The organism is uncultured Parabacteroides sp., from assembly GCF_902493135.1.
Lineage (GTDB): Bacteria > Bacteroidota > Bacteroidia > Bacteroidales > Tannerellaceae > Parabacteroides.
Map to the genome: position 1 here is coordinate 57,672 of NZ_CABUOD010000002.1, position 55,392 is coordinate 113,063.

Below are 55,392 nucleotides of genomic sequence, written 5' to 3' on the forward strand. Positions count from 1 at the left end.
CATACGCATGGAAACTGACATCGTCCAAGGCATAGACAATCGGGGAAACGGGATTCTCCACGGAATAAGAGACGCTGGCGTTCTCCAAGTTCAGCACCCGGACGGTCAATACGTCAATATAAGGAGAGATCACCTCGTACAAAGTCTTGGTCTCCGCCTCTTTCCTCATCTCCGCCCGCGTCGAATAGTAAGGGTTAAACACTCGTATCTCCGGATTCCTGATTTCAAACGACTCAAAATGTAACAGCTTGTAATTCCACCGCCAGGTAAGGTTCAATCCTTTAAAATCGATCATGCCGACCTCAGCCGTCACATAGGTAGACGGCAGGCTGTCCTTCCTTTTCCAATCACTGAAAACCACCGGGTCGGGATGTAGCTTTATTCCCTCAAGTTTCAGTTCGCCTTTGAAGAAACTGATGGAGAGGTTATCGAAAGAAAGCGCATAGAAGCCATCCGTAGCCTCGGCCGTCCGGTGAATCAGTTCTTTCCGGAGATACCGTTCGAGACGTTTGGTCAGATGAAGATTCAGCAGGAATATAGCAGCGGTCAGCACTATTACGATCCCCAACGTGTATCCAATGACTTTCCTTGTCTTCCCCATAAGACTTAAATAAGATTGTAACTTAACTCTATCTATATAAATTCAACAAAATAGACAGAGTTAAGTTGCAATATTTGTTTATTCCAAGAATTATTGCGAAAATTGCAGAGACACCTTGTAACCGGCGATAAAACAGATCGCGGTTACCTGACGGTGGACGTATAAGATCATAAATCACTAAACAAAAGAATAATGGGAAAAGCAGTTATCAACTCGTACGAAGACTTTGAAAAGCTGGTAGGCCAGCAAATAGGAATTTCAGACTATGTAGAACTGACACAGGAACGCATCAACCTTTTTGCCGATGCGACATTGGATCACCAGTGGATTCACGTGGACCCCGAACGCGCCAAAACGGAAAGCCCGTTCCACAGCACGATTGCCCACGGCTACCTGACGCTCTCACTCCTTCCGCACCTATGGAACCAGATCATCGAAGTGAACAACCTGAAGATGATGATTAATTACGGCATGGACAAGATGAAATTCGGACAACCCGTATTGACGGGACAAAGCATCCGCCTGATCGCCAAACTCCAGACTCTGACGAATCTGCGCGGCGTAGCCAAGGCGGAGATCAAGTTTGCCATCGAAATCAAGGACCAGCCGAAGAAAGCGCTGGAGGGTGTTGCGATCTTCCTGTACTACTTCGAATAACTTTTCAGATAATCGCAAAGGCGATTGTCGTACCGGACATACGAAACACGCCGGGAAGCGACCGTTCAGACCACGGCAGGAAGAAGAAGAAATCGTATCTTCCTCCCGTCCGTCAACGGCGGACATTTCAGCGAGACTGAAAAAATCCCGATTCCCTCCAATCATTCTTTCGACCGACTACTGTCGACCAACTGTCCGATAGTTATCAGTCAGTGATCCGATAACAGTCGCTTAGCTGTCCGATAGTTATCGATAGAAAGACTGATGCAGGGCAAAGAGACTATATATAACTGTATTTCAAAAATTTCCGCTTACATATTTTAAATTTCAGGGGAATATTCTCATCCAAATCCCTATATTTGTGGCAATTCACATAAAAGCAAACGTAATGAAAGCACTCAAACTCATCGGCCGGATACTGGCGGCAATCGTTCTACTCATAGGTCTGGCATTTGTCGGACTGGTCGTCTACGGCAAATACTTCTACTCTTCGGAGGTGGAAGTAGAAAGGCACTACCTGTCCGAGCTGCTGCTTTCCCCGGATGAGTTCGCGGAAGATTTCGCGGAGATCAGCGAGATCGTCAAAGACAACTACTCCCTTTACGCCTCCAAGCATATCGACATAGACGCCCTTTCCTCCTCCTATGCCGAACGGATCGAGAAGTCATCTACCGGAGAAGAATACGGGAAAGCCCTGCTGGAGTATTTCGCGGCTTTACAAGCCGGGCACGCCTTCGTTTATGTCAAGGAATACCGGATCGGAGGCTTTCCCGCCTTTATCGGAGACACGCTTTTCGTGGACAAACCGAACGGCTACTTGCAACAGTCGGGCTTCAGCGACAAAGACCGGATCATCGCCGTCGACGGGACCCCGGTCAAGGAATGGATAGACCGAAACGAAAAATACATTCCAGCCTCGACCCCCGAATACAGACGTCTACTCGCGGCCGGGCGCCTTTACAAAAGCTACACGGATACAGTCAGGACCTACACGGTCAGCCGTGGAGCCGACACGCTCGACCTGCAACTCGCCTTACTGCCACAAGAAAGCCTTCCGGCCTCCAACCAACGCATGACATCCTGGGAAATCCTGAACGACAGCACCGGCTACTTGGCGATCAACTCGATGATGAATGGCGTGATGGAGAGCTTCGCCGAAGATTATCCGAAAGTGAAACATTTGCCTTATCTGATCGTCGATGTCCGCTGGAACGGAGGAGGCAACAGCAACAACGGACGTGACCTTTGCCGTTACCTGATACGCAAGGAGCAGCCCCATTGCCTCAGCAACATCCCGATGATACCCATGGCGGACGCTTATCAAGGGAAAATACTTTTATTGACAAGTACCATTACATTATCCGCTGCCGAGAGTTTCGTCATCGACATGAAGGAAAGCGGCAATGCGGTCCTGATCGGCGAACCGACAGGCGGCGACACCGGCAACCATCCGCAAACGTTCAAAACGTCGCACGGTACGAGCTTCCGCATCCCGACCAATCCTCCCGCCCTCTCACCGAAGGGTTTCCCGCTCGAAGGAGTAGGAATCGCTCCACACCATATCGTCAGGCAGACGGTTTCGGATTATATGGAGGGAAAAGACACACAGTTGGAGTTTGCGTTGCGATACATACAAGGTTCCGCTGACAAGAAAGAGTGACGCCTCCGGGCTTACAGCTTCTCCGGCATATACTTCCAGAACCGGGCGGGCATGTGCTGGCGGTGGAGCTTGGGGTTGAGGCGCTCCTTGATGGCGATCGATTTGAAGTAGGTCTTCCACATCTGCTGGAACAGCTTCTCGTCGGCATCCATCAGGTCTTCGCTGAGCAGGCCGGAAAGCAGGTGGGCTTCCTTCTCTTCGAAACGGACCTCGACGGCTTCTTTGCGGTCGTAATAGTAACCGTACTCGCGTTTCAGGTCGTATAGCAGCCAGCATTGGTCGGCAAAGCGGTCTTTCAGGTGCGTCAATGTCAGCGGGAGAACATTATAGATCGGTTTGACGGCAGCAAAAAAAGTGCCGTCGGCCGCTTTCTGGAAACGGAGGAACTGGATGACACGCAGGCGTTCGTTCGTCACCTTCTTCCATATCTTGGAGACTTCGAGGACATCGGGATCACCGAAGTTCAGTTCGATCGTACGCGGGGCATCGATCGCCTTGCGGATATAGCGGAAAAGCAGCATGTCCACTCCCGGCAGTTCGGATAGCCAGGTGACAGTGATCACAGACAGAGCCGTAACGGATAATTTCCTTTGCAATCCTTTCCAGACACGGTCCACCTTGACATCGTCCGTGCAGATCGTCACCGCCTCATCGTAAAACAAGGGAAAAGGTTCGCCTTCCGCCAACAGCAGATCCGGGAAGCTGCGGCGCGAATAGGCGTCGAAGACGGCGGTCAGCAACCCTTCAAAGGTCTTATCGTACACGAATACCGTCATGATTCATCCTTGAATTGAAAGACTAACTGGCGGTCGTCCGTATTCTTCCGTCCCGCTTTCCGGGTGAGGATTTGACGGACAGCCTCAGGCGACACTTCGTTGATCGTGCGGACTGGCAGTTCGTGGCAAGTGATGAAATACTGGGCTTTCTTCATCACGACCCCGATCTTCTTCAACTGTTCCGTCCCCAGGCGGGAATAACGGCGGGAGACGACGATCAGTTTCGCCGACTTCACCCCGATGCCGGGCACGCGAAGGAGCATCTCGTAATCCGCCTTATTGATATCGACCGGAAACTGTTCCGGATGGCGCAACGCCCAACCGAGTTTTGGATCGACTTCCAGATCGAGATCAGGATAGGCATCGTTCACGATCTCGTCCACCTTGAACTGATAGAAACGCAGAAGCCAGTCCGCCTGATACAGGCGGTTCTCGCGCACCAGCGGCGGTTGCTTCAAGGCCGGCAACCGGTTGTCGTATTCGTTGACAGGGATAAAACCGGAGTAATAGACACGTTTCATCGTCGGACGCTGGTAGAGGGCGGACGAAAGGCGAAGGATATCCTTATCCGAATCGGGCGTCGCCCCGACAATCATCTGCGTGCTCTGTCCGGCGGGGACAAAACGCGGGGCGTGGCGGAAACGTTTCCGCTCTTCGGCACTCTGCAACACGCCTTGCTGGATGTAACGCATCGGCTGGAAGACGCTCTTAAAGTCTTTTTCGGGCGCAAGTATCTGGAGGCTCTTCTCGTTCGGTATCTCGATGTTCACGCTCATACGGTCGGCATAGAGCCCGGCTTCGTTCACCAGCTCCTGACTCGCTCCGGGAATGCTTTTCAAATGGATATAGCCGTTGAAACGGTACACAGTCCGGAGGTCTTTCACCACCCTGACAAGGCGTTCCATCGTGTAATCGGCATTGCGCACGACACCGGAACTAAGGAACAATCCCTCGATATAGTTGCGGCGGTAAAATTCGATCGTGAGGTTCACCAGCTCCGTCACCGTCAATGTGGCACGGGGTATGTCGTTGCTGCGGCGATTGATGCAGTAGGCGCAGTCGAAGATGCAATAGTTCGTCAGCATGATCTTCAGGAGCGAAATGCAGCGGCCGTCCTCGGCAAAACTGTGGCAAATGCCCCACCCCGCCGCACTTCCGATCCCGCCGCTCTTGTTCTTTCGCGACGTTCCGCTGGAAGCGCATGAGACATCATACTTAGCCGATTCGGCCAGTACCTTCAACTTCTCAAGCACTTTTTCATCCATAATTATACCGGGATTTCCAGACAAAAATAAGAATAATCTTTTAAGTATTCAGTCTTTTAGTCCGGGAATATCTCCAATTTGCCGACCATCTTGGCTGGATCCACCCACTCGTCGAACTCTTCGGCAGTGAGCACCCCCAACTCGACAGCCGCCTCCTTCAATGTCTTATTTTCCTTAAAGGCTTTCTGTGCGATAGAAGCCGCCTTGTAATAGCCGATCTTCGGATTCAAGGCCGTGACAAGCATCAGCGAATCATCCAGATGTTTCTTGATCGTCTCCTTCACCGGCTCGATACCGACGGCGCAACGGTCGTTGAAGTTCTGACAACCCTCGCCTATCAGGCGGGCACTATGCAGGAAGTTATAGATAATCATCGGCTTGAATACATTCAGTTCGAACTGCCCGCTGGCTCCCCCGACCGAGATCGCGACATCATTGCCCATCACCTGGGCGGCAATCATCGTCAAGGCTTCGCATTGTGTCGGGTTGACCTTGCCCGGCATGATGGAAGAACCCGGCTCATTCTCCGGCAAATGGATCTCGCCGATACCTGCACGCGGACCGGAACTCAACATACGGATATCGTTCGCAATCTTCATCAGACTGACGGCAACCAACTTCAAAGCGCCATGCACTTCGACAATGGCATCATGCGTGGCAAGCGCTTCGAACTTATTCGGCGCCTTAACGAAAGGTTGTCCTGTCATTTCCGAAACCCGCTTCGACACACATTCGTCAAAGTTCGGAGGCGTATTGATACCTGTTCCGACCGCCGTTCCCCCGATCGCTAACTCGGCAAGATGCGGCAAGGCGTTCTTTATTGCACGGATTCCATGCTCCAACTGGGAAGCATAGCCACTGAACTCCTGTCCCAACGTCAGCGGGGTGGCATCCATAAAGTGCGTACGCCCGATCTTGACGATCGGCATGAAATCCCGGCTTTTCTTCTGAAGCGTCTTAAGCAGCTTTTCAAGTCCGGGGAGGGTGACCTCTTTTACCATGATATAGGCAGCGATATGCATGGCGGTCGGAAACGTGTCGTTGGAGGACTGCGACTTGTTCACATCGTCGTTCGGCAGCAAAACCTTCTCCTCATCCGTCAGCTTACCGCCGTTCAGGACCTGGGCCCGGTTGGCGATCACTTCGTTCACATTCATATTGGTCTGCGTGCCGCTTCCGGTCTGCCAGACCACCAATGGGAACTGGTCGTCGAGCTTGCCTGCCAATATCTCATCGCAGACACGTCCGATCAGGTCGCATTTCTCGGCCGACAAGACACCCGCCTCCTTATTCGCCAGGGCGGCCGCCTTTTTCAGATAAGCAAACCCGCGTATCACCTCTTTGGGCATACGGTTAATATCTTGGGCAATCTTGAAATTGTCCACGCTGCGTTGTGTCTGTGCACCATAATAGGCATCAATGGGGACTTTCACTTCCCCCATCGTGTCTTTTTCTATCCGATATTCCATAAAAAGCAAATTTTTAATGCATTTCCTAACTCAATTATTCCGATTGATATCTTTCCGCCCATTCCAGAACGGTCGGACTCTTTACATCCACTCCGAACTCCTGCGCTTTCATTAATATCCGATGAGCCAAAAGCGGTTTCTCCTTTTCTGAGGCATACCTGAAATAGGCTTCCGCTGCCCGGACATGGGTGGCATCGGGGATGGGAAACTCACGGGTCTCCGGAATACCGAAATCCGAAGAAGGGAGCATGCCCCGTTCTTCGGTTGTCAGTTTGTCACTCAGGTGTCTGCTTGTTGTTGCCATAATCGTCTGTGTTTATAAAGATGTAAGGTAAACAACCGGGCAGGCAAAAGGTTTACAGAGGTGCATAAGAGAGGACTACTGTACCGGAATACAGATTTCCGTCAGCAGATTTTCAGGCTTCGTATTGCGCGGATCGTTCAGATAGCGTTCGTAGCTCGGCTCGTCACGAAGCGTACAACCCATCTCCGGCAATTTCTTTACATAGATCGTATCGTAAACGGCTTGCAGATATTCGTATGATCCCTCATAAATAAAGGTGGCATAACGACCGGCCGGAATCTGCTTGGCTCCGACTTCTCCTTTCGGCTGAACAGGAGCGGGCATGATCATGCAGACATCCGTACGCAACTTATCTTCGGATGTCACTTTCGGATCGTCGTGATAGATACAAAGCGGACAAGGATCGATTGTCGGCAAGTTATGCTCGCGGGCAAAAGCATAAAGCTTCATCCAGGTTCCGCCATAATCATTCTGGCGGTAATCGCCCGTCAGGCGGATATAAATCACATTGCGAACGGGAATTTCTTTTATCTCGGCCTCCAACAGCAAGTCGGGCCATATCTTTTCTGGTCTCATAATCGTGTACTCTTTATTGTTTCTATATTCGTTTGGTGAAATAGAATAGAACTGCCTGAAAGCCTTCGACAGGGAAGAGGGTGCACCATATCCGATGCGGTAAGCGATATCCCCGACGGACATATCCGTGTAGCGAAGCAGATGAGCTGCAGTCTCGATCCGTTTCCGCACAATGAACGCCCCCAACGGCTCTCCTAAAAACGCGCTCATCACCCGGTGAAAATGGTACGGGGACAAATGCGACATTTCGGCCAGCTGGTTCAGGTCTATATCATCCCCCAAGTGATTATTGATATACTCGATCACCAGGTTCACCCGTTTCAGGTATTCTTCTCTTGTCGTTGTTCGTTGTTGCATGTTCTTTTTCTGTTTTACTTCGCAAAGGTAACGTCCCTCCTGCCCAATAACTTTTCCAATCTTGCTAACTTACTAAGTTCTCAGGCATCTTCATGAACGAGAAGCCATCTCACGAAACGACATCAAGGTGAAACTGCCTTCGACATCAAGGCGAGACGGAGAGCCATTCCCGCACTGCCTCGACAAGCACCCGGTTCTCGTCTGCTGCCTGGGCCGATATGCGGATATAACGTTCGTCCAGGCCGCGGAAATTGGAGGCGTCGCGGATCAGCAAGCCGTGACGATCCCACAAATATTGTTTCAACTCAGCAGCCGTTCCTTTTTTCAGGCGGGCTAAGAAGAAAGTCACGGATGTCGGCAACGCTTCGAGGTCGCCCAACTCATTCAGCCGGTCGATCAGGCAGGCAGTCTCGCGCCTCCATTCACGTACGGGCAGGATATATTGCTCCGGATGCGTCAGGATGTATTTGCCGGCCTCCACAGCGATTGCGTTGACAGACCAGGGAATGATGTACCGGTTTATCTGCCCGGCCTTTTCCGGAGAAGCGATCAGGTAGCCGATGCGGAGTCCCGGTATATTATGCGCTTTCGAGATCGATTGGATCAGGATCAGGTTCGGATGAAGGCGGACATCCGAGGGTTTCAGCAACTCTTCCGTCGTAAAGGCGACGTATGCCTGGTCGATGATAAAGACCGTCTGCCGGTTCGCCTCGATCAGTGCTAACAGTTCCGCCCGGGGGATCAGCTTGCCGTCCGGATTGTTCGGGTTACAGATCCAGCAGAAGTCCAGCCCTTCCAGCGAAAGGCCGGACAGGTCGCACGAGGTCGGAAAGAAACTGACTTCATGCCCGTGCAGGCGGCAAGCATCTTCATATTCGGCAAAAGAGGGAACGGCAATAGCCGACTTTGCCCCTTTCCATGTTTGTGCCAGCAGATAGAAAGCCGTGATGGAGCCGTTCGTAACCACTATATTCTCCTCCTCCACCTCATAGCAGCGGGCAAGCAAGCGTTTCAGGGAAGAGGCATCCGGTTCCGGATAGCGCGTGAGTTCATAAAACCGCCTGTCCAGGTGTTCCCTGAGTGTGCGGAGATCGGCCCCGTGCCATACATTTGAACTGAAATTTATCTTTACCTCTTTCTGCGAATTATAGTGGTCGTCACCGTGTCCGAATAACATGATTAAAAAATTAAGAATTAAAAATTAAGAATTAAGAATTGTTGATTGCTTTATAGATTGCGTCTTGGATACGTGTACGGATCTCCAGCGAACTCAGCTTGTTGTTGGCCCGTGTCGGGTTCACCCGGTTGGACAGGAAGATATACAGCAAGTTGTTATCCGGGTCCACCCAGAAGCAAGTGCCGGTAAAACCGGTATGCCCATAGACGGAGGCGGGAGCCAGGCTGCCGCAAGGAGATGCTTTGCCCCCGCCAACTACCGGCTTGTCGAACCCCAGGCCGCGACGACAAGTCGGGCTTTTGCTTTGGGTGAAGAGGCGGCTGGTCTCTTTGGACAAATATTCTTCGCCGCCGTAGCTTCCCTGGTTCAGATAGAGTTGCAGCACTTTCGCCAGGTCACCCGCATTGGAGAAAAGTCCGGCATTGCCCGAAACGCCCCCTTGGAAAGCGGCCGCCTCGTCGTGCACATAGCCGCGCAGCAGTTGACGACGGATGAAACCATCATACTCGGTCGGGACGATCTGCGCCGTATCGAGGATGTGCAAAGGATTGTAGGTTGTATGCCAGGCTCCGAGCCGGCTGAAGAACGTGTCATGCAGCAGGCGGTCCATCGGTTGCCGCATCTGCTTCTCCACCATCATCTTCAACAGGATGAAATTGATGCAGCTGTATTTGTACTTGCCGCGCACACCGAGGCGCGAGTCTTTGATCTCCCGGATAATGGTGTCTTTAAAAGAGTCGTGCAGATACATGTTGCGGGCGATCTCTGTCGTAAAACCCGGCTTCTTCCGGGCGGATACCAGATCGGGGAGAAAAGAGAAGTCGTTACGCACATACGTCCGGGCATCGAAACGGACCGGATGCGCCTGGTTCTTTGCATTGCTGTACAGGCTGCCTTTGTAGCTGTCCCTGTCGATCGCGTTCAGGTAGAAATTGATCGTCGGCGTCAGGCCGGACTGATGGTAGAGGAGGTCTTTGATGACCAGGTTCTTTTTGTCCGAGTCCTTCAGTTCGGGGACGAAATCGGATATCTTATTGTTCAGCGTGAACATCTTGTCGTCATAGGCTTTCATAACGGCCAGCAAGGTCCCCGCCGCTTTGGAAGAAGAAGCCAGGTCATAGACGGAGTTCTCGTCAACAGCCTGTTTCTTGTCGTAGTCGAAATAGCCGAATGATTTGTCGTAGATAATCATGCCATCTTTGGCTACGAGCACCTGGCAACCGGGAAAAGCCTTCTGCACCAGGCCGTCTTCCACGATAGAGGCGATCACGTCCAAACGTTCGGGGCTTACGCCCACTTCTTCCGGCTCATGATAACCGAGACGTGTCTTTTCGGTAAACACGCCCGTCCCCGCCGTGTACAGGGTGGGAATGGAAACCGGCAACTTTCCTTTGACCGCAATGCCGCCGAAGATGGCTTGCGCCGCATATTCCTGAGCAAGCGGCGTACCCTCGTAGGCCATTACGACCGCTTTGGCTTTCAGGATGGAAGGTTTATATTCTTTACAAAAATAGGGCAAGGTGAAAAAGGCATAGACCAGTTCTTTCCTTGCTGCCAACTGGCGCAGAGCCGGGCTTTCCGGAATGCGGACCGTGTGTACGCCGCAAATGATCACATCATATTTCTCCAATTTCTTATAGACACTCTGCACCTGGGCGGCCGTCGCATTGCGACCGATGCTGAAACAAGCGATCGAGTCGTAGCGCCCCAACATCTTCTGGAACTCGTTTCCTACCCCGTCGCCGATAGACAGGGCGGCGATCTTTTTCTTATCGAGCTGCTTCAACGGGATGATGTCGCCTTCGTTCTTCAACAAGGTGATCGCTTCTTCATTCAACTTGGCAGCCAACCATGCAGCATGGGGAGAGTTCAGCCGTTCGGACAAACCTTTCGTCTCGACCGGGCGATAGTGGTTCAGCCCGGCAATGTATTTATATTGCAGGATCTTGATGATCTTCGCTTCTATCTCTTCCCTGTCCAATATACCTTCATCCAAGGCTTCCTTCACGGCTGCGAAATCATTGATCGGGGCCGCCGGAGCCAACAGGATATCATTGCCCGCCAGCAGCGCCTTTACGGAAGGATTGTCGGACTTGCGGGTAGTCGCGCCTTTCATTGCCAAGGCATCGGTAAAACAGAGCCCCCGGAACCCGAGTTCTTTTTGCAGCAAGCCGGTGACAACGGCACGGGACATGGAAACCGGCTTATCGCGCGACTTGTCCAATGCCGGGACATAAAGATGTCCGGTCATCACGCCGGCATAGCCGTCATAGATGTAACGTTTGAAAGGCAGCAGTTCCACGCTGTCCAGGCGTGCCCGGTCCTGATGGACGGCAGGCAGCGTATAATGGGAATCCTCGGCGGTATCGCCATGTCCGGGGAAATGCTTGGAGACGGACAGGATGCCCTGCCCTTCCAGCCCGCGGGCATACGCCAGCCCCTTTTCGGCCACCGCCTGCGGATTCTCGCCGAAGGAGCGCAGACCGATCACCGGGTTGTCGGTATTGCTGTTCACATCCATATCGGGTGCGAAATTGATGTGGATTCCCATCTCCTTGCACTGCCGGGCGACTTCCTTGCCGTATTCGGTTATCAGGTCGTTATCCTCGATCGCCCCCAACATCATATTCTTCGGGAAACGGGTCGTACCGGAGAGGCGCATGGAAAGTCCCCATTCGCCGTCCAGCGACACGAGCATCGGGACGCGGGAGGCTTTTTGCAGGCGGTTCGTCACCTCGGCCTGCGTGACCGGATCGCCTTTATGGAAAAGGATGCCGCCGAGCTTTATCTCATTGACGTAACGCATGAGGCGTTGCATATTGCGCGTGTCGGATTTCGGGTTGGCGATGACCATAAAGAGTTGCCCGACGCGTTCGTCGTAGCTCATCGCGTCGAAGACGGAGTCCACCCAATGATTCATTTTCGCCTTGTCCACTGCCCGGTAAAGGTTCGGCGTCGTCTGTGCGACAGCGGAAAGAACGGCAACACAACTAAATAAAAAGATATATATTTTCTTCATCGAAAGAGTTGAAATTTATGATTTATAATTTATGACTTACGAATAATGATCACAATGTCTTTCTAATAAATCATACTTCATAAATCATAAATCAAAACAAATGTACAGAAATTACCCTGATATTTCCTACCTTTGAGGTGTTTACTAACTAATTTTTAATCTAAATTCTATAGAACCATGCAAAGAAGGCACTTTATGAAGCTGACAGGAATGTTGGCTACGCTCCCGGCTATCAAGGGGATAGCTGCGACCTCCGAAAAAGCCGCTTCCTCCGGAAAGCAGCTATACGAATGGCGGATCTACACGCTGGAAGGAGACGCGGACGGCCTGGACGACTTTTTCCGCGATACACTGATCCCGGCCTACAACCGGAAGAACATCAAAGCCGGCGCTTTCGCCCCCTACAAGAAAGAGGAAAAAGAACGCCGCCTGCTGCTCTTTGTCTATCCTGATATCACTACTTATTATAAGGTAAAGCGAGAGATCTGGGACGACACGGCATTCAGGAAAGCGGCACAACCCTATTTCGACAAGACGGCTCCCCACCCGGCTTACTTCAATTTCGAAAGTTTCCTGTGCGAGGCTTTCGACAAAATTCCTTCCCTTCTGATGCCGGACAAGAACCGGACGATGTTCGAACTCAGGACGTACCACAGCCCCAACGAAGAGGCCAACCAACGGAAAGTCGCGATGTTCAACAAAGACGAGATAGATGTTTTCGACAAAGTCGGCATCAACTCCGTCTGCTACGGGGAAGTATTGGCCGGCCCGATCATGCCGGCGGTGATTTATCTCACCTGGTACAAGGACGAAGCGACACGCAATGCCGCCTGGGACAAATTCCGTACACACCCGGACTGGCAGCGGATCAAGAACCTGCCGGAATATGCCTATACGGCCACCCGGAACACCAGCCTGTTCCTCTCGCCGTTGCCTTATTCGCAGATGTGAGAGAATTAAGAATTAAAAAATTAAGAATTGATTGTGATGAGACAAACCTTATTCCTCCTGTGCCTTTGGGTTGGCAGCCTGTTGGCGGGGCATGCCCAGGAAGCCGATGAAGCGAATTACGACGAAAGCAAAATACCGCCTTACACCCTGCCCGCCCTGTTAAAGACGGCCGACGGCCGGGAAGTGACAACCGTGCAGCAATGGGAACAGGCCAGACGGCCGGAACTGCTGTCCGTCTTTACCGAACAGGTATATGGGAAGATGCCGGCGGACAAAGTGGATGTGTCCTACAAAAAGCTGGACGACAACCACAGTGCCGTCAACGGCAGCGCCACCCGCAAACAGATCGAAATCACATTCAGCCATAACGGTGTGGAACGGAAAGCCCTGCTGCTGATGTACCTGCCGAACCATGTCAAAACAAAAGCGCCTGTATTCCTGCATTTCAACTTCCAGGGAAACCAGACCATCTCTCCGGACCCGGACATCATCCCGTCGCAACACTCCAACCGCCCACGCGGCAACCAAGCATCGCGCTGGCCGGTGGAAAAGATCATCGACGCCGGCTACGGGCTTGCCACCGTCCATTACTTCGACTTCTTCCCCGACAGCAAGGACAGGTATGCGGAAAGCATTCTCGCCCTCTTCGGCTATCGGTCGGAAGGAGACATCCCGGCGGACGGCGGACAGGCGATCGCCGCTTGGGCATGGGGCTACAGCCGGGTGATGGATTACCTCGAAACAGACTGGCAGGTCGATGCCTCCAAAATCATCCTGATGGGACATTCCCGCCTGGGCAAAACCTCCCTCTGGGCAGGCGCGACCGATCCGCGTTTCGCAATCGTCGTCTCCAACGAATCCGGATGTGGCGGAGCAGCCCTGTCCAGACGGCAGGTGGGCGAGACGGTCAACCGGATCAACCACGCTTTCCCCCACTGGTTCTGTCAGAACTTCCGCCGGTATAACAAGAAAGAAGACGAACTGCCGATCGACCAGCATGAACTCTTGGCCCTCATCGCCCCCCGCCCCCTTTATGTGGCAAGCGCCGAAGAAGACCGCTGGTCCGATCCGAAAGGTGAATTTCTTTCGGCCGCATACGCCGGAGAGGTCTACAAGCTCTACGGGATGAAAGGATTGGAAACGACCACGATGCCGGCGGTCAACACACCGATCATGAACCGTGTCGCCTACCACAACCGTACCGGCGTGCACGATGTGACGGATTTCGACTGGGAGAACTACATCAGGTTCGCCGACAAATGGCTGCTGAAGTAAAATTTATTTCCGGCTACTGCTTGCGTATCAAATAATTATTTCGTTCCTTTGCATCCGCTTTACGTAATCTCTGTCGGGACAGGTAGCCCGTTACATTGCGTTTCATTAAAAATTACAATTAAAAAGCTTAAAAACAATGGATTTAATTAAAGTTGTAAACGAAGCGTTTGCTACGAAGAAGGAATTTCCTGCATTCAAGAGTGGTGACACTATTACAGTTGCTTACCGTATCAAAGAAGGTAACAAAGAACGTGTCCAGCAGTACAGAGGTGTCGTAATCCGCATCTCAGGTCATGGTGACAAAAAACGCTTCACAGTGCGTAAGATGTCTGAAAACGTAGGTGTAGAACGTATTTTCCCGATCGAATCTCCGTTTATCGAAAGCATCACGGTTAACAAGTATGGTAAAGTGCGTCGCGCTAAATTGTATTACCTGCGTGCTCTTACCGGTAAGAAAGCAAGAATCAAAGAAAGAAGAGTGTAATCTCTGTGGTTCTATTGCCATACGAAAAAGCCGTCCGATTCATTTCGGGCGGCTTTTTTGTTGGATACGCGTCGGAATCTCCGTCTACACCTAAAAGTATTTATAAAATGTAAAGAACAGGAACAAACCCCTGACAGGCATTGTTTGTCTGGAAACTCAAAAAAGATGTTCCTATGAATTACGGTATTAGCGTTCTGTTCAGGGCAATTCCTTTACTTATGGCCCTGTTTTGTTTTGGTTACGGCTGGTTCGTCACCTCCTACGGGACAGATCCGAACCGGTATGTGGCGGGGCCTGTGGTTTTCTCGCTGGGTATGATATGCATCGCACTGTTCTCGACGGCCGCCACCATCATACGGCAGATCATCGGGACGTTCGGGCAGGTCAGTAAATATGTGCTTCCGGGAATCGGCTACCTTTCGGCCGTTCTGGCTGTCATAGGCGGCGTGCATATCCTGCATGCTTATCCGGACTCGGCTTCGTTCATTGCAGGGCATGTGGTATGCGGCGTAGGGTTTATCACGGCTTGTGTCGCAACGACCGCCACATCCTCCACCCGTTTCACCATGATTACCGAAAATGCCAGAAAAAGCGACCACGACGTTCCGCCGAAAGCCTTTACCCGGGCACAGGGGCTGATGCTGATCGCCATTGCCGTCATCCTCTCGCTGACAACCTGGATATGGGCGTTCGTGCTATTGTCCAAAGGCGACTTACACCCTAAATATTTTGTTGCCGGACATGTGATGATCGGACTCGCCTCGATCTGTACCAGCCTGATCACGCTGGTTGCCACCATTGCCCGGCAGATACGGAACATTTTCTCGCCGACCGAACGCAAGATATGGCCGGTACTGGTCCTCGTCATGGGAAGTCTTTGCATCATTTGGGGATTGATCCTGATACTGGGAACCGCCGACATGGCGCTCGGTTCGACCGGCTACATCATGATCGGCTTAGGTTTGGTTTGTTACAGCATTTCCAGCAAGGTGATATTGCTGTCGAAGATATGGCGGCATGAGTTCAAACTATCCAACCGCATCCCGCTGATTCCCATCTTCACGGCGTTGACTTGCTTATTCCTGTCGGCTTTCCTGTTCGAGATGGGTTCCATCCACGGATACTATTTCGTTCCGGCACGCGTATTGGCCGGGTTGGGAGGCATTTGTTTCACGCTTTTCTCCATCGTAAGTATTCTGGAAAGCGGGACTTCTTCACATTAGGACAGGCCGTGACTTAACAGAAAAACCCGTATCTTCTACCCTTTTCCTTCGGACTCATTAGAAACCGGGATGTGTTCCATAAACCGATGGACAGTAGAGCGGGAACGAATATGATAGGAGGAAAGAGCTAACGGATCAAGTCCCATAGTTTGACACACCTCCTTTTTTAAACATAGTACAAGGCCTCTTTGTTATTCTTTCATATTTTAAACAACTGAGAATATGAAAACAAGGAAATTAATCGGATTACTTTTTCTCCTCCCGTTACTGGCGGCCTGCACTGGCCATAAAACGGCAAACGAAGCGGCGCAAGCGGAAAACTTTACAAAAGATACGATCCCGACCGGCCCGAACATCTTTTACTTCAACGGAGACTTCACCTATTATGCCGATGCCGCCACACTGAAAGACTGCATCAGCGGGGCCGTCCTTCCGGTAGCCATGAAAGGCGAATACCTCAAAGTCGAAAAGAGATACCAGGAGATGAAGCCGAAAGAGATGGAGGCCATCAATTGCGGCGTAATGGGCTATCTGGTTCCCAAAGAAGCGGACGAGGAAGGCCCCGATATGCAGCTCCTGATCACCGGGCTGGTCGGATTCGACCGGACAACTTCCTGCAATCCGAAAGACATCATTACCGATGCCGTCTACGCCGCTTATCATCCGAACGAGAAAGAGGCCCGGACAAAGACCTCCATCACCTTCGACAACGATTACACATTCCAATGCACGACCTACCAATTATCACCCGCCAAGTTCGTAAGCGACTACAGGGGGCACTGGTTCCGTACGGCAAAAGACAACATCGTACTGCTGGTCAACGATGAAGTCCTGTATGAAGGGACAATCGATTACAGCAACATGAACCTCATCCTGCAAAACGACAACGAAAACGAGGTGATCTTCAGGAAAGGCGCCTGAATTACAAAAAAGGAGACTGCCCATCCGCGGACAATCTCCTTTCACTTACATCCAAATCATTAACGGGATTCTTACTTCTTGTAAGTCTTATATCCATAAACAGCCAAGTCGCCCAACTCCTCTTCGATGCGGAGCAACTGGTTGTATTTGGCCATACGGTCGGAGCGGCTCAACGAACCGGTCTTGATCTGTCCGCTGTTGGTCGCCACAGCGATGTCGGCGATCGTGGCATCTTCCGTTTCGCCGGAGCGGTGGGAAGTGACGGAGGTGTAGCCGTTGCGGTGCGCCATTTCGATCGCATCCAATGTTTCGGACAAGGTACCGATCTGGTTCACCTTGATCAGGATGGAGTTGGCGCAACCTTCTTCGATCCCCTTCTTCAGGAATTCAACGTTCGTCACGAACAGGTCGTCACCGACCAACTGGCATTTGCTTCCCAACGCCGCAGTCAGCAGTTTCCAGCCTGCCCAGTCGTTTTCGTCCATACCGTCCTCGATAGAGTCGATCGGGTATTTGGCAACCAGGCCGGAGAGGTACTCCACCTGCTGCTGGGCGTTACGCTTGGCGCCTTTGTCGCCTTCGAACTTCGTATAATCGTATATGCCATCGTGATAGAATTCGGAGGCGGCGCAGTCCATTGCGATCGTCACGTCCTTGCCCGGTTCGTATCCGGCAGCATTGATGGCGGCCATGATGGAGTTAAGGGCATCTTCCGTTCCGTCCAAAGCAGGAGCGAAACCGCCTTCGTCACCGACAGCCGTGCTCAGGCCGCGATCGTGCAACACCTTCTTCAAGGCATGGAACACCTCGGCTCCCATACGCAACCCTTCGCGGAAACAGCAAGCCCCTACCGGGCGGATCATAAATTCCTGGAAAGCGATCGGGGCATCCGAGTGGGAACCTCCGTTGATGATATTCATCATCGGGACAGGCAATACATACGCATTCGTTCCGCCGATGTAGCGGTAAAGAGGCTGGTCCAGATAGTGGGCAGCCGCCTTGGCCACAGCCAGCGAAACGCCCAGCATGGCGTTGGCGCCGAGGTCGGACTTAGTCTTCGTGCCGTCCAGGGCAATCAGTTTATGGTCGATCTCACGCTGATTCAAGGCACTCATGCCCAGGATAGCGGGAGCAATTACGTTATTGACATTATCGACAGCTTTCAGAACCCCTTTGCCGCCATAGCGTTTCTTGTCGCCATCGCGAAGTTCGATCGCTTCGTTTTCACCGGTAGAAGCGCCGGAAGGAACGGCTGCACGGCCAAAAGCGCCGGAAGCCAGATGTACATCTACTTCAACAGTCGGGTTACCACGTGAATCAAGGATTTCTCGTCCTACTACTTTTACAATTTCCATACTTCTAATATTTGAGTTTTATCTTTCGTACAAATATAACAAAAGAGGGCGGGGCTTTGTTGGAAAAACAAGATCGAATTTATTTATCATGTCATTTACGCAATTGACAATAGAGGTCAGGGGGAGAAACAGCATCTTAATTCCACTTTTCTCTAAAAATCCCTCAACCTTTTCCCAACCGCATTGTTTCTTTTATACGATAGAGTTTTTAAATCGGTCATGATGAAAAGGTTATTATCCATATTATCACTTCTTCTCCTGCTTATCACCGGACAGGCAATCATGGCCGCGACAGGCGAATCCGCTGCGGACAAAAAGCAAACGGCCGTTACGTCCAACGAGAAAGCCCTCTCCTTGCAACATAAGATAAAATACTTCGAACTGAACCAATGCCCTAATGCAGCCCCCTGTCTGAGCAACCGTGTACAACATTCTACGGAGATAGGCGAGCGGTTCCTGAAAACCGTCTCCCGCCAGCTCGAACAGTCCTTGCAAAAGGGACAAGATGCCCTCAACAAGATATCGGAAATAGTATCAGTCACTCACTCTTTAAAATGTTCTTCCCTTCGTATACGGGCGGGCCATTGGGTCTACGTCTTACGAAAAATTATTATTTGATAGTCCATACTGTTGGTTTTAGTAGCTGAGAGTAATCGTCTCCCCTCTTGGAGAGGGGACATAAGGGTGTGTATCAAATAATTCAAGAGTATGGAAACTAAAAAAACAAATAATAAGAAAGCATACAACGGCATTTCCGCAGCCATCGTTATCCTGGCATGTTTCATCATTGCCGTATGTTTTTACCAATTCGTCCTGGGCAACCCGGCGAACTTCATGGATAACAATCCCGCCAACCATCCGCTGCCCGGCAATTACTTCGGTACGGTTTATAAAGGCGGTTACATCGTCCCGGTGGTGATCACCCTGTTCCTCACCGTCGTCACCCTGAGTATCGAACGCATGATCGCGATCAGCCGCTCCAAAGGGAGAAAAAATTTAGTCCACTTCGTACAGACCATCAAGAAGTATCTGGAGGAAGGCAACCTCGACGCCGCCCATAAGCTGTGCAGCGAGCAGAAAGGTTCCGTTGCGAATGTCGTCAATGCGGCCCTGTCGCGCTACAGCGACGTGGAAAGTTCTTCCGGACAGACCAAAGAACAAAAGATATTGATCATCCAGAAAGAGATCGAAGAGAGCACCGCCCTCGAACTTCCTTCGATGGAGCAGAACCTTCCGGTCATCGCCACGATCTCCACGCTGGGAACCTTGTTCGGGCTGTTGGGGACGGTATTAGGCATGATCCGCTCGTTCGCCGCCCTGGCCAATGCCGGAGCACCCGACTCGGTGGCCCTGTCCACCGGTATTTCAGAAGCATTGGTCAACACCGCACTTGGTATCGCTACCGGCGCGCTGGCCATCATCTCATACAACTATTTCACCAGTAAAATAGACAATATCACCTACGCTATTGATGAAATCGGTTTCTCCATCGTCCAGACGTTTGCCGCTAAACATTAAGTCCTATGCCTAAGCTGATAGTAAAACGCAAAAGCACATTCATCGACATGACGGCGATGAGTGATGTCACCGTGCTGCTGCTTACTTTCTTCATGCTGACGTCCACCTTTATCCAGAAAGAGCCGGTGGTGGTTGCCACCCCTTCGTCCGTCTCCGAGATCAAGATACCGGAAACGGACATCCTTTCCATCCTGGTGGACCCCGACGGGAAAGTATTCATGAGCCTGGACAAACAGGAAGACAAGGCGAACGTCCTGAAGCTGCTGGGAAAAGATTTCGGCATCAACTTCACGGACAAAGAGGTGTACGACTTCAGCCTGCAACCTTCCTTCGGTGTCCCCATCCAGAACATGCAGGAGTTCCTCGGCATGCCGTCCGGCGAACAGGACCGACTGATGAAGGACTACGGCATTCCCGCCGACAGCACCGACAACCAGTTCAAACTCTGGGTGCAACATGCGCGGGAAGTGAACCGTGACCTCGTCATCGCCATCAAGGCGGACCAGGACACTCCTTATCCGAAGATTAAAAACATCATGAACACATTGCAGGACCTTCGAGAGAACCGGTATAATTTGATTACCTCGCTCAAAAAGATGCCCGACAATGTCTAACAACGACTAAAGTCATGGCAGAAGTAAATACAGACAAAGGCAAAGACGACGGCAAGAAAGGCAAACAGAAAAAGATGACCGTCCGCGTGGACTTCACGCCAATGGTGGACATGAACATGTTGCTGATCACCTTCTTCATGCTCTGTACCTCGCTCAGCAAGCCACAGACAATGGAGATCAGTATGCCGTCGAAAGACCAGGTAACGGAAGCGGAGCAGACGAAGGTCAAAGCCTCCAAGGCCATCACCCTGTTGCTTGGCGAAGACGATAAGATATACTACTATTTCGGCGAACCGGACTACGAGCACGTCGAGTCGCTGCAACAGACCGGCTACTCGCCTGCCGGACTGCGCGACATCCTGCTGGAACGCAATTTCGATGTCGTCCGCCAGATGAAGGAACTCAAGCTGAAGAAACTCAACAAGGAGATTTCCGAAGACGACTTCAAGAAGCAGGCCGCCGAGATAAAAGGTTCCAAAGACGCTCCCGTCGTCCTGATAAAGGCTACCGACGACGCCTCCTACCGGAACCTGGTAGACGCACTGGACGAAATGCAGATATGCAATATCGGCAAATACGCAATCGTGGATATCACGGATGGAGATAAATTTCTGATCGACAACCTGAAGAGCGGCGGCGAGCTGGCCAAACAGATTGCCCGGTCCAATCCTAAAAAATGACGGTTATGCTAAAGAATATAAACTTGAATTCACCGGAATGGTGCGAGTTGGTCTTCACCGGAAAGAATAAGGAGTACGGCGCCTACGAGTTACGTAAGACCTCCTCCTCCCGCCATATCCGCGCCCTTCTGATCGTAGCGGCCGGGGCGATCCTGCTCATGGTATTGCCCGCCATCATCCATTCGGTCGTACCGCAACACGCAAAGGAGCAGGTGCTCGAAGTGACCGCCCTCTCCGACCTGACGATGGATACGAAAGTGCCGGAGGAAAACATCGTGCGCAACATCGAAGCCCCGCCGCCCCCCAAACTCAAAAGCACCATCAAATTCACCCCTCCCGTCATCAAGGCGGACAAGGAGGTGAACGACAATGAAGAGATCAAGACACAGGAAGAACTGACGACCTCGAAGATGGCCATCTCGGTAGCCGACGTACAAGGAACGGACAGTGAAGACGCGATCGACATCGCCGACCTGAAAGACAACAAAGAGGTGATCCAGGAAGAGACGAAGCCTTATACGGCCGTCGAACAGATGCCGGAATTTCCGGGTGGCACGACAGAACTGTTGAAGTACATCGCCAACCACCTGAAATATCCGGTCATCGCCGCCGAACAGGGCATACAGGGAAGCGTGACGATCCGTTTTGTGGTCGGTCCGAGCGGCGAAGTGACGGATGTGGAAATACTCCGCAAGCTCGATCCTTCATGCGACAAAGAGGCAATACGTGTAATCAAATCACTCCCGAAATGGATGCCGGGCAAGCAGAACGGCAGGGCTGTTCCCGTCTACTTCATCGTTCCGGTACGTTTTAAACTACAATGATCATGAACCTTGGCTTTTCCGAAGTTACAGGTTACTTAAATACAGGAAATAATATGAAACGGACTCTTATCCTCTCTCTCTTGGCTGCCGCGTTTTTAGCAGCCTGCAACTCTAAAAAGCGGACGGAACCCGACGACACTCCCACAAGCGGCGTGATAGCGATTGCGGTAGATGAATCGCTTGCCCCGATCGTGCAGGAGGAGATCGCCGTATTCGAAAGCATCTACAAAGAGGCAGGCATCGTCCCCCGGTTTTCCGGCGAGACGGAGACGATCAACCGGCTGTTGCACGACAGTACCTGGCTGGCCGTAACCACCCGCCCGCTGACGCAGGAGGAAACCGCTTACATGAACCAAAAGAAGCTGTTTCCGAAAGCCGTCAAGGTCGCGACCGATGCGATCGCGTTGATCATCAACCGGACGAACCGGGACTCGTTGATCGGGATGCCCGTATTGAAGGAGATCCTGACCGGCAGGATACGCAACTGGAACGAATTGTCGCCCCGCAACCCGGCTATGCCCATCGAAGTAGTGTTCGACAACCCGAATTCAAGTACGGTACGGTATGCGATCGACTCGATCTGCGGCGGTGAGAAGCTAAGCGGACACCTGCAAGCGGAACAGAGCAACCGGGCGGTACTCGATTATGTCTCGAAAACTCCGGGGGCACTCGGCATTATCGGGGTCAACTGGGTCAGCAACCCGGTCAATTCCACGAGCATGAGCTTTATCGATAATATCCGCGTGATGGCCGTCAGCCGTTACCGGGAGGCGACTCCTGCAAACAGCTTCAAGCCTTACCAGGCTTATATCGCCTTGGACGATTATCCGATGACACGACCTGTCTACCTGCTCCTTTCCGAACCCCGGACGGGACTGGCTTCAGGTTTTGCCTCTTTTGTAGCAAGCGACCGCGGACAACGGATCATCCTCAAATCGGGGTTGCTTCCGGTGACACAGCCGCTGCGAATCGTAAACATCAAATAAACAATATAATCGTATGACACGCACTATCTATATCCTCATCATCAGCCTGCTGGCAAGCATCGCTTATGCAGGCAATAATCCCGGCATTGATTTTTATAAGGCCGGTGAACCGGACATCGCCAAAAAGCTGTTCGAGGAACAGCTGGCCGGTACCCCTGCCGAAAAGGCGGTAGCTCTCTACTATTTAGGCGAGATCGCTTTCGATGCCGGACAAACGGCAAAGGCACTCGGCTATTACAAGCAGGGATGGGAAACCGATCCCGAATATGCCTTCAATAAAGTCGGCGAAGGGAAAATCCTGTTGAAAACAGACCGGCCGTCAGCCGGGAAAGCATTCGACACAGCGATCAAGGTCAACAAGAAAAATGCAGACACCTACGTTGCCATCGCCTCCGCCTACTCGACAAACGGCATGGAGGAAGAGGCCGCAGCCTCCCTTGAAAGCGCCCGGAAACAGAATCCGAACGCTCCCGCCATCTTCCTCTACGAAGGTGACCGCCTGTTGGCACAAAACAAGCCGGGCGATGCCGCCGGCAAATACGAACAGGCGATCCATTTCGATCCGGACTGCCGGATCGCCTACATCCGGTATGCCGAGGTCTATCAGGCTGTGACTCCTTCCCTCTCCGTCGAGATGTTGCAGAAGGTCATAGCCAACCATCCGGAGTACCTGCTCGCCCAGCGCACGTTGGGCAACGTCTATTCCTTGCAGGGCGCCTATGCCAAAGCGGTCGACGCCTACGACAAATATATGGCAGGCGGGTTATACTCCACCGACAACCTGGTTCATTATGCTTCCGCCTTGTTCTTCGACAAACAGTATGACAAAGCGGCCGAAGTACTTACCCAAGGCGAAGCTATGGACCCGGACAATTTCCTGTTGAAACGTCTCAGTTTCTATGACGCCTGCGAAACCGGCAAGTACCAGGAGGGATTGGACGAGGCGACTGCTTTCTTCCGGATTCCGGACGGCAAATTTATCTGGCAGGACTATCTGTATTACGGCCGCCTGCTGAACGAAGCCAAGCAGTATGACCAGTCTTTAGCCGCCTTGCAGCAGGCTCAAACGCTTAGCGGCAACCATGCGCATCCTGAAATATACAAGGATATCGCCAATGTCAACCTGAACAGTGGAAACGACAATGCGGCGATCGAAGCCTATACGAAATATATCGAACAGGCGGGCGAAGCGGCAGAGGCCTCGGATTTCTACCAGTTAGGGAAATATTACTATGGCGCGGCGGTCAAGGACAGTACGCTTGCAGCCGGCTACCTGGCGAAAGCGGACAGTGTCTTCGCCATTGTGAAGGAGCGCGTGCCGTCAAGTCACTTGGGCGTCCTGTGGCAGGCTCGTACCAATTCGCTGCTGGACCCGGAAACGGAGAAAGGGCTGGCTAAACCGTACTACGAAGCATGCATCCCGATGCTCGAAAAGAATCAGGACAAATACCGGAAGGAACTATCCGAATGTTACCGCTACCTGGGCTACTACTATTACCTCAAGCAGGACATGGACAGCTCAAAACTGTACTGGAACAAAATCCTCGACATCGCCCCCACCGACAAGACGGCTTTAGAAGCACTGAAAAACATCAAATAAAGACTTTTTCTCTATCTTCATGTTTTCTCACCCTGGCATATCAGTTAATCGACCTTTCGGGTATGCCGGGGTTTCTTTAAGCAATTTTACCTGTGCTCAACTCTTGACACAGATAATTATAAACATAAGGCGGACTCTGGTAATACAATCCTGTTTCCTTATCCAACAACAATTCATACAATTCAGAATTGTAAACCGTAGCAAATGCGTCTAACATTGTCAGATTATAATCACGCATCAGAAACATTACCAATTTCTGCACGACCGACTGCACTAAAAATTTATATTCCTTATTCATAAGACAATCAAACAAGAGGTTGCTTTTAATGTTCCAAAGAAATATTGTTTATTCAATTTTCTATATGTCAATTCTTTTACCAGCATTTCCAATGATATCATTCCTTGTTCATAACGTTCCAGTTGAAAGGCTACACCATCATCTGCAACAGGACCAGCAACTATATCATAGTCGTGAACATTTTCTCTATTTTCATTATTCCGATTCCTTAATATGAAAAGAGCCCATTCTTCAGAAGGCCTATCAAATATCTTTACAGATAAGGATTTATCCGACAGAAATCGTTCATCAAAAAAATATGAAGAAACTATGGCTTCGCCATTACGGGCAATCTTCAAACGCCTTTTAGCCATATCTTCGGCCTGCTCTCTGATATCTGTCAGATAAAATCCACACCCAAAGTCTTTTCCGGACATACACTTGGCTAAATCGATCGACGAGACTTTCATATTTGAACCATGATACAAAATCATTCTATTGCTCCTCCATTGCTTTTACATATTTGGGTAAGATCATCTACAGCATCTTGGATTGACAACAAATGTTCAGCTTCATAACACTCATCCAAAAACTCCAAGCCCTTAAAACGAGATAAATAGGCATATGCCTGTTTATTTGTCAAGTCATACTTATCAGCAAAAGCACTGATACAGTAATCAATGTAGATCACTTTATTCTTTGTCTCTTCCATAACCATCGCCTGTTTCTTTTATGGTTACAAAGACATCGACAACTCGATCCGACATCCTAAAGCGTTCATAATGCGATAGAATGTCGAGACTTTCGGTTCAGTCTGCCCGCTTTCCACTCTCGATATATAAGAACGGTCCGAACCTATACGGCGAGCCAGTTCCGCTTGGCTGATCTTTGCTTTTTTCCGCGCATCTTCTATAATTTGCCCGGTATAAAAAGCATAGGCTTTTTCTTCAGCTTCGATACGGCTGGAAGTTCCGGGTGCTCCGAAACGGGCATCCAGTACAGTATCATAATCAAATACCTGATGATTGTTTGTCTGCATAATATGCCTCCTTTATTTTTAAAGCTTTCTCTATTTCATTAGTGGGAGTTTTTTGTGTTCCCATAAAGGCCTCGAAATAGCCCCCATAAGTTTGTATTTTACGCTTGACTTCCATATTGCAAATATACAAAACGTTGTTCAACTATACAACAAAGTACTCTTCCTTTTTACCTGTCACCATCAATCATTATAACCAACGAATCCCCGAAAGCCTGAACTTCCGGGGATTGTTTTTTGTCTGCCTCCGGTCTTCACAGAGGGAAGGACAGAAGAACTTTTTTAATTTCATTAACTTTAGTATTAATATTCACCGCTTGTTCTCCCTCGCGGGGTAATTGGACGTTCCCAGGCAATCGGCAGCAAAGCCGGCTATTCGGGGAATGCCGCACGGTGATATTTAGAATTATTTGATTATAAAATGTCATCTACGTGGGGACGATCCTCTATGACCGCCCGCCACATTTCAGTATTGTTTAGTACCAATTATTTAACGATAGCTTTTACAGCAGCTTCACCTTCAACAGCTACAACTACTACACCTGCCGGAGCAGCGATCGTTGCATTGTCAGAAGAGATAACCGTGTTAGCTACTACCTGACCTAAGATGTTGCTTACAACAACTTTCTTACCGGCAGCACCAGCGATCGTTACGTTGCCTTCGCCAGCTACAACCTTAACAGTTGCTACAGCTGGAGCATCTTCGTTAGAAGTGGCAGAGCCTTCGCCTAATGTTACAACCAGAGCTTTTTCTACCTGATTTGTAAAGCCTAACTTACCGTTCAGGTTGTACAAATAATAATTCGGAGCAGAAATCGGTCTGATTACATAGCTGCTTTCAGAAGCTTTCATAATGTAGAACTTGAAGTTATCAACACCTCCCAAGCATACATCTTCTTCTTCCTCTTCTGCAACCAAAACAGACTTACCGTTTACAGTCGTAGAGATTGTGTCAAGACCAGCCAATGTTGCCGGACGGAAAATAGCTTTCAAATCGCCATCACGTCCATCAGCAGCGACATAAGAGCCTTCCAAAGCATAGTTTACATTATATACATAATCAGCCTTATTAGCATCCCAATGAAGCATAGAATCCGTTGCGAAATACAAGAAGTCTCTTGCTTCTTCTTCACCATTACCTTTAGAGATATAGAAAGAATGGAAATCCTTGTCGATATCAGCAGTATCCAACCAGAATGTCATGCCTTCGCCGATAATACCTTCCAAGATACCATTCTTGTTCAGTTTCACAGCAACAGCACCTTCTTCGCTATTGAATGTAGCGTGGCGAGCTACAGCTTCCAATGATTCAGAAAGAGCATCGAAATCAACCGTTACAGCTGAATAAGGAGCATCCAGTTTATCCAAAGTTGCAGTACCAGCTTCAAAAGAAGCAGAAGATGTATTTACAGACCATTTTTTTGCATCAGCCTTAACAACAGCCTTATAATTATCGGCATCAGTAGGACCAGTAGTAATAGCCACTTTAGTAAAACGCATCATAGCATATGTTCCATCCGCATTCTTTTTGAAGAATAAACGCTGTGCGTTATCTTTATCATTTGCTGCTTTATAATCATTAGCAGTACCACCAAAATACTGCTTAGAATTATCGTTCTTCAAATTGTACAGCAAATAAGAAGTCGCTACGTTTACAACAGAGTCTTTCTGTTTTACATCTGTTCCGTCCAGATAAGCATATTTCATCTTATTTTTTACGTTTTCAGCCTTTTCAAACATCCACTGAACGCTATTAGCAGCATTGTTGATAGGAACAAAATAAGCAGGAGTAGCACTACCAGTGTAAGCCATGTACAGCTTTTCAACCGTTACCGAACCAGTACCGTTGAATACCAATTCTGTCTGCTGGTTCAACTGTGCATCTGTCAATGTCAAGAAACCTTCGCTTTCAGTTGTCGGAGTCAGTTTGACAATCTGATATTTCCAGTTAGCAACCGTAGACAAATCCGTACCGGAAGCAGGAGCAACTACACCAACAATAGAAGTAATAGAAGCGCCATTGCTCAATGCTGCATTACTGATTGCATATTCGCCAGCCTTGTCAGTCTTATACATGCTGACAGTGAAAGTCACGTTTGTTTCACGGTTTGTGAATGTAAAGTTACGACCGCTTACAGAAGAGATTACCCACTGAGCCAACGGAGCATTTACATCTACATCTTCCGGAGCAGCTACAGCAGCACCGAATGCAGAAGTGCCATAAGTCGGAACCAAATACTTGCCATACAAAGAAGAAGCGGCAGCAGTAGTGTTAGCCGGCTTAGTTCCCAAGAAAGAGATGTTGTAGATGGCAGCATCGTCTGCTTTCAATACGTCAGCAGCAGCAGCCCAAGTGTTGCTTGTTGTCATAGCCAAAGACAGTTTGTCTGCGTTACCGGAACCAACAGTCGTGATATAAGTCTTGATACCACCTGTAGTCAAAGAGTAAGCACCTACTGACAAAGCTGTAGCAGACGTGTTGTCATTGCCTTCAACTTTAGCATTAGCCAATGTAATCGTATATTCGCCTTCTGCATTCTGAGGATCATCTTCTGAAACAGCGAAAACACCGTTCACGCTTGCAACTTTACCATCTTTCTTAACGTTGTTATCGGCCAACTTGTTACCTTTTACAGTTGTAAAGTCGTAACCTTCACCACTTGCAGCATCCAAGCCTGTGATACCAAAGTTCTTTTCCGGGTTCAATACGATAAATGTAGCAGCTTCAACCTGTGCTTTTGTAAAACCTGTAGCCAGCAGTTTCTTACCGGCAGCGTCAGCTTTAACAAAATACATACCAGAAGTTGCAGCAGTAGAAATTACACCTGTCAATGCAGCATCTACAGTAGGTGCAGAAACAGCAATCATCTGGTCTGCAAACGGATTGACGTCCGGATCAGAAACTGCGTTCGGGAATGCAAACTTGAAGCCTTGACCAGAAAGGTTGGCGTTCAAATCATCAACAGCGAGGCCTGTTTTAGCAACCCATGCTGTAGCAGCTGTTCCCGCGGCATTTACATCATATGTCGTAGCGACACTTGTATTAACTTCAAACTGACCAGCTAAATTCAAAACTGAAATTTTTCCAAAATCCAACCCTTTACCTTCTACAGTAAAGATGTTTGTAACAGTTGCAACATTTGTCACATCAGCACTTAACGCAGAACCATCTGTTTTCGTCACATAAAATGGTTTTCCATCAGCTTTCAATGTAAACGTAGAAAAGTCACCAATTGCATTGTAAGCATAATCAGCAATTTCAAACAAAGCAGCATTTTCGATAGAAGCATCACCTGCAGCAGCATAAGTGGAAACAGCCGTTCCATTTACCTTGTGAGTTTGATCCACTTTGATGTAACCTCCTGTGTTACCCAAGTAGAACTTTGCACCATTCTGCAAATCACCTTTTGCGGCTTCCGCTGTAACAGCAGCGTTTGCAGAACCAAACAACGCGCTTACCATCAGCAAGCCCGCTGTCAAAAGAGTAGAAATTCTTTTGTTCATAATCTAAACTTTAATATTAATAATACAATAATTGAAATGCTCGTTCTATATATATGTACACGCATTTATAATGTACACGTGTTAACATTTGTATCTTGATAGCAAAAACGATCGTTTTTTTTAGTCATTTTTTCCGCCTATATTCAAAGTTCGTATTGAAAAGGTGGTTTTTCGTCCTCAAATTGCTATCTGATTGATAAGAAAGGATATAGAGGTAGGATTTTTTTTCAAGAAAAGAGTTGTGGTTTTAAAAAGTATGTGTATTTTTGTGCTGTAAAAATGACGAATTAAAACGATCGTTTTTTTTAGTCATTTTCCCGCCACCCAAATTTCTGATCCACAGATATTTATCTTCAAAAACGACATTCTAAAAAATCATCAACGCCGTTCTCGTTCAAAAATCGGTGCTTTTTAGGGAAACATCCGATGCTTACTGCGTTTCAGAGGGGTGCTTATTCGTTTTTGATCCGATGCCTATTCGTCTGTTTTTCGGGTTTTGTCGAAATTTACCCGGAAAAGCCGTCAAAACTGTCAAAACTTCGCCCGCTTTGTCAAACGGTAACAGTTTCCTTTCCAGCATCTGTTTTCGCATAATAACCACCTCCTTCAGAGACGATTAGCTTATATTTTTCCGCTTTACGGAGGAAACGATCGATCGAAGACTCCGACACTCCACGGACGTTTGCCTCGGCTAAAAGGTCGGCACGTTTGAAGGTATCGGGCAAGGAGGCAAAGAGGTTCTGCAGATGATGCGGAAACTTGAAATGGACTTCGGCAGAGGCACGCTGCAACGATGTGGCCACGATATAAGCGTGCTGCAAACAGACTTTGCCGAGATGGAAGGCAGTGTCGAAATCTTCCTCCCCAATCGTCCATGTACGTTCCGTGCAACCGCTCTCGCCTTTGCGCAAGCCGGTCAAGGTCATGGCCAGACGGAAAATAGCCAGACGGTAACGCAGAACGGTAGACTCCAGGTCCTCATTGCCAAAAAAGCGGACGTTATAATATTCACGGCAAAAAAAACGGTCCAAGCGCTTACGCTGGGCATCGCTGAACCTCACCCAAGTAGGCGATCCGTCGAGAAAGACGCCGATGTCCAGTACCCGCTGCCCGAAGGAATCGAGATATTCGGATGCCGCCGAAGTGTCGTCGGCAGAAGTCAAGGGGCGGTATTCGCCGCCACCTGCAATCTTGTACATCAGCATACGGCTGAAAAGACCGTTCTCGGTCGAAGGGATCAGACGGGGCAGGATGGCGGGCGTACCGCTCCAAAGCAACGCCAGGTTCGGCCTACGCGCCAGGAACGTGCCGTTATTCTTCGACGAGCTTCCGACCGTTTCGTGGTGGGCGGCCTTATTCAGGATGTCGCTGTAATTTCCGAAATCCTGCGACAGCATGGTGGCGATGGTCTCCATCTCCGTATCCATCATGCAGGATGTATAGGGGGAATTGATGTCGAGCAATTCCACCAGGCGGGCCTGCGTGACATGACCGGTAAGATGGAGATTCATCTGCTTCACGACTTTCGGTTTCGACGGAGCCGGACCGAGCGGTTCTTTCCGGGTACGGTTCTGGCGTTTCCGCATCTTGTAGCTTTCATATTCCTCGTTGGCCGCCTCATATTCTTCGACATAATGCCGCGAATTGTCGTAGACGTACTGTTGCCAGGGATCCAGCAACTTCTGGAGTCCGGCCATGCAGCCTTTCCCACTCCCCGAACTACCTGTGACAATCGTATAAAGAGCAGGTGAATAATCCCGTTCGTCCAGCGACCCTTTGACGCCGGGCATCACGCTGCTCAACAACGTCAGCGCGGAGATCAGCAAGACGTCCTGCTCCGTGCGGCTACCCGCCCGTTTGAGAATGTCCGTGAGAAGGGGCGGCAAGTGGTCATAAACAGCCTTGTCGAAGTGGGGTAAAAGGGTATCATCCGGCTCAATATCAGGCGTTTCGTCCACACCTACCGACGAAGGTGCATTTTTAGGCATAGCGGACGAAGTTTTGACAGTTTTGACAGTTTTCCGGGGTGTGGCAGCCTCTTCCGGACGGTACGGGCAACTGCCGTGCGACGCGCTGTAGCGACGGTAAATATCCGTCACCGTCTTTTCGATCTCGATGGCCGGAAAATCGGCGGAGCTGTAGCGGCGGACACATTCGGCGACAGCGTCGTAGGGTGAAAAACCGGCATTGTTCAAGACCGAGGACAACTTCACGATATAGGAATGGCGGTAGCCGGGGACAAAAGCATTGCTTTGTTCGTACTTGTCGATGTAGTTCGAGAGCCGCGTGCCGGGGCACACGTTGCCGGAGGAGTGTCCGGAACCAGCCGGAGGTTCCGCCTCGGCGACAGGGATTTCCAGGACTTCAGACTCTTCCTTATAAAAAGCATTCCGGTCGTGGCTGGTGAAACAGCCGCGGTTCGGGTCTTTGCCCGTGATGTCGACCACTACGCCCGGAATATCCGCTTCGATGTGGCGGCGGACGATTTCAAAGGCCAGTTTATGGTGTCCCAAATCGCTGTCGACCAGAACGAAGAGCTTGCCACCGGTATAGGTGGGGCTGCCGTGGCCGGCTTTTACGTACGGGAGCGCGGCTGCCCGGAGGAGCAACTCGCTTACGGGCATGGGCGAATCGTCTATGTCGACCACCACGCAGCCGCTATAGCGCACCATGTGCTCGAGTTTACGACCTCCCTCCATCACTCCGCCGGCGACATAGATGGGCAATTTTTTCTTATAAGCATCGGCTTCGTCTGTCTTGCCGACAGTGCGCAGTCCACGCAAATAAGCGATTTGCGATGCAAAATCATTACTTTTCACTTTGTCGATGTATCGCTTCAAGGACAGTGAACAGGCGCTCCCGGTCTGGAACGCCGAGTCGAAGTAAGTGCCTTCGACGTCTTTTTGTACTACCATATTATTGTGTATTAAATGAAAGGCTACAGTCCGCTTCTGAATGTTTCGTGCGGCTCTTTCAGTTGTTTGTTATTTCTAAGGTTCCCCCAAATGATCTACCAGACAGGCGACTTGCTTCGGCGTATAGAGTTTCTGGAATTTCACCCACCCCGCAGCCAAGAGTTTTTCCTTCAAACCGCGTGAAGTCCGTATCCATACCCACATCCTTTTATAGGCGATCCCGGGGGTACAGTCTGGGAAATACAGGAGTGCGAATTCGGTAACTCCCATAGCGCCTTTTGCCGATATAAGGTCTATTTTTTTGTCTTCCATAATAATTTTTATTTAAGCTTTCTAATACATTATAAATGTAACGCTTTTTTTGGTACTACACAAGGAATTCGGTAATTATTTTATAAAAAAACAAAGAATGCTGTCGAAACTTCCGATAGCCGTATATACCTTTCCCGCGAGGCAGCCGGGCGTCGTATCTTTGTAATGTAATAATTCACTAACCCTTAATCTATTAATCGTATGTCAGTAAAGTACAAACTTGTTTTGAAAAAAGACTTGACCAAAGATGCGGCAGCCGATGCCAAACGGTATTATGCCTCGGCCAATGTCACAGGCATGATGGATTTCGACACGATCTGCGATGTGGTGGCAGATCGTTCGACGGCCAGCGATGGCGACGTAGCGCTCGTCTTGTTGGGTCTGATCCGTTGCATGCAGGAAGCGTTGCTACGTGGCGAAGTGGTCCAGTTGGGTGCATTGGGCAACTTCCGCATCTCGCTCGGAAGCTCCGGAGTGGTAAATGCGGACGATTTTCACGCATCATTGATCAGGAAGCCGCGAATAATCTATTCTCCGGGAGTTAAACTGCGCGAAATGATCGCCAAAGTGAATGTTGAACGCATTGGACAAGAGGCAGATAAGCCCAATGCAGGTGGCGAAGAAGAAAGACCGGGAGAATTATGAAACCAGCACAAATCAGCTTCGTAAAAGAGTGCCTGCCTACAGCTTTGTCGGCAGGGGCTGCTTTCAACATGAATCCGTTGGTCATCCTGGCGCAAGCGGCGTTCGAAAGCGGTTGGGGCACGAGCAGCCTGGCACGGGAGTCGCGTAACTACTTCGGACTGACCGCATACGGGTGCAGCAACGCTTATTGGCACGGTGGGAAGACGACCGTAAAAGGTCCCTCCTATTCGCTGGATTTCCGCCGCTACGACACGAGAGAGAATTCCTTCCTCGATTTCGCCCGCCTGATACGGAACAATTACCGCTCCGCCTGGCTGGTGAGCAACGACCCGCAGGCTTACGCAAAGGAGATCGCCTACAGTCCTTACATCAGCGAACTGAACGGCGATAACCGGGAAACCTACCGGCACAGCATCATCCAGATCGCACAGACGATACAGGCGGTGATGGCTTTGATTGCTCCCCCTTCCGTTACAACCCTTTAAAAGCTCTTATCATGCAGAAAATCAGAAAGATTCTTGAATTTGTCCTGGCTTTGTTGAATTTCTTGTTCCACTTTAAACCCGCACCGGATGAAAAACCTCCCGTCAACGTTGAAACTTATCCTCGCCCTGATCCTCAGGATCCTGAGGAAGGGGATGAACCTTTATTTGAGGCTGTCCATTAGGATCAGGCTCTGGTAAAACGCAAAAAAGCCCGTCCGCGAAAGGCGGACAGGCTTTTTTTATTTGTTTGTTGAATAAGCCGGATTTATTCAGCCGCTTTTTCTTCTGCAACCGGTGCTTCTGCAACAGGAGCTTCCGTTTCGGCAGCTGTAGACTTTTTACGTGAACGTCTTGTCTTAGCCGCTTTCTTGGTTGTAGCTGTCTTCAACATGTTTTCGTTGTAATCAACCAGTTCAATGAAGCACATGGCTGCGTTGTCACCCAGACGGTTGCCGGTCTTCAGGATACGAGTGTAACCACCCGGACGGTCACCGATCTTCTGAGATACTTCCTTGAACAATTCTGTTACAGCATATTTGTCTTGCAAATTGCTGAATACCACACGTCTTGAGTGAGTTGTATCCTCTTTAGACTTAGTGATAAGCGGTTCTACAAATTTGCGGAGCGCTTTAGCTTTAGCAACAGTAGTGAAGATTCTCTTATGCTTGATAAGAGAACATGCCATGTTTGAAAGCATTGCGTCACGGTGAGTATTTGTACGACCTAAATGATTTATTTTCTTATTGTGTCTCATCGCTATACTTACTCTTTATCTAATTTATATTTAGTGATATCCATACCGAATGAAAGGTTCAGACTCTCAAGCAGTTCATCAAGTTCTGTAAGTGACTTCTTACCGAAGTTCCGGAATTTCAACAAGTCATTCTTGTTGAATTTAACCAGTTCACCTAAGGTTTCAACATCTGCGGCCTTCAAGCAATTCAACGCGCGAACGGAAAGATCCATATCCGAGAGCTTGCTCTTCAGCAACTGGCGCATGTGGAGTACTTCTTCATCGAATTCCTCATTACCGTCAGTATCAACTGTCTCGATAGCAATCTTTTCATCTGAGAACAACATAAAATGATGAATCAGAATCTTGGCTGCTTCTTTCAACGCTTCCTTCGGATGAATAGAACCATCAGTGGCTATTTCAAGAACCAACTTTTCGTAGTCCGTCTTTTGCTCAACACGGAAGTTCTCGATCGAATACTTGACGTTGCGAATAGGTGTGTAAATAGAGTCGATTGCAATCACGTGCATGTCTGCATTCGGGTCTCTGTTTTCATCGGCGGGAACGTATCCGCGACCTTTGTTAATCGTCAGCTCGATCTGGAAACCTGCGTTCGGATCCAAACGACAAATAACCAACTCAGGATTCAACACTTCGAATCCGGTCAGCTGTTTACCTATATCACCGGCTTTGAACACTTCCGAACCCGAAACAGTAATACTTACTTTTTCATTCTCTATGTCGTCTACAATATGCTTGAACCGGACTTGTTTCAGATTCAAGATAATGTTTGTCACATCCTCCATAACACCGGGGATTGTACCAAATTCATGGTCAACCCCTTCGATCTTAATGGATGTAATAGCAAAACCTTCAAGTGACGACAGGAGAATACGGCGCAGAGCATTACCTATAGTAATACCATAGCCGGGTTCCAACGGACGAAATTCAAACTTTCCGAAGAAATTGTCCGCTTCCAACATTAATACTTTATCGGGTTTTTGAAATGCTAATATCGCCATGGAAATCAATTATTATTTAGAATACAATTCTACGATCAACTGCTCTTTAATGTTTTCAGGAATGTCAGCTCTTTCCGGCAGATGCAGTAATTTTCCGCTTAAAGAAGACTGATCCCATTCGATCCAAGGATACTTGCTGTGGTTGAATCCTGACAGTGCGTCGGCAATCACTTCAAGAGATTTGGATTTTTCTCTAACACCAATAACCTGACCGGCTTTTACAGAGTAAGAAGGAATGTTCACAACCTTACCGTCTACTGTAATGTGACGATGAGAAACCAACTGACGGGCGGCAGCACGCGTCGGGGCGATACCCAAACGGAATACTACGTTGTCCAGACGGCCTTCCAGTAACTGCAACAGCACTTCACCGGTAATGCCTTTTGAACGTGATGCCTTTTCAAACAGGTTTCTAAACTGTTTTTCCAATACACCGTAAGTGTATTTGGCTTTCTGCTTCTCACGAAGCTGGATTCCGTACTCGGAAGTTTTTCTCTTGCGGGCATTTCCGTGCTGTCCGGGAGGATAGTTCTTTTTTGAAAGAACTTTATCCGGTCCGAATATTGCCTCACCGAATTTACGGGCAATTCTTGTTTTAGGTCCAGTATATCTTGCCATTTTTTTATTGTTTTAATGTTCTGTTCTGAATCTGGAACCGTGCAGCCGCGACTACAGAGAGGATAAGGTCTTTGTGTAATCTATTCACAATTCCGGATTCAATGTTCAAGAAACTATAGTTAATTATACTCTTCTCTTTTTCGGAGGACGACAACCATTGTGAGGAAGCGGCGTAACGTCAACGATTTCCGTTACTTCAATGCCTGCACCGTGGATGGTTCTGATAGCAGACTCACGTCCGTTACCCGGTCCCTTTACGAATACTTTTACTTTTCTCAAACCAAGATCGTAAGCTACTTTTGCACAATCCTGAGCGGCCATCTGGGCGGCATACGGAGTGTTCTTTTTAGAACTTCTGAATCCCATCTTACCAGCGGAAGACCAACTGATTACCTGACCTTCGCTATTAGCAAGAGATACAATGATGTTGTTAAAAGAAGAATGAATATGAGCTTGACCGTAAGCGTCAACTTTTACGTTTCTCTTCTTTGCTGCGACTGTTTTCTTTGCCATATCAATTCTTATTATTTAGTAGCTTTTTTCTTATTTGCAACAGTTTTCTTCTTACCCTTGCGAGTACGAGCGTTGTTCTTTGTGCTCTGGCCTCTCAAAGGCAAACCAATACGGTGACGAACACCTCTGTAACATCCGATATCCATCAGACGCTTGATGTTCAGCTGAACTTCAGAACGAAGATCACCTTCTACCTTGTACTCAGCGCCAATGACTTCACGTACTTTTGCAGCTTGATCGTCTGTCCAGTCTTTTACTTTGATATCACGATCGATCCCTGCTTTATCTAAAATGGATTTTGAAGCACTACGACCAATACCGTAAATATAGGTCAAGGCAATTTCTCCTCTTTTATTTTGTGGCAAGTCTACACCAACTATTCTTATAGCCATATTACTTACTTAGATTATTTTGCAAAAATAATAAATTATCCTTGACGTTGTTTATACTTAGGATTTTTCTTGTTAATTACGTATAAGCGTCCCTTTCTTCTAACGATTTTGCATTCGGGAGTACGCTTCTTCAAAGATGCTCTTACTTTCATATCTTGTTGTTTTTTTTATTTATATCTAAAAGCAATTCTACCTTTCGATAGATCATACGGAGACATCTCAACTCTTACTTTATCACCGGGAAGGATCTTGATGTAGTGCATCCGCATCTTCCCTGAGATATGAGCAGTGATTTCATGTCCGTTCTCTAATTCTACACGAAACATTGCGTTCGACAATGCTTCCACTATAACTCCATCTTGTTCAATTGCTGACTGTTTAGCCATATAAAATCAAATCAAATTAAATTGCGTTATTACCTAAAACTTCTTCTAAAAACTCGAATGAAGACAAGATCCGGGGACCTTCGGGACGGATCGCGATACAATGCTCGAAATGAGCCGAACACTTTCTGTCTTTCGTACGGACCGTCCAGCCGTCTTTCTCAAAAGCGACGTTCTTGCTTCCCATATTGATCATCGGCTCTATGCAGATACACATACCGCTGCGCAACAAGGGACCGCAACCGGGACGCCCGTAATTGGGGACTTCCGGCTCTTCGTGCATCTTACGTCCGATACCGTGACCGACCAGTTCCCTGACAACAGAGTAACCTTTCGATTCGCAATACGACTGTACGGCATGACTGATGTCTCCGAGGCGTTTGCCTTCGATGGCATGCTGGATTCCCAGGTAAAGTGATTCTTTTGTCGTCTTCAACAAGGCTTTCACTTTGAGATCGACTTCGCCCACACAAAAAGTATAAGCCGAGTCGCCGACAAAACCATTCAACACCGTACCGCAGTCGACAGATATGATATCTCCCTCTTTCAGTATTGTCTTCGAAGAAGGAATACCATGTACAACCTGTTCATTCACGGAAGCACATATGGAATTAGGAAAACCTCCGTATCCCAAAAACGCCGGAACCGCACCATTATCTCTAATGAATTCCTCGGCAATCTTGTCGAGTTGAAGCGTATTGACACCGGGGGCGATATGTTTGGCCAATTCGCCAAGCGTCTTGCCCACCAGTTGATTCGCCGCACGCATCAACTCAATTTCTTCATCTGTTTTTAAATAGATCATTCTAATTAATAAGCGCCAGCTGCGCCTGCACGACCTTTAATTCTTCCTGACTTCAACAAACCGTCATAATGACGCATCAGCAAATGACTTTCTACTTGCTGCAGTGTATCCAACACCACACCAACCAGGATCAACAAAGATGTTCCGCCAAAGAACTGGGAGAACGCCATACTTACACCGGCGATCCGGGCAAAAGCAGGCATGATAGCCACTAATGCGAGGAAGAATGCTCCCGGCAAAGTAATACGGTCCATGATGGTATCCAAATAATCCTTGGTACTCTTTCCCGGCTTAACACCCGGAATGAACCCGTTGTTTCTCTTCAGATCATCCGACATCTGAGTGGGATTGATCGTGATAGCTGTATAGAAATATGTAAACAAGATAATCAGTACAGCAAATACGAAGTTGTACCAAAATCCGGTATTGTCCATAAACGCAGCTACGAAACCAGACTGTTCGCCTGTGCTTGAGAAACCAACAATTGAAATGGGAATAAACATGATTGCCTGGGCAAAGATGATGGGCATCACGTTCGCTGCATTCACCTTAAGAGGGATGTACTGGCGGGCACCACCATATTGTTTATTTCCAATGATCCGTTTTGCATACTGTACGGGCACCTTGCGAGTACCTTGTACCAACAGGATAGCACCTGCGATAACCAGCAAAAGGAACAACATTTCAAACAAGAACATAACCAGACCACCGGTTTTCTCACTTGTTCTTGAAATAAATTCTTCGAACAAAGAGTGCGGCAGACGGGCTATAATACCAACTAAAATGATAAATGAAATACCATTTCCAACACCTTTATCTGTAATTCTTTCACCAAGCCATAAGATAAACATACTTCCAGCAGCTAAAATAACTGTAGAAGAAATAGTGAACCATATGCCTGCAGGCAGAGCTGCTCCGGCGGCTTTCAGCTGTACACTTAAGTTAACAAGATACGTCGGACCCTGGAACAGAAGGATCATGACTGTCAGATAACGGGTCCACTGGTTGATCTTACGACGACCACTCTCACCTTCTCTCTGCAATTTCTGGAAAGAAGGAACTGCAATTGCCATCAACTGCATTACAATGGAAGCGGAGATATACGGCATAATCCCTAATGCAAAAATAGAAGCATTAGAGAAAGCACCACCAGAGAACATATCCAACAACGCCAGCAATCCGCCTCTTGTCTGTTCCTGCAAAGCGGTCAACGCTTTAGGATCAATACCCGGAAGAACGACATACGTACCGAAACGGTATATAGCCACCAATAAAAGAGTGGTGAGGATCCGATTTCTCAGATCCTCAATCTTCCAGATATTCTTTATTGTTTCAACTGCTCTCATAACTTAGAGTTTAACAACAGTTCCACCTACTGCCTGGATAGCAGCTTCAGCACTCTTAGAGAAAGCGTGAGCTTCCACCTCAAGTTTAGCTGTCAAGTTGCCTTTAGCAAGAATCTTAACCAACTGGGAAGAGGAAATGAAACCAGCTTCGATCAGTTCGTTGATGCCAATCTTTGTGATCTGCAAAGCATCAGCCATTCCTTGTAATGTAGAAAGGTTGATAGCTTTATATTCAACGCGGTTAATATTCTTGAAACCAAATTTAGGTAAGCGTCTCTGTATAGGCATCTGACCACCTTCGAAACCGATTTTCTGCTTGTAACCGGATCTTGATTTCGCACCTTTATGACCTCTTGTTGAAGTTCCTCCTAATCCTGAACCCGGACCACGGCCGATTCTTTTTCTGGTCTTGGTAGATCCTTCAGCAGGTTTTAAATTTGATAAATTCATATCGTATAATTTATTTTTCAACCGTTATTACTTTACTACTGAAACCAAATGTTTCACTTTCTCAACCATACCCAGAATAGCCGGAGTAGCTTCATGTTCTACTACCTGGTTCATTTTCTTCAGACCCAGTGCATCAAGAGTTCTCTTTTGGTCTTTCGGGCATTTAATTCTACTTTTTGTCTGCTTAACTTTGATAGTTGCCATAACTTATTATCCTCCCTAATTAACCTCTGAATACTTTTTCTACTGCAACACCTCTGTTCTGAGCAACCATCAACGGGCTTCTTAACTCACTCAAAGCGGCAATAGTTGCCTTTACCAAGTTGTGAGGGTTAGAAGAACCTTTTGACTTAGCCAAAACGTCTGTGATACCTACACTTTCCAATACGGCACGCATAGCACCACCGGCTTTGACACCGGTACCGTGAGAAGCCGGCTTGATCAGCACCTGAGCGCCACCGAACTTAGCCAACTGTTCGTGAGGAATAGTTCCTTTGTGAACAGGGACCTTGATCAGGTTTTTCTTTGCAGCTTCAACACCTTTTGCGATAGCTGTCGTTACTTCACCGGCTTTACCCAAGCCCCAGCCAACGATGCCGTCTTCGTTTCCTACTACGACAATAGCAGCAAAACTGAATGTACGTCCACCCTTGGTTACTTTAGTTACGCGGTTGATTGCAACCAAACGGTCCTTCAACTCTATGTCGTTGGTCGACTTAACTCTATTATTAACTCCTGCCATCTTCATTAAAATTTAAGGCCGCCGTTACGTGCAGCATCAGCTAATTCTTTAATTCTCCCGTGATACAGGTAACCGTTACGGTCGAAAACTACAGCCTGTACACCAGCTTCCTGGGCAACTTTGGCGATCTGTTCTCCAACCTTGGCAGCAATCTCCTTCTTCGGAGCCTTCACATCCATCTTCAAGGAGGATGCGGCAGCCAGAGTCTTACCTGTAGTATCATCTATAACCTGTGCATAGATTTGCTTATTGCTTCTAAACACAGTCAGGCGCGGACGTTCAGGAGTTCCTGAGATCTTACCGCGTACACCTGCTTTTATCTTTAATCTTCTTTCTTCCTTCGTTGTCATGATAATTTCAGTTTACGTAGATTACTTACCTGCTGATTTACCAGACTTTCTGCGAATTTCTTCACCCACGAACTTGATACCCTTACCTTTATACGGTTCCGGCATTCTGAATGAACGAATCTTAGCACAAATCTGTCCCAGTAATTGTTTATCAGCCGATTCAAGGATAATAAGAGGATTTTTATTTCTCTCTGCCTTTGTTTCAACTTTCACTTCTTTAGGCAACTGCATGTAGATGTTGTGAGTATAACCTAAAGAAAGATCTAACAGCTGACCTGTATTTGTCACACGGTAACCGACACCGACAAGTTCCAGTTCTTTTTTGTATCCTTCTGAACAACCGATCACCATGTTGTTGATCAGCGAACGATACAAACCGTGCAGCGCACGATGGTTCTTTTCGTCTGTCGGACGTGTCAGATGAATGATTCCATCTTCCAAAGTCACATTAATATCAGGATTCACAGCCTGAGTCATTTCACCTTTGGGACCTTTTACAGTCACTACATTATCCTTAATGGTAACCGTAACACCGGCCGGTACATGAATTGGTAATTTTCCTATTCTTGACATTCTTCTTTCCTCCTAATTAATAAACATAACATAATACTTCACCACCGATCTTCAGATCACGGGCTTCTTTGTCTGTCATCACACCTTTGGAAGTAGAAAGAACGGCAATGCCTAAACCATTCAATACTCTCGGCATTTCCTTGTAACCAGTGTACTTACGCAAACCAGGGGTAGAAACTCTCTCAAGTTTCTTGATTGCATTTACTTTGTTTACCAAGTCATACTTCAAGGCAATCTTAATTGTACCCTGAGGACCATCTTCTACAAACTTAAAATTAAGAATGTAACCCTTGTCGAAAAGGATCTTAGTGATCTCTTTCTTTAAATTTGACGCCGGCACTTCAACAACTCTGTGCTTCGCTTTGATCGCGTTACGCAATCTTGTCAAATAATCTGCAATAGGATCTGTCATATATAAATGAATTAAATTGATCCGGCCACCCGGACAATATTTAAATTAAAAAAACTCTTACCAACTTGCTTTCTTTACACCCGGGATTAAACCATGAGATGCCATTTCACGCAGTTGAATACGAGAAATACCGAACTGGCGTACATAGCCTTTCGGACGACCTGTAATTTTGCAACGATTGTGCAAACGTACAGGAGAAGCATTTTTAGGTAAAGCCTGTAAAGCTTCATAGTCACCTGCTGCTTTCAATTCTGCTCTTTTAGCAGCATATTTAGCTACGAGCTTTGCTCTTTTCACCTCACGGGCTTTCATTGATTCCTTTGCCATAACTACTTAGTCTTTTTTTGCATTTTTAAAAGGCAACCCAAATTCTCTCAAGAGAGCATACCCTTCTTCGTCTGTTTTCGCAGAGGTCACAAAGGTAATATTCATTCCCAATATTTTGGTAATATTATCGATATTTATTTCAGGGAAAATGATTTGTTCCTGAATTCCGAGGGTATAATTGCCTCTTCCGTCCAGTTTGCTTTCGATTCCCTTGAAGTCACGAATACGAGGAAGAGCGACGCGAACGAGTCTTTCCAGGAATTCGTACATCTGTTCACGACGTAATGTCACCATTACACCGATCGGCATTTTCTTACGCAACTTGAAGTTTGAGATATCCTTCTTTGAAACTGTCGCAACAGCCTTCTGGCCAGTGATTGCAGACAATTCGCTGATAGCGATATCGATAATCTTCTTATCAGCAGCAGCCATACCCAAACCTTGATTGATAACAATCTTCTTCAGTACGGGAACCTGCATTACGGTTGTATAACCGAACTCTTTCGTCAAAGCAGGAACAATTCTGTCCTGATATTCTTTCTTAAGACTGGCAGTATTGCTCATTACTTAATTTCCTCCCCTGATTTTTTAGAATAACGCACTAAAGCACCTTTTTCGTCTAACTTACGACCGATACGTGTCGGCTTACCGGATTTCGGGTCAACAACGTTCAGGTTAGAAATATGAACAGGAGCTTCTTTCTTTTCAATACCTCCTTGAGGATTCTTTGCATTAGGCTTAGTATGCTTCGATACCATATTAATACCTTCTACAATGGCACGGTTGTCTTTTACGAGTACTTCCAAAACACGACCTGTCTTACCTTTGTCTTCGCCGGCATTAACAAAAACTATATCGCCTTTTTTGATATGTAATTTGCTCATTACTTTAAGTTTTACAAAATTAAAGCACTTCTGGTGCAAGTGAAACAATTTTCATGTTTGTTGCACGAAGTTCTCTGGCAACCGGACCAAAGATACGGCTTCCACGAATATCACCACCGGCATTCAACAACACGCAAGCGTTATCATCGAAACGGATGTATGAACCATCCGGGCGGCGAATCTCTTTTTTAGTGCGAACAATGATAGCCTTAGAAACAGCACCCTTCTTCACATCACTCGACGGGATTACACTCTTGATTGCTACTACGATTACATCCCCGACAGTGGCGTAACGTTTTCTTGTACCGCCCAAAACGCGAATACACAACGCTTCTTTTGCACCACTGTTATCTGCTACTACTAGTCTTGATTCTTGTTGTATCATGTTACTTAGCCCTTTCGATTATTTGAACTAATCTCCATCTTTTTGTTTTGCTCAAAGGACGAGTTTCCATAATCTTTACAGTATCACCGATACCGCATTCATTCTTTTCGTCATGAGCATGATATTTCTTCGTCTTACTAACGAACTTTCCATAAATGGGGTGTTTTTCCTTCCATTTAATAGCAACTGTGATGCTCTTGTCCATCTTGTTGCTGGTAACCACGCCCGTTCTTTCTTTTCTTAAATTTCTAGTTTCCATCAGGCTCAATTATTTGTTGTTAAGTTCTCTCTGGCGCAATTCTGTTCTCATGCGCGCAATCATCCTGCGTTGTTGTTTAATCTGAGCAGGGTTTTCACTCGGAGAAATGCTGTGGTTGATTACTTTCTGATCGTAAGCAGCCACTTCAGCATCAATTCTTTCTATTAACTCCTTCGTGCTTAATTCTCTAATTTCTGCAATCTTCATAACAAATTACGCATTTTGATTAGCCATATCATAATCACGTCTCACAACAAACTTTGTTGTTACCGGAAGCTTTTGTGCTGCTAAGCGCAAAGCTTCTTTAGCAATATCAAAAGGAACCCCTTCGATTTCGAAAATCAAACGACCTGGAGTAACAGGCGCAACAAATCCTTCGGGATTACCTTTACCTTTACCCATACGTACTTCAGCAGGCTTCTTTGTGATGGGTTTGTCCGGGAAAATACGAACCCAAACCTGACCCTGACGTTGCATATAACGAGTTACCGCGATACGAGCAGCTTCGATCTGACGACCGGTAATCCATTTATTTTCTAACGCTTTTATACCAAACGAACCGAATGCCAGCTGGTTGCCACGCTGAGCTTCGCCCTTCATGCGACCTTTCTGCTGTCTTCTGAACTTGGTTTTCTTTGGTTGTAACATCTCTTCTTAAATTCTAACGTTTAACGATTAGCTTTCTTTCTCTTGAAGTTCTTATCTCTGCTGCCGCCGGCATTCTCATTTCTACGACCTGAATCTTTAGTTGCAGCGAATGAAGGAGCAAGATCTCTCTTACCATAAACTTCACCACGGCAGATCCAAACCTTAACGCCGATCAAACCAACCTTCGTCAACGCTTCAGCCAAAGCATAATCAATATCTGCTCTGAATGTGTGCAACGGAGTTCTTCCTTCTTTATACATTTCTGAACGAGCCATTTCAGCGCCGTTCAAACGACCAGAGACTTGCACTTTAATACCTTCGGCACCCATTCTCATGGTAGAGGCGATAGCCATCTTGATAGCACGACGGTATGCAATTTTTCCTTCAAGCTGACGAGCAATATTGTTTGCAACGATAACAGCGTCCAATTCGGGTCTTTTTACCTCAAAGATGTTGATCTGAACCTCTTTGTCGGTAATTTTCTTCAACTCTTCTTTCAATTTATCAACTTCCTGACCACCTTTACCGATGATAATACCCGGACGTGATGTGCAAACTGTGATTGTAATCAACTTCAGCGTACGTTCGATAACGACGCGAGATACACTAGCCTTAGCAAGACGAGCATTCAGGTATTTACGGATTTTGCTATCTTCCAGCAAAGTGTCTCCGTATTTTTTGCCGCCATACCAGTTGGAATCCCAACCACGGATGATTCCCAAACGATTACTAACCGGATTAACTTTTTGTCCCATCTACAAATTAATTTTGACTATCGTTTTTACTAAGTGTATCAACAAACAGAGTTACGTGGTTCGAGCGTTTACGAATTCTGTAACCTCTTCCTTGAGGAGCCGGACGCATTCTCTTCAACGTAGTAGCGCAATCAACGCTGATTGAAGATACGCATAACTCTCCTGCTTCTGCTTTACGTTCATTTTTCTGTTCCCAGTTTGCGATTGCTGAACGAAGCAATTTTTCTACTCTTGCTGCAGCTTCCTTGTTAGAAAACTTCAAAACACCAAGCGCACGGAATACTTCCATCCCGCGGATCATGTCTACAACGAGACGCATCTTGCGGGGAGAAGTCGGCACGTTCCGCAATTTAGCGAAGTACATGGTCTTCTGAGCTTCTTTTCTTACTTCAGCTGATATTCTTTTTCTAGCACCCATTTTATTGATTCTTTTTATTTTCAGATTCCTGAATTCCTGTTACTACCGATTATTTTTTCTTGTTACCGGCGTGACCACGGAACGTACGAGTAGGAGAAAACTCTCCCAGTTTATGACCTACCATGTTCTCGGTTACAAAAACAGGAATAAATTTATTTCCATTGTGAACTGCAATAGTATGGCCTACAAAGTCAGGCGAAATCATTGAAGCTCTTGCCCATGTCTTAACGACAGCCTTCTTTCCTGACTCATTCATTGCCAAGACTTTCTTTTCAAGCTTTACATTAATATACGGGCCTTTTTTTAGCGAACGACTCATAGTTTACTTAATTAATCAGATTATTTCTTTCTTCTTTCAATAATATATTTTGAAGAATGCTTCTTCGGAGCTCTTGTCTTCAAGCCCTTAGCATATAAGCCATTGCGAGATCTAGGATGACCTCCGGAAGCACGACCTTCACCACCACCCATCGGGTGATCAACCGGGTTCATAACAACACCACGGTTGTGAGGACGACGACCTAACCATCTAGAGCGACCGGCTTTACCTGATTTTTCAAGACCATGGTCTGAATTACCTACACTACCAATTGTAGCCTTACAAGCAGCAAGAATCTTTCTGGTTTCGCCAGAAGGCATCTTAATAATTGCATAATCGCCTTCTTTCGAAGTCAACTGAGCAAAAGCACCGGCTGAACGTACTAACTTAGCACCCTGTCCCGGACGAAGCTCAATGTTGTGAATAATAGTACCAACGGGAATATTTGCCATAGGCAAAGTATTACCTACCTCAGGAGCGGCTTCGCTACCTGAAACCACTGTCTGGCCAACTTCCAATCCGTTCGGAGCGATGATATAGCTCTTTGCTCCGTCTGCGTAATACAACAGTGCGATACGAGATGTACGGTTAGGATCATACTCGATAGACTTGACTGTTGCAGGAATGCCATCTTTGTTTCTCTTGAAATCGATAAATCTGTACTTCTGTTTGTGACCGCCACCAAGATAACGCATTGTCATCTTACCAGTGTTGTTACGACCACCTGTACTCTTCTTACCTACTACAAGAGACTTTTCTGGTGTACTTGCAGTGATTTTATCAAATGCACCAATAACTTTGTGTCTCTGCCCCGGTGTTGTGGGCTTTAATTTACGTATTCCCATTTCTTTTTTTAGATATTACTAAAGAAATCAATTGTTTCTCCTTCTTTCAACGTTACGATAGCCTTCTTAAAAGCTGATTGTTTGCCATTGATAATACCGGATTTGGTATAACGACTTTTCTGCTTTCCAGAGTAGTTGATGGTGTTAACATCAACTACTGTAACATTATACATGTCTTCAATGGCTTTTTTAATCTCTAACTTGTTGGCATCAGGAGAAACACGAAAACCATAGCGATTATCCATTTTTTCTGTAATCGCAGTTTGCTTCTCAGTTACTATAGGTTTAATAATAATTCCCATTTTTCTACTCCTTATGCGTTAAACAGTTTTTCAATAACAGCTACAGAACTCTCAGTCAATACCAAATTAGCAGCGTTTAACACACCGTATGTATTTAGCTCTGAAGCCGTTATGACATTTGCCTTCTCTAAATTTCTGGCCGACAAATATACGAAATTATTTTTCTCTGATAAAACCAAAAGTAACTTTCCGTCAGCCACTTTCAGATTCTTAGCAATCGTTACGAATTCTTTAGTTTTAGGAGCTTCCAAAGTGAAATCTTCTACCACTACGATTGCGTTATTCTTTGCTTTATAAGTCAAGGCAGACTTACGAGCCAAGCTTTTTACCTTCTTGTTCAATTTGAACTCATAATCTCTCGGTTTCGGACCGAATACACGGCCACCACCTACCAATACCGGAGAGTTGATGTCGCCACGACGAGCTCCACCACCACCCTTCTGGCGGATCAATTTACGAGTACTACCAGAAACTTCACTTCTTTCTTTAGATTTGTGAGTTCCCTGACGCTGATTAGCCAAATACTGTTTTACATCCAAGTAAATAGCATGATCATTGGGTTCAATGCCAAAGATAGCATCGTTCAATGTTACCTTTCTTCCGGTATCTTCACCTTTAATATTTAATACGCTCAGTTCCATTACTTTTCAATTAATAAGATTGAACCTTTTGCTCCTGGAACAGATCCTTTAACCAATAAAAGATTGTGTTCCGGCATCACCTTGATCACTTGCAGGTTCTGAACCGTTACACGTTCATTACCCATTTGGCCGGCCATACGCATGCCTTTGAATACCTTTGCAGGGTAAGAACAGGCACCGATACCACCGGGAGCACGCAGACGGTTATGCTGACCGTGAGTAGTCTGACCTACACCACCGAAACCATGACGCTTTACTACACCCTGGAAACCTTTACCTTTTGATGTACCTACTACATCAACGAAACCTGCATCTTCCAAATAATCTACAGTGATTACATCACCGAGCTTATATTCGGTTTCAAAATTCTTGAACTCGGCCAAGTATCTCTTGGGAGTTACACCAGCCTTTTTGAAATGGCCCATTTCCGGCTGTGTCGTGTGTTTCTCTTTTTTATCTTCGAAACCCAACTGTACAGCTTCATAGCCATCATTTTCCAAAGTCTTAATCTGTGTAACTACACAAGGACCCACTTCGATAACAGTGCATGGAAGATTTTTTCCCTCGGCACTGAAAACGGATGTCATTCCGATTTTTTTTCCTAATAATCCTGGCATTTCACTAATTTGTTAATAAACTTACACTTTAATTTCTACTTCAACACCACTGGGCAATTCCAGCTTCATCAATGCGTCAACCGTTTTTGCAGTCGAGCTGTAGATGTCGATTAATCTCTTATAAGAAGAGAGTTCGAACTGCTCACGAGACTTTTTGTTAACGAAAGTCGAGCGGTTCACAGTAAAGATACGCTTATGCGTAGGCAGAGGTATCGGGCCGCTAACAACTGCACCGGTAGCCTTAACCGTCTTTACGATCTTCTCGGCAGACTTGTCTACCAGAGAATAATCGTAAGACTTTAATTTAATTCTGATCTTTTGGCTCATATCTATATATATGTTTCTAAATTATTTGATCAAATCAGCACGACCCTGTACTTCCGTCAATACCTGCTTAGCGATAGAAGAAGATACCTGAGCATAGTGTGAGAACTGCATTGAAGAAGTTGCACGACCTGAAGTGATAGTACGCAAAGCTGTTACATAACCGAATGTTTCAGCCAAAGGAACTTTTGCTTTTACAATACGAGCACCTGTACGACTTGTTTCCATACCTTCAACTTGTCCACGACGTTTGTTCAAGTCACCAATTACATCACCCATGCTTTCTTCCGGAGTAACAACTTCCATCTGCATAATCGGCTCCATCAAAGCAGGGCCTGCCTTTTCCGAAGCGTTCTTGAATGCCTGAATAGCACAAATTTCAAAAGACAACTGGTCAGAGTCAACCGGGTGGAATGAACCATCAATCAATGTTACTTTCAATTTATCCAATGGATAACCGGCAAGGATACCATTCTTCATTGCCTTTTCGAAACCTTTCTGAACAGAAGGGATAAATTCCTTCGGAATGTTACCACCCTTCACTTCATCAATGAACTGCAGAGAACCTTCGAAGTTTTCGTCAGCCGGCTCGATACGAACGATGATATCAGCAAACTTACCACGACCACCAGACTGTTTCTTGTAAACTTCACGAAGTTCAACCGATTTAGTGATAGCTTCCTTGTAAGTAACCTGAGGTTTACCTTGATTACATTCTACCTTGAACTCACGACGCAGACGGTCAACGATGATATCCAAGTGAAGCTCACCCATACCACTAATTACAGTCTGACCTGTTTCTTCGTTAGTCTGTACACGGAACGTTGGATCTTCTTCGGCCAACTTAGCCAATCCCATACCTAACTTATCCAGGTCTTTCTGAGTCTTAGGCTCAACTGCGATACCGATAACCGGATCAGGGAAGTCCATTGATTCTAATGTGATCGGATGGTTTTCGTCACACAATGTATCACCTGTACGAATATCCTTAAAACCAACACCTGCACCAATATCACCACAACCGATAACCTCCATCGGATTCTGTTTGTTTGAGTGCATCTGGAACAGACGAGAAATACGTTCTTTTTTACCAGAGCGCGTGTTGTAAACGTAAGAACCAGCCGTTAAGGAACCAGCATATACACGGAAGAAGCACAGACGGCCTACATACGGGTCTGTAGCGATCTTAAACGCCAAAGCAGTCAACGGTTCTTCGAACAACGGTTTACGAGTAACAACCTTTTCAGGATCGCTAGGATCTGTACCTTCGATAGCCGGAGTATCTTCAGGAGAAGGCAGGAATGCACAGACTGCATCCAGCAACGTCTGAACCCCCTTGTTCTTGAAAGAAGAACCACAAGTCATCGGGTTGATCTGCATTGCCAAAGTACCCTTACGGATAGCAGCGTTGATTTCATCTTCTGTGATAGTTGAAGGATCATCGAAGTATTTTTCCATGATAGCATCATCGCATTCAGCCAAAGCTTCCAGCATCTTGTCGCGCCATTCTTCAGCTTCAGCCTGCAAATCAGCCGGAATTTCTTCCACGCTATATTCAGCACCCATTGATTCGTCGTGCCAGAAGATAGCCTTCATCTTAATCAAGTCCACTACACCTTTGAAAGTTTCCTCAGCACCGATAGGAATCTGGATAGGACACGGATGAGCGCCCAGGATTTCCTTCATCTGACGGATAACTTCGTAGTAGTTTGCACCCGAACGGTCCATCTTGTTCACATAACCGATACGAGGCACATTATATTTGTCAGCCTGGCGCCATACGGTTTCAGACTGCGGTTCCACACCACCTACAGCACAGAAAGTAGCAACAGCACCGTCCAGTACGCGAAGAGAACGCTCGACTTCCACTGTAAAGTCCACGTGTCCCGGAGTATCAATCAAGTTGATCTTATATCTGTTACCCAGATAATTCCAGAAAGTAGTCGTTGCAGCAGATGTGATTGTAATACCGCGTTCCTGCTCCTGGGCCATCCAGTCCATCGTAGCAGTACCATCATGCGTTTCACCGATCTTATGGGTCAGACCTGTGTAAAACAAGATACGTTCAGAAGTAGTTGTTTTACCAGCATCGATGTGAGCCATGATACCGATGTTTCTTGTAAACATTAATTGTTTATCGTTTGCCATAATTCTTTCTTAGCCTTTATAATTAAAATCTGAAGTGAGCGAATGCACGGTTAGCTTCGGCCATACGGTGCATATCTTCTTTTCTTTTGAATGCTCCACCCTGGTTGTTGAAAGCATCTACAATCTCTGCAGACAGCTTGTCAGCCATAGTCTTACCACCTCTCTTACGTGAGAAGATGATTAGGTTCTTCATTGAAATTGATTCTTTACGATCGGGGCGAATTTCAGTAGGTACCTGGAAAGTAGCGCCACCGACACGGCGGGATTTCACTTCGACTTGAGGAGTAATATTGTCGAGTGCAGCTTTCCAAATTTCGAGAGCGGACTTTTCTTCGTTAGGCAATTTGGCCTTAACTGTTTCCAAAGCGGAATAGAAAATTTCGAAGGCAGTATTTTTCTTGCCATCATACATCAAATGGTTAACGAATCTCGTAACCTTTACATCACCGAAAACAGGATCCGGAAGGATCTGTCTTTTCTTTGGTTTTGCTTTTCTCATTTTGTTTTCAAAAATTTGTTCTTGTCGTTGGTTGCCTTTAATTTGTCTTCAACGGTTCCGCTGAACCATTTACTCAACCTTATAGCCTATCCAAATAACTCAAACCAGCTTTAATACTTAAATTTAAATTCTCAGTTTGAAGGGATGTAACTAATTACTTCTTCTTTCCTTTAGCTGCAGCGGCTGCCTGTCCCGGTTTCGGACGTTTAGCGCCGTATTTGGAACGTCTCTGAGTACGTCCGTTTACGCCTGCAGTATCCAAGGTTCCACGTACAATGTGATAACGTACACCAGGAAGGTCCTTCACACGACCGCCGCGAACCAATACGATTGAGTGTTCCTGCAGGTTGTGTCCTTCTCCCGGAATGTAAGAGTTTACTTCTTTTCCATTTGTCAAACGAACTCTCGCTACTTTACGCATTGCAGAGTTAGGTTTCTTCGGAGTTGTCGTGTAAACACGTACGCAAACGCCACGTCTCTGCGGACATGAATCCAATGCGGGTGATTTACCCTTTTCCACCAAAGTTTCCCTTCCTTTTCTAACTAATTGCTGAATTGTAGGCATTTCTTTTCTTTTTTAAACTTTGAATGTGTTATTATTATAATTATCTATTTCTTTATTTTGAGCTGCAAAGGTACACATTCTTTTCGGACTATCAACAAGTTGCGCCTTCTTTTTCGTGCACTTCACGCTAAAACGCTGCAAAGGTACGCATTTGTTCCCGTTTCACAAGACGCATCTTTTATCCATTTACAAATAATTAACAGTTATTTTTCCTTACAAGACCGGATAAGCCGGTCGACCGGCTCCCTTCCTTGAAAAATCGGACAGGCATCGGATAAAGAATCGATGCCTGTCCGATTCGCGTTCGATGCCCATCGGATCGAGAGCGAATGGCTATCCGAAAAAGGTATCGCCCCCCTCCAACCGATTATTTGAAACGTTTCTCCAATTCTTCATCCGTCAATTTCGAGATAATGGTCTTTCCATCGGGAGTCAGGTTCGATTCCTGACAGGAAAAAAGAGAAGCGAGCAAGTTATCCATTTCTTCGCCGGAAAGGAGTTTTCCCGGACGGATAGCAGCCGCTTTAGCCAGAGAAAGCGCCAGCGAAGCACAGATTTCCTCCTGCACTTCACAGCCGGTCTCGATCGCACGGTCCACCATATTACGGATCAAAGAGACCGGATCAAGATTCTCCACGCCGGCAGGAAGACCGTTGATAGCATAGCTGTTGTTCCCCAGGTCCGTCAGATCAAAACCGATAAACCGCATATCTTCGAGCAAGACCGGCAAGGCAACGGCTTCGCCGGCGGTGAAATCGATAATCTCAGGGAAAAGGACTTGCTGGGAAGCCCCTCGCTGTTGCCTGATGTTCGCAATGTACTGGTCGAACAGAATGCGGACATGGGCGCGGTGCTGGTCGATCAAAGCCAAGCCCGACTTCAAAGAAGTTATGATATATTTTCCTTTATATTGGTAACAAGGGTTGGACACATCATTGAACAAACTGCCCGAAGCATCCTGGACAGCCCCTTCGTCCGCCTCGATGGCCGGTTCCGAAATATCAGAAGCCAAGAGTGTTTCGGCCAATGCCGGATCCTGCCCTATGGCAGTCCGGTCTTCCTCGAAATCATTATAAAGCTTGGACCAGTCGAACTCCGGTTTCTTATAAGAAGAGGTTTCGAAAGGATTATACCCGGAATCCACCTGCACGCGGGGAGCTTTATAAGGAGCCGCTTCCTTCGCCGGATTATACACCGGGATATCGATAGCGCCCTCCACATCGAAATCGATGGTCGGGATCGCACTGGACTTGGCCAACGCTTCACGGGTCGCAGCCATCAGGATTTGCCAGATCGGCTGCTCGTTCTCAAACTTGATCTCCGTCTTGGTCGGATGGATATTGACATCTATCGTCGCCGGGTCGAGCGTGAAATAGATGAAATAGTTCGGTTGCTCGCCTGCCGGGATCAGTTGCTCGTAAGCCTGCATGACCGCTTTGTGAAAATACGGATGCTTCATGAAACGTCCGTTTACAAAGAAATACTGCAAAGCCCCCCTCTTCTTCGCCGAATCGGGCCGCCCCACAAAGCCGGAAATCGTCACCAGCGGACTTTGCGCATCCACAGAAAGAAGTTTCTGGTTCAGCGTTTTTCCATATACATTAATAATACGTTGCCGCAAGCCGGACTCAGGCAGGTTAAATATCTCCGTGTCATTATGGTAAAGAGACAAAGCGACCTGCGGATTGACCAATGCGATCCGTTCGAACTCATTGATGATATTCCGGAACTCCGTCTCATTCGACTTCAGGAACTTCCGACGTGCCGGGACGTTGAAGAAGAGATTCTTGATTGAAAAAATACTTCCTTCGGTACAGGCATCCGGTTCGACGCTCTCCAAATCGGAACCCGAAAAAACAAGATGCGTCCCCAACTCGGCTCCTTTCAGGCGTGTACGAAGTTCCACTTGCGAAACCGCCACTATCGAAGCAAGCGCTTCCCCCCGAAATCCCATCGTATGGAGTGAAAAAAGATCATCGGCAGTAGAAATCTTCGAAGTTGCATGCCGCTCGAAAGCCATCCGGGCATCCGTCTCGGACATACCCTTCCCGTCATCGATCACCTGGACCAATGTACGACCGGCATCCTTTATATTCACCTGAATATGTCCGGCACCGGCATCCACCGCATTTTCCACCAACTCTTTTACGACAGAGGCAGGACGCTGGATAACCTCGCCCGCCGCTATCTGATTGGCGATACTGTCAGGAAGTAAATGAATTATATCGCTCATTACATAAACAAAACCCAAAACAAGGCTGCCAATACGACTACCGCAAGCAACAATTTCATATTCTTATAAGTACGACTCCGGCGGTCATCACCTTTATCGCGGCTTTTCTTCAAATGCGAAGTACCTTCTATAAAGCTGCCTTTGATCTCTGCTTTATAATCTTCTGCGCTTAACTGGTCGTCCATGCCGATCTCGCGCTTCACCTTACGGATGCGATCTTCCATCGCCTCCTTGTGAGGATCCCAGTAGATCGGCTTGTGATCGAACTGGCGAGGCTTCCGCACATTATAAAATGAGAATAATGCCATAGTCTTTTATTGTTTGAAAATTCTTTGCTAATGTACGAATTTATTGCTTCTCTTAGGTGATTCCGCCGCTTTTCTTTTCACCACCTCGTAAATGTCATCCTTATCCTTCGGACGCAGATAGTCGAACCAATAAAAATCTTTCAACATCTTTTGGTCGGGCTTGAGGTCCGGGATCGGAGTCATGCTGCCGACCGGACTCGGCCAGATTTTCAATTTATCCAGCTTGTTATCTTTCACCCAGATCGTCAGGAACCCGCTCTTGGTTTCGTTCATCCCGACTTTCGCCCCATCCTTTTCCAACGGATAGAAAATGGATTCGGCATTTCCCGCCACATCGATCCGGCTGAGCGCCTGCCCCTCAAAATAGGCCTTCAGGTCGTTCCCCTTCAACTGGTTATAGTAACTCGAATCGACATGCTGCGCCGCAAAAGCGAACTGGATCACATGGGCATACTCGATCGTACTGTCATTCATATAAATGGCGATCGTATCGCCATACAGTTGATATTGTTCGTTCCAGATAACCGGCTCCGTGTACATATATAATACGGAGTCGCGCGTGTTGAACTGCATGGAGTCGCACACGCCCTGCATATCGGTCCGGTAGAAACGCACACCGTAAAAGGCCTTGATCTCCCGATAAGCAGAATCGACGGTCACCATCTGCAACGTATCGGCATGTAAGAACAAGGTGTCGCCTTGCGAATACTCAAGGAAGCGGGCGCTGTCGGTAGCAAAAGCATATCCGGTCTGTTCATTATAATAGCCATATTCGCCTTGGAGCGTCACATGCTGGGCCGTATCGACCAGGCTCATGTTCCCGTAAACCTCTCCCATGCCCGTATCCCGGTTGTAGAAGATGGAGTCGCCGATCAGGATCTTCTCACCCGATTCGACCTGCGACCGGTCCAGCAAGAGGGAAGTGTTGTTCACCGTATCATACCATCCTCTCGAAGTGTGGATCGTGCCGCTGTCCGAAACAATGACAGACGGCCCCAAGATGGTAGCGATCTTGGATTCCGTATCATAATGCAAAGTATCGGAATACAACGTGAAATCGGGATTCTCAAGCTGCACGCTGTCATTGAACACAGCCAGCTTCGTCCCCGG

General features: G+C 47.5%; 69 protein-coding genes (2 of these 69 running past the window's edge). 18 read left to right on the forward strand and 51 right to left on the reverse strand.

What is annotated here, in order from left to right; all coding sequences use genetic code 11:
- On the reverse strand, positions 1-601 hold the 5' portion of the coding sequence (locus tag RDN79_RS01250) for a hypothetical protein (protein WP_298550497.1). Its footprint begins 2,933 nt before the window's first position; only the first 601 of its 3,534 coding nucleotides appear in the window; it begins with the start codon at positions 599-601; its stop codon lies beyond the left edge, outside the window.
- Between the two features lie 192 nt (positions 602-793).
- Between RDN79_RS01250 and RDN79_RS01255 the strand changes: the two genes are divergently transcribed.
- From RDN79_RS01255 to RDN79_RS01265, 3 genes are all read left to right on the forward strand, one after another.
- Positions 794-1,258, forward strand: a complete 465-nt coding sequence (locus RDN79_RS01255; protein ID WP_298550495.1) for a MaoC family dehydratase — start codon at positions 794-796, stop codon at positions 1,256-1,258.
- Between the two features lie 24 nt (positions 1,259-1,282).
- Positions 1,283-1,474, forward strand: a complete 192-nt coding sequence (locus RDN79_RS01260) for a hypothetical protein (protein WP_298550493.1) — start codon at positions 1,283-1,285, stop codon at positions 1,472-1,474.
- Positions 1,475-1,646: 172 nt separating this feature from the next.
- Entirely contained in the window at positions 1,647-2,918 is a 1,272-nt protein-coding gene (locus tag RDN79_RS01265) for a S41 family peptidase (protein ID WP_298550491.1), read from the forward strand.
- An 11-nt stretch (positions 2,919-2,929) separates the two neighbouring features.
- Here the strand turns inward: RDN79_RS01265 and RDN79_RS01270 are convergent, their stop codons facing one another.
- The 7 genes from RDN79_RS01270 to RDN79_RS01300 all read right to left on the reverse strand — a co-directional run bounded on the left by RDN79_RS01270 (position 2,930) and on the right by RDN79_RS01300 (position 11,861).
- A complete protein-coding gene (locus RDN79_RS01270; protein ID WP_298550489.1) occupies positions 2,930-3,694 on the reverse strand; it encodes a TIGR03915 family putative DNA repair protein in 765 nt (254 codons plus the stop codon).
- The gene (locus RDN79_RS01275; protein WP_298550487.1) at positions 3,691-4,959 is read right to left on the reverse strand and encodes a putative DNA modification/repair radical SAM protein; all 1,269 of its coding nucleotides are present in this window, start codon (positions 4,957-4,959) and stop codon (positions 3,691-3,693) included. Before RDN79_RS01275 ends, RDN79_RS01270 begins: the two co-directional genes overlap by 4 nt.
- Positions 4,960-5,015: 56 nt before the next feature.
- Complete coding sequence (gene fumC / locus RDN79_RS01280) at positions 5,016-6,428, reverse strand: class II fumarate hydratase (RefSeq protein ID WP_298550485.1); 1,413 nt, start codon at positions 6,426-6,428, stop codon at positions 5,016-5,018.
- A gap of 34 nt (positions 6,429-6,462) precedes the next feature.
- Positions 6,463-6,732 (reverse strand): hypothetical protein, encoded by a 270-nt coding sequence (locus tag RDN79_RS01285; RefSeq protein ID WP_298550483.1) that lies wholly within the window; start codon positions 6,730-6,732, stop codon positions 6,463-6,465.
- 75 nt (positions 6,733-6,807) lie between these two features.
- Positions 6,808-7,665 (reverse strand): GyrI-like domain-containing protein, encoded by an 858-nt coding sequence (locus tag RDN79_RS01290; RefSeq protein WP_298550481.1) that lies wholly within the window; start codon positions 7,663-7,665, stop codon positions 6,808-6,810.
- Positions 7,666-7,810: 145 nt separating this feature from the next.
- Positions 7,811-8,842 carry an aminotransferase class I/II-fold pyridoxal phosphate-dependent enzyme gene (locus RDN79_RS01295; protein ID WP_298550479.1) on the reverse strand — a complete coding sequence of 344 codons (1,032 nt, stop codon included), beginning with the start codon at positions 8,840-8,842 and terminating at the stop codon, positions 7,811-7,813.
- 31 nt (positions 8,843-8,873) lie between these two features.
- On the reverse strand, positions 8,874-11,861 hold the full coding sequence (locus RDN79_RS01300) for a glycoside hydrolase family 3 N-terminal domain-containing protein (protein WP_298550477.1): 2,988 nt from the start codon (positions 11,859-11,861) through the stop codon (positions 8,874-8,876).
- 195 nt (positions 11,862-12,056) lie between these two features.
- Here RDN79_RS01300 and RDN79_RS01305 point away from each other — a divergent pair, with 195 nt between their 5' ends.
- The 5 genes from RDN79_RS01305 to RDN79_RS01325 all read left to right on the forward strand — a co-directional run bounded on the left by RDN79_RS01305 (position 12,057) and on the right by RDN79_RS01325 (position 16,715).
- Positions 12,057-12,812 carry an NIPSNAP family protein gene (locus RDN79_RS01305; protein WP_298550475.1) on the forward strand — a complete coding sequence of 252 codons (756 nt, stop codon included), beginning with the start codon at positions 12,057-12,059 and terminating at the stop codon, positions 12,810-12,812.
- A gap of 36 nt (positions 12,813-12,848) precedes the next feature.
- Positions 12,849-14,087: an acetylxylan esterase gene (locus RDN79_RS01310; RefSeq protein ID WP_298550473.1), complete on the forward strand. Its 1,239-nt coding sequence runs from the start codon at positions 12,849-12,851 to the stop codon at positions 14,085-14,087.
- Between the two features lie 136 nt (positions 14,088-14,223).
- Positions 14,224-14,571 (forward strand): 50S ribosomal protein L19, encoded by a 348-nt coding sequence (gene rplS / locus RDN79_RS01315; protein WP_298550472.1) that lies wholly within the window; start codon positions 14,224-14,226, stop codon positions 14,569-14,571.
- 173 nt (positions 14,572-14,744) lie between these two features.
- Positions 14,745-15,794 carry a DUF2776 domain-containing protein gene (locus RDN79_RS01320; RefSeq protein WP_298550470.1) on the forward strand — a complete coding sequence of 350 codons (1,050 nt, stop codon included), beginning with the start codon at positions 14,745-14,747 and terminating at the stop codon, positions 15,792-15,794.
- A 222-nt stretch (positions 15,795-16,016) separates the two neighbouring features.
- Positions 16,017-16,715, forward strand: coding sequence for a hypothetical protein (locus RDN79_RS01325; RefSeq protein WP_298550468.1), 699 nt, complete (start codon positions 16,017-16,019; stop codon positions 16,713-16,715).
- Positions 16,716-16,786: 71 nt separating this feature from the next.
- Here RDN79_RS01325 and eno read toward each other — a convergent pair whose 3' ends face one another.
- Entirely contained in the window at positions 16,787-18,070 is a 1,284-nt protein-coding gene (gene eno, locus RDN79_RS01330; RefSeq protein ID WP_298550466.1) for a phosphopyruvate hydratase, read from the reverse strand.
- Positions 18,071-18,292: 222 nt separating this feature from the next.
- Here eno and RDN79_RS01335 point away from each other — a divergent pair, with 222 nt between their 5' ends.
- The 7 genes from RDN79_RS01335 to RDN79_RS01365 all read left to right on the forward strand — a co-directional run bounded on the left by RDN79_RS01335 (position 18,293) and on the right by RDN79_RS01365 (position 24,292).
- Positions 18,293-18,688, forward strand: coding sequence for a hypothetical protein (locus RDN79_RS01335; protein ID WP_298550464.1), 396 nt, complete (start codon positions 18,293-18,295; stop codon positions 18,686-18,688).
- A 90-nt stretch (positions 18,689-18,778) separates the two neighbouring features.
- A complete protein-coding gene (locus tag RDN79_RS01340) occupies positions 18,779-19,588 on the forward strand; it encodes a MotA/TolQ/ExbB proton channel family protein (RefSeq protein WP_298550462.1) in 810 nt (269 codons plus the stop codon).
- Positions 19,589-19,593: 5 nt separating this feature from the next.
- Positions 19,594-20,202, forward strand: a complete 609-nt coding sequence (locus RDN79_RS01345; protein WP_298550460.1) for a biopolymer transporter ExbD — start codon at positions 19,594-19,596, stop codon at positions 20,200-20,202.
- Between the two features lie 14 nt (positions 20,203-20,216).
- Entirely contained in the window at positions 20,217-20,882 is a 666-nt protein-coding gene (locus RDN79_RS01350; protein WP_298550458.1) for a biopolymer transporter ExbD, read from the forward strand.
- A gap of 5 nt (positions 20,883-20,887) precedes the next feature.
- Entirely contained in the window at positions 20,888-21,706 is an 819-nt protein-coding gene (locus tag RDN79_RS01355; protein ID WP_298550456.1) for an energy transducer TonB, read from the forward strand.
- Positions 21,707-21,759: 53 nt separating this feature from the next.
- Positions 21,760-22,692 carry a PstS family phosphate ABC transporter substrate-binding protein gene (locus tag RDN79_RS01360; protein ID WP_298550454.1) on the forward strand — a complete coding sequence of 311 codons (933 nt, stop codon included), beginning with the start codon at positions 21,760-21,762 and terminating at the stop codon, positions 22,690-22,692.
- 13 nt (positions 22,693-22,705) lie between these two features.
- The gene (locus tag RDN79_RS01365; RefSeq protein ID WP_298550452.1) at positions 22,706-24,292 is read left to right on the forward strand and encodes a tetratricopeptide repeat protein; all 1,587 of its coding nucleotides are present in this window, start codon (positions 22,706-22,708) and stop codon (positions 24,290-24,292) included.
- Between the two features lie 294 nt (positions 24,293-24,586).
- On the opposite strand, the gene RDN79_RS01370 is transcribed toward RDN79_RS01365, so the two are convergent.
- The 6 genes from RDN79_RS01370 to RDN79_RS01395 form a co-directional block, all read right to left on the reverse strand.
- Positions 24,587-25,006 (reverse strand): DUF3990 domain-containing protein, encoded by a 420-nt coding sequence (locus RDN79_RS01370; protein WP_308572776.1) that lies wholly within the window; start codon positions 25,004-25,006, stop codon positions 24,587-24,589.
- A gap of 53 nt (positions 25,007-25,059) precedes the next feature.
- Positions 25,060-25,281 (reverse strand): DUF3791 domain-containing protein, encoded by a 222-nt coding sequence (locus tag RDN79_RS01375; protein ID WP_308572777.1) that lies wholly within the window; start codon positions 25,279-25,281, stop codon positions 25,060-25,062.
- Between the two features lie 24 nt (positions 25,282-25,305).
- The gene (locus RDN79_RS01380; protein WP_298550447.1) at positions 25,306-25,608 is read right to left on the reverse strand and encodes a helix-turn-helix transcriptional regulator; all 303 of its coding nucleotides are present in this window, start codon (positions 25,606-25,608) and stop codon (positions 25,306-25,308) included.
- 483 nt (positions 25,609-26,091) lie between these two features.
- Positions 26,092-29,109 (reverse strand): DUF6383 domain-containing protein, encoded by a 3,018-nt coding sequence (locus RDN79_RS01385; protein ID WP_298550445.1) that lies wholly within the window; start codon positions 29,107-29,109, stop codon positions 26,092-26,094.
- A gap of 551 nt (positions 29,110-29,660) precedes the next feature.
- The gene (locus RDN79_RS01390) at positions 29,661-32,024 is read right to left on the reverse strand and encodes a DUF3987 domain-containing protein (protein ID WP_298550443.1); all 2,364 of its coding nucleotides are present in this window, start codon (positions 32,022-32,024) and stop codon (positions 29,661-29,663) included.
- Positions 32,025-32,099: 75 nt separating this feature from the next.
- Complete coding sequence (locus tag RDN79_RS01395) at positions 32,100-32,336, reverse strand: DUF4248 domain-containing protein (RefSeq protein ID WP_298550441.1); 237 nt, start codon at positions 32,334-32,336, stop codon at positions 32,100-32,102.
- A 201-nt stretch (positions 32,337-32,537) separates the two neighbouring features.
- Between RDN79_RS01395 and RDN79_RS01400 the strand changes: the two genes are divergently transcribed.
- Genes RDN79_RS01400 through RDN79_RS01410 form a run of 3 tightly spaced genes read left to right on the forward strand, consistent with a single transcriptional unit; the run spans position 32,538 to position 33,648 of the window.
- Positions 32,538-32,981, forward strand: a complete 444-nt coding sequence (locus RDN79_RS01400; RefSeq protein WP_298550439.1) for an HU family DNA-binding protein — start codon at positions 32,538-32,540, stop codon at positions 32,979-32,981.
- The gene (locus tag RDN79_RS01405; RefSeq protein WP_298550437.1) at positions 32,978-33,466 is read left to right on the forward strand and encodes a glucosaminidase domain-containing protein; all 489 of its coding nucleotides are present in this window, start codon (positions 32,978-32,980) and stop codon (positions 33,464-33,466) included. Before RDN79_RS01400 ends, RDN79_RS01405 begins: the two co-directional genes overlap by 4 nt.
- A gap of 11 nt (positions 33,467-33,477) precedes the next feature.
- Positions 33,478-33,648 (forward strand): hypothetical protein, encoded by a 171-nt coding sequence (locus tag RDN79_RS01410; protein ID WP_298550435.1) that lies wholly within the window; start codon positions 33,478-33,480, stop codon positions 33,646-33,648.
- Between the two features lie 83 nt (positions 33,649-33,731).
- Here the strand turns inward: RDN79_RS01410 and rplQ are convergent, their stop codons facing one another.
- From rplQ to RDN79_RS01590, 36 genes are all read right to left on the reverse strand, one after another.
- Complete coding sequence (gene rplQ / locus RDN79_RS01415) at positions 33,732-34,220, reverse strand: 50S ribosomal protein L17 (protein WP_298550432.1); 489 nt, start codon at positions 34,218-34,220, stop codon at positions 33,732-33,734.
- 8 nt (positions 34,221-34,228) lie between these two features.
- A complete protein-coding gene (locus RDN79_RS01420) occupies positions 34,229-35,221 on the reverse strand; it encodes a DNA-directed RNA polymerase subunit alpha (protein WP_298550430.1) in 993 nt (330 codons plus the stop codon).
- A gap of 12 nt (positions 35,222-35,233) precedes the next feature.
- Positions 35,234-35,839 (reverse strand): 30S ribosomal protein S4, encoded by a 606-nt coding sequence (gene rpsD, locus RDN79_RS01425; protein WP_008149909.1) that lies wholly within the window; start codon positions 35,837-35,839, stop codon positions 35,234-35,236.
- Between the two features lie 123 nt (positions 35,840-35,962).
- Positions 35,963-36,352: a 30S ribosomal protein S11 gene (gene rpsK, locus RDN79_RS01430; RefSeq protein ID WP_005634781.1), complete on the reverse strand. Its 390-nt coding sequence runs from the start codon at positions 36,350-36,352 to the stop codon at positions 35,963-35,965.
- A gap of 11 nt (positions 36,353-36,363) precedes the next feature.
- A complete protein-coding gene (rpsM, locus tag RDN79_RS01435; protein WP_005634778.1) occupies positions 36,364-36,744 on the reverse strand; it encodes a 30S ribosomal protein S13 in 381 nt (126 codons plus the stop codon).
- Between the two features lie 35 nt (positions 36,745-36,779).
- Complete coding sequence (gene ykgO, locus RDN79_RS01440; protein ID WP_005645768.1) at positions 36,780-36,896, reverse strand: type B 50S ribosomal protein L36; 117 nt, start codon at positions 36,894-36,896, stop codon at positions 36,780-36,782.
- Positions 36,897-36,911: 15 nt separating this feature from the next.
- Complete coding sequence (gene infA / locus RDN79_RS01445; RefSeq protein WP_005634776.1) at positions 36,912-37,130, reverse strand: translation initiation factor IF-1; 219 nt, start codon at positions 37,128-37,130, stop codon at positions 36,912-36,914.
- 16 nt (positions 37,131-37,146) lie between these two features.
- Positions 37,147-37,932 (reverse strand): type I methionyl aminopeptidase, encoded by a 786-nt coding sequence (gene map, locus RDN79_RS01450; RefSeq protein WP_298550425.1) that lies wholly within the window; start codon positions 37,930-37,932, stop codon positions 37,147-37,149.
- A gap of 5 nt (positions 37,933-37,937) precedes the next feature.
- On the reverse strand, positions 37,938-39,278 hold the full coding sequence (secY, locus tag RDN79_RS01455) for a preprotein translocase subunit SecY (protein WP_298550423.1): 1,341 nt from the start codon (positions 39,276-39,278) through the stop codon (positions 37,938-37,940).
- Positions 39,279-39,281: 3 nt separating this feature from the next.
- A complete protein-coding gene (rplO, locus tag RDN79_RS01460; RefSeq protein WP_298550421.1) occupies positions 39,282-39,728 on the reverse strand; it encodes a 50S ribosomal protein L15 in 447 nt (148 codons plus the stop codon).
- Between the two features lie 27 nt (positions 39,729-39,755).
- Positions 39,756-39,932, reverse strand: a complete 177-nt coding sequence (gene rpmD / locus RDN79_RS01465) for a 50S ribosomal protein L30 (RefSeq protein ID WP_005651341.1) — start codon at positions 39,930-39,932, stop codon at positions 39,756-39,758.
- Between the two features lie 19 nt (positions 39,933-39,951).
- Positions 39,952-40,470, reverse strand: coding sequence for a 30S ribosomal protein S5 (gene rpsE / locus RDN79_RS01470; RefSeq protein ID WP_115498103.1), 519 nt, complete (start codon positions 40,468-40,470; stop codon positions 39,952-39,954).
- Between the two features lie 5 nt (positions 40,471-40,475).
- On the reverse strand, positions 40,476-40,820 hold the full coding sequence (gene rplR, locus RDN79_RS01475; RefSeq protein ID WP_005634763.1) for a 50S ribosomal protein L18: 345 nt from the start codon (positions 40,818-40,820) through the stop codon (positions 40,476-40,478).
- Positions 40,821-40,841: 21 nt separating this feature from the next.
- A complete protein-coding gene (rplF, locus tag RDN79_RS01480) occupies positions 40,842-41,393 on the reverse strand; it encodes a 50S ribosomal protein L6 (protein WP_008149927.1) in 552 nt (183 codons plus the stop codon).
- Between the two features lie 16 nt (positions 41,394-41,409).
- Positions 41,410-41,805, reverse strand: coding sequence for a 30S ribosomal protein S8 (gene rpsH, locus RDN79_RS01485; protein WP_005634758.1), 396 nt, complete (start codon positions 41,803-41,805; stop codon positions 41,410-41,412).
- Between the two features lie 57 nt (positions 41,806-41,862).
- Complete coding sequence (gene rpsN / locus RDN79_RS01490; RefSeq protein ID WP_005634756.1) at positions 41,863-42,132, reverse strand: 30S ribosomal protein S14; 270 nt, start codon at positions 42,130-42,132, stop codon at positions 41,863-41,865.
- A 6-nt stretch (positions 42,133-42,138) separates the two neighbouring features.
- Positions 42,139-42,696, reverse strand: coding sequence for a 50S ribosomal protein L5 (rplE, locus tag RDN79_RS01495; RefSeq protein ID WP_298550416.1), 558 nt, complete (start codon positions 42,694-42,696; stop codon positions 42,139-42,141).
- Positions 42,696-43,016, reverse strand: coding sequence for a 50S ribosomal protein L24 (gene rplX / locus RDN79_RS01500; RefSeq protein WP_298550414.1), 321 nt, complete (start codon positions 43,014-43,016; stop codon positions 42,696-42,698). The genes rplE and rplX overlap by 1 nt, the downstream gene beginning before the upstream one ends.
- A 19-nt stretch (positions 43,017-43,035) precedes the next feature.
- Positions 43,036-43,401 carry a 50S ribosomal protein L14 gene (gene rplN / locus RDN79_RS01505; protein WP_005634749.1) on the reverse strand — a complete coding sequence of 122 codons (366 nt, stop codon included), beginning with the start codon at positions 43,399-43,401 and terminating at the stop codon, positions 43,036-43,038.
- A gap of 1 nt (position 43,402) precedes the next feature.
- Entirely contained in the window at positions 43,403-43,660 is a 258-nt protein-coding gene (rpsQ, locus tag RDN79_RS01510) for a 30S ribosomal protein S17 (RefSeq protein WP_115497989.1), read from the reverse strand.
- Between the two features lie 9 nt (positions 43,661-43,669).
- Positions 43,670-43,867 (reverse strand): 50S ribosomal protein L29, encoded by a 198-nt coding sequence (gene rpmC, locus RDN79_RS01515; protein ID WP_298550409.1) that lies wholly within the window; start codon positions 43,865-43,867, stop codon positions 43,670-43,672.
- Between the two features lie 6 nt (positions 43,868-43,873).
- The gene (gene rplP, locus RDN79_RS01520) at positions 43,874-44,308 is read right to left on the reverse strand and encodes a 50S ribosomal protein L16 (protein ID WP_005634742.1); all 435 of its coding nucleotides are present in this window, start codon (positions 44,306-44,308) and stop codon (positions 43,874-43,876) included.
- Between the two features lie 20 nt (positions 44,309-44,328).
- Entirely contained in the window at positions 44,329-45,063 is a 735-nt protein-coding gene (rpsC, locus tag RDN79_RS01525; RefSeq protein WP_298550407.1) for a 30S ribosomal protein S3, read from the reverse strand.
- A gap of 7 nt (positions 45,064-45,070) precedes the next feature.
- Positions 45,071-45,481, reverse strand: a complete 411-nt coding sequence (gene rplV, locus RDN79_RS01530; protein WP_298550405.1) for a 50S ribosomal protein L22 — start codon at positions 45,479-45,481, stop codon at positions 45,071-45,073.
- Positions 45,482-45,530: 49 nt separating this feature from the next.
- The gene (gene rpsS / locus RDN79_RS01535; RefSeq protein ID WP_005634738.1) at positions 45,531-45,800 is read right to left on the reverse strand and encodes a 30S ribosomal protein S19; all 270 of its coding nucleotides are present in this window, start codon (positions 45,798-45,800) and stop codon (positions 45,531-45,533) included.
- A gap of 20 nt (positions 45,801-45,820) precedes the next feature.
- Positions 45,821-46,645, reverse strand: coding sequence for a 50S ribosomal protein L2 (gene rplB, locus RDN79_RS01540; RefSeq protein WP_308572795.1), 825 nt, complete (start codon positions 46,643-46,645; stop codon positions 45,821-45,823).
- An 8-nt stretch (positions 46,646-46,653) separates the two neighbouring features.
- Positions 46,654-46,947 (reverse strand): 50S ribosomal protein L23, encoded by a 294-nt coding sequence (gene rplW, locus RDN79_RS01545; RefSeq protein WP_186930212.1) that lies wholly within the window; start codon positions 46,945-46,947, stop codon positions 46,654-46,656.
- An 11-nt stretch (positions 46,948-46,958) separates the two neighbouring features.
- Positions 46,959-47,588, reverse strand: coding sequence for a 50S ribosomal protein L4 (rplD, locus tag RDN79_RS01550; RefSeq protein WP_298550400.1), 630 nt, complete (start codon positions 47,586-47,588; stop codon positions 46,959-46,961).
- Positions 47,588-48,205: a 50S ribosomal protein L3 gene (gene rplC / locus RDN79_RS01555; RefSeq protein ID WP_298550397.1), complete on the reverse strand. Its 618-nt coding sequence runs from the start codon at positions 48,203-48,205 to the stop codon at positions 47,588-47,590. The genes rplD and rplC overlap by 1 nt, the downstream gene beginning before the upstream one ends.
- A 21-nt stretch (positions 48,206-48,226) precedes the next feature.
- Positions 48,227-48,532: a 30S ribosomal protein S10 gene (rpsJ, locus tag RDN79_RS01560; protein WP_005634728.1), complete on the reverse strand. Its 306-nt coding sequence runs from the start codon at positions 48,530-48,532 to the stop codon at positions 48,227-48,229.
- A gap of 21 nt (positions 48,533-48,553) precedes the next feature.
- Positions 48,554-50,680 carry an elongation factor G gene (gene fusA / locus RDN79_RS01565; RefSeq protein ID WP_298550602.1) on the reverse strand — a complete coding sequence of 709 codons (2,127 nt, stop codon included), beginning with the start codon at positions 50,678-50,680 and terminating at the stop codon, positions 48,554-48,556.
- A 19-nt stretch (positions 50,681-50,699) separates the two neighbouring features.
- On the reverse strand, positions 50,700-51,176 hold the full coding sequence (gene rpsG, locus RDN79_RS01570) for a 30S ribosomal protein S7 (protein WP_008149961.1): 477 nt from the start codon (positions 51,174-51,176) through the stop codon (positions 50,700-50,702).
- 154 nt (positions 51,177-51,330) lie between these two features.
- The gene (rpsL, locus tag RDN79_RS01575) at positions 51,331-51,741 is read right to left on the reverse strand and encodes a 30S ribosomal protein S12 (RefSeq protein ID WP_005634721.1); all 411 of its coding nucleotides are present in this window, start codon (positions 51,739-51,741) and stop codon (positions 51,331-51,333) included.
- Positions 51,742-52,108: 367 nt separating this feature from the next.
- A complete protein-coding gene (gene mutL, locus RDN79_RS01580) occupies positions 52,109-53,974 on the reverse strand; it encodes a DNA mismatch repair endonuclease MutL (protein WP_298550395.1) in 1,866 nt (621 codons plus the stop codon).
- The gene (locus tag RDN79_RS01585) at positions 53,974-54,282 is read right to left on the reverse strand and encodes a hypothetical protein (RefSeq protein ID WP_298550393.1); all 309 of its coding nucleotides are present in this window, start codon (positions 54,280-54,282) and stop codon (positions 53,974-53,976) included. Before RDN79_RS01585 ends, mutL begins: the two co-directional genes overlap by 1 nt.
- Positions 54,283-54,309: 27 nt before the next feature.
- Positions 54,310-55,392, reverse strand: partial view of an OstA-like protein gene (locus RDN79_RS01590; protein ID WP_308572796.1) — the 3' portion only. 597 nt of this gene lie beyond the right edge of the window; the window shows 1,083 of its 1,680 coding nt (coding positions 598-1,680); the start codon falls outside the window, past its right edge — the gene reads right to left on this strand; the stop codon is at positions 54,310-54,312.

Coding starts and splice junctions, on each gene's coding strand:
- RDN79_RS01255 (WP_298550495.1), top strand. CDS start 794: ATGGGAAAAGCAGTTATCAACTCGTACGAAGACTTTGAAAAGCTGGTA.
- RDN79_RS01265 (WP_298550491.1), top strand. CDS start 1,647: ATGAAAGCACTCAAACTCATCGGCCGGATACTGGCGGCAATCGTTCTA.
- RDN79_RS01270 (WP_298550489.1), bottom strand. CDS start 3,694: ATGACGGTATTCGTGTACGATAAGACCTTTGAAGGGTTGCTGACCGCC.
- RDN79_RS01275 (WP_298550487.1), bottom strand. CDS start 4,959: ATGGATGAAAAAGTGCTTGAGAAGTTGAAGGTACTGGCCGAATCGGCT.
- fumC (WP_298550485.1), bottom strand. CDS start 6,428: ATGGAATATCGGATAGAAAAAGACACGATGGGGGAAGTGAAAGTCCCC.
- RDN79_RS01285 (WP_298550483.1), bottom strand. CDS start 6,732: ATGGCAACAACAAGCAGACACCTGAGTGACAAACTGACAACCGAAGAA.
- RDN79_RS01290 (WP_298550481.1), bottom strand. CDS start 7,665: ATGCAACAACGAACAACGACAAGAGAAGAATACCTGAAACGGGTGAAC.
- RDN79_RS01295 (WP_298550479.1), bottom strand. CDS start 8,842: ATGTTATTCGGACACGGTGACGACCACTATAATTCGCAGAAAGAGGTA.
- RDN79_RS01300 (WP_298550477.1), bottom strand. CDS start 11,861: ATGAAGAAAATATATATCTTTTTATTTAGTTGTGTTGCCGTTCTTTCC.
- RDN79_RS01305 (WP_298550475.1), top strand. CDS start 12,057: ATGAAGCTGACAGGAATGTTGGCTACGCTCCCGGCTATCAAGGGGATA.
- RDN79_RS01310 (WP_298550473.1), top strand. CDS start 12,849: ATGAGACAAACCTTATTCCTCCTGTGCCTTTGGGTTGGCAGCCTGTTG.
- rplS (WP_298550472.1), top strand. CDS start 14,224: ATGGATTTAATTAAAGTTGTAAACGAAGCGTTTGCTACGAAGAAGGAA.
- RDN79_RS01320 (WP_298550470.1), top strand. CDS start 14,745: ATGAATTACGGTATTAGCGTTCTGTTCAGGGCAATTCCTTTACTTATG.
- RDN79_RS01325 (WP_298550468.1), top strand. CDS start 16,017: ATGAAAACAAGGAAATTAATCGGATTACTTTTTCTCCTCCCGTTACTG.
- eno (WP_298550466.1), bottom strand. CDS start 18,070: ATGGAAATTGTAAAAGTAGTAGGACGAGAAATCCTTGATTCACGTGGT.
- RDN79_RS01335 (WP_298550464.1), top strand. CDS start 18,293: ATGAAAAGGTTATTATCCATATTATCACTTCTTCTCCTGCTTATCACC.
- RDN79_RS01340 (WP_298550462.1), top strand. CDS start 18,779: ATGGAAACTAAAAAAACAAATAATAAGAAAGCATACAACGGCATTTCC.
- RDN79_RS01345 (WP_298550460.1), top strand. CDS start 19,594: ATGCCTAAGCTGATAGTAAAACGCAAAAGCACATTCATCGACATGACG.
- RDN79_RS01350 (WP_298550458.1), top strand. CDS start 20,217: ATGGCAGAAGTAAATACAGACAAAGGCAAAGACGACGGCAAGAAAGGC.
- RDN79_RS01355 (WP_298550456.1), top strand. CDS start 20,888: ATGCTAAAGAATATAAACTTGAATTCACCGGAATGGTGCGAGTTGGTC.
- RDN79_RS01360 (WP_298550454.1), top strand. CDS start 21,760: ATGAAACGGACTCTTATCCTCTCTCTCTTGGCTGCCGCGTTTTTAGCA.
- RDN79_RS01365 (WP_298550452.1), top strand. CDS start 22,706: ATGACACGCACTATCTATATCCTCATCATCAGCCTGCTGGCAAGCATC.
- RDN79_RS01370 (WP_308572776.1), bottom strand. CDS start 25,006: ATGTCCGGAAAAGACTTTGGGTGTGGATTTTATCTGACAGATATCAGA.
- RDN79_RS01375 (WP_308572777.1), bottom strand. CDS start 25,281: ATGGAAGAGACAAAGAATAAAGTGATCTACATTGATTACTGTATCAGT.
- RDN79_RS01380 (WP_298550447.1), bottom strand. CDS start 25,608: ATGCAGACAAACAATCATCAGGTATTTGATTATGATACTGTACTGGAT.
- RDN79_RS01385 (WP_298550445.1), bottom strand. CDS start 29,109: ATGAACAAAAGAATTTCTACTCTTTTGACAGCGGGCTTGCTGATGGTA.
- RDN79_RS01390 (WP_298550443.1), bottom strand. CDS start 32,024: ATGGTAGTACAAAAAGACGTCGAAGGCACTTACTTCGACTCGGCGTTC.
- RDN79_RS01395 (WP_298550441.1), bottom strand. CDS start 32,336: ATGGAAGACAAAAAAATAGACCTTATATCGGCAAAAGGCGCTATGGGA.
- RDN79_RS01400 (WP_298550439.1), top strand. CDS start 32,538: ATGTCAGTAAAGTACAAACTTGTTTTGAAAAAAGACTTGACCAAAGAT.
- RDN79_RS01405 (WP_298550437.1), top strand. CDS start 32,978: ATGAAACCAGCACAAATCAGCTTCGTAAAAGAGTGCCTGCCTACAGCT.
- RDN79_RS01410 (WP_298550435.1), top strand. CDS start 33,478: ATGCAGAAAATCAGAAAGATTCTTGAATTTGTCCTGGCTTTGTTGAAT.
- rplQ (WP_298550432.1), bottom strand. CDS start 34,220: ATGAGACACAATAAGAAAATAAATCATTTAGGTCGTACAAATACTCAC.
- RDN79_RS01420 (WP_298550430.1), bottom strand. CDS start 35,221: ATGGCGATATTAGCATTTCAAAAACCCGATAAAGTATTAATGTTGGAA.
- rpsD (WP_008149909.1), bottom strand. CDS start 35,839: ATGGCAAGATATACTGGACCTAAAACAAGAATTGCCCGTAAATTCGGT.
- rpsK (WP_005634781.1), bottom strand. CDS start 36,352: ATGGCAAAGAAAACAGTCGCAGCAAAGAAGAGAAACGTAAAAGTTGAC.
- rpsM (WP_005634778.1), bottom strand. CDS start 36,744: ATGGCTATAAGAATAGTTGGTGTAGACTTGCCACAAAATAAAAGAGGA.
- ykgO (WP_005645768.1), bottom strand. CDS start 36,896: ATGAAAGTAAGAGCATCTTTGAAGAAGCGTACTCCCGAATGCAAAATC.
- infA (WP_005634776.1), bottom strand. CDS start 37,130: ATGGCTAAACAGTCAGCAATTGAACAAGATGGAGTTATAGTGGAAGCA.
- map (WP_298550425.1), bottom strand. CDS start 37,932: ATGATCTATTTAAAAACAGATGAAGAAATTGAGTTGATGCGTGCGGCG.
- secY (WP_298550423.1), bottom strand. CDS start 39,278: ATGAGAGCAGTTGAAACAATAAAGAATATCTGGAAGATTGAGGATCTG.
- rplO (WP_298550421.1), bottom strand. CDS start 39,728: ATGAATTTATCAAATTTAAAACCTGCTGAAGGATCTACCAAGACCAGA.
- rpmD (WP_005651341.1), bottom strand. CDS start 39,932: ATGGCAACTATCAAAGTTAAGCAGACAAAAAGTAGAATTAAATGCCCG.
- rpsE (WP_115498103.1), bottom strand. CDS start 40,470: ATGGCAGGAGTTAATAATAGAGTTAAGTCGACCAACGACATAGAGTTG.
- rplR (WP_005634763.1), bottom strand. CDS start 40,820: ATGACAACGAAGGAAGAAAGAAGATTAAAGATAAAAGCAGGTGTACGC.
- rplF (WP_008149927.1), bottom strand. CDS start 41,393: ATGTCAAGAATAGGAAAATTACCAATTCATGTACCGGCCGGTGTTACG.
- rpsH (WP_005634758.1), bottom strand. CDS start 41,805: ATGACAGATCCTATTGCAGATTATTTGACAAGATTGCGTAACGCGATC.
- rpsN (WP_005634756.1), bottom strand. CDS start 42,132: ATGGCAAAGGAATCAATGAAAGCCCGTGAGGTGAAAAGAGCAAAGCTC.
- rplE (WP_298550416.1), bottom strand. CDS start 42,696: ATGAGCAATACTGCCAGTCTTAAGAAAGAATATCAGGACAGAATTGTT.
- rplX (WP_298550414.1), bottom strand. CDS start 43,016: ATGAGCAAATTACATATCAAAAAAGGCGATATAGTTTTTGTTAATGCC.
- rplN (WP_005634749.1), bottom strand. CDS start 43,401: ATGATACAACAAGAATCAAGACTAGTAGTAGCAGATAACAGTGGTGCA.
- rpsQ (WP_115497989.1), bottom strand. CDS start 43,660: ATGGAAACTAGAAATTTAAGAAAAGAAAGAACGGGCGTGGTTACCAGC.
- rpmC (WP_298550409.1), bottom strand. CDS start 43,867: ATGAAGATTGCAGAAATTAGAGAATTAAGCACGAAGGAGTTAATAGAA.
- rplP (WP_005634742.1), bottom strand. CDS start 44,308: ATGTTACAACCAAAGAAAACCAAGTTCAGAAGACAGCAGAAAGGTCGC.
- rpsC (WP_298550407.1), bottom strand. CDS start 45,063: ATGGGACAAAAAGTTAATCCGGTTAGTAATCGTTTGGGAATCATCCGT.
- rplV (WP_298550405.1), bottom strand. CDS start 45,481: ATGGGTGCTAGAAAAAGAATATCAGCTGAAGTAAGAAAAGAAGCTCAG.
- rpsS (WP_005634738.1), bottom strand. CDS start 45,800: ATGAGTCGTTCGCTAAAAAAAGGCCCGTATATTAATGTAAAGCTTGAA.
- rplB (WP_308572795.1), bottom strand. CDS start 46,645: ATGGGAATACGTAAATTAAAGCCCACAACACCGGGGCAGAGACACAAA.
- rplW (WP_186930212.1), bottom strand. CDS start 46,947: ATGGGAATTATTATTAAACCTATAGTAACTGAGAAGCAAACTGCGATT.
- rplD (WP_298550400.1), bottom strand. CDS start 47,588: ATGGAACTGAGCGTATTAAATATTAAAGGTGAAGATACCGGAAGAAAG.
- rplC (WP_298550397.1), bottom strand. CDS start 48,205: ATGCCAGGATTATTAGGAAAAAAAATCGGAATGACATCCGTTTTCAGT.
- rpsJ (WP_005634728.1), bottom strand. CDS start 48,532: ATGAGCCAAAAGATCAGAATTAAATTAAAGTCTTACGATTATTCTCTG.
- rpsG (WP_008149961.1), bottom strand. CDS start 51,176: ATGAGAAAAGCAAAACCAAAGAAAAGACAGATCCTTCCGGATCCTGTT.
- rpsL (WP_005634721.1), bottom strand. CDS start 51,741: ATGCCTACAATTCAGCAATTAGTTAGAAAAGGAAGGGAAACTTTGGTG.
- mutL (WP_298550395.1), bottom strand. CDS start 53,974: ATGAGCGATATAATTCATTTACTTCCTGACAGTATCGCCAATCAGATA.
- RDN79_RS01585 (WP_298550393.1), bottom strand. CDS start 54,282: ATGGCATTATTCTCATTTTATAATGTGCGGAAGCCTCGCCAGTTCGAT.